The 56,677-nt window shown below is 55.4% G+C and carries 54 protein-coding genes and 1 tRNA gene (1 of these 55 running past the window's edge); 20 read left to right on the forward strand and 35 right to left on the reverse strand.

All coding sequences use genetic code 11. The features are described from left to right. Nucleotides 1-105 precede the first annotated feature (105 nt). Nucleotides 106-2,634, reverse strand: a complete 2,529-nt coding sequence (locus H8709_RS02540) for a M56 family metallopeptidase (protein WP_262396796.1) — start codon at nt 2,632-2,634, stop codon at nt 106-108. A gap of 21 nt (nt 2,635-2,655) precedes the next feature. Further along, a complete protein-coding gene (locus tag H8709_RS02545; protein ID WP_262396797.1) occupies nt 2,656-3,018 on the reverse strand; it encodes a BlaI/MecI/CopY family transcriptional regulator in 363 nt (120 codons plus the stop codon). Nucleotides 3,019-3,188: 170 nt separating this feature from the next. On the opposite strand from H8709_RS02545, the gene cysK reads away from it, so the two are divergent. The 3 genes from cysK to H8709_RS02560 all read left to right on the forward strand — a co-directional run bounded on the left by cysK (nt 3,189) and on the right by H8709_RS02560 (nt 6,587). Then, a complete protein-coding gene (cysK, locus tag H8709_RS02550; RefSeq protein ID WP_262396798.1) occupies nt 3,189-4,121 on the forward strand; it encodes a cysteine synthase A in 933 nt (310 codons plus the stop codon). 159 nt (nt 4,122-4,280) lie between these two features. After that, nucleotides 4,281-5,300 carry a Gfo/Idh/MocA family protein gene (locus H8709_RS02555; RefSeq protein ID WP_262396799.1) on the forward strand — a complete coding sequence of 340 codons (1,020 nt, stop codon included), beginning with the start codon at nt 4,281-4,283 and terminating at the stop codon, nt 5,298-5,300. 21 nt (nt 5,301-5,321) lie between these two features. Further along, a complete protein-coding gene (locus tag H8709_RS02560) occupies nt 5,322-6,587 on the forward strand; it encodes an O-acetylhomoserine aminocarboxypropyltransferase/cysteine synthase family protein (protein WP_262396800.1) in 1,266 nt (421 codons plus the stop codon). Between the two features lie 239 nt (nt 6,588-6,826). Here the strand turns inward: H8709_RS02560 and H8709_RS02565 are convergent, their stop codons facing one another. The 11 genes from H8709_RS02565 to pyrH form a co-directional block, all read right to left on the reverse strand. Then, complete coding sequence (locus H8709_RS02565; protein WP_262396801.1) at nt 6,827-7,969, reverse strand: ROK family transcriptional regulator; 1,143 nt, start codon at nt 7,967-7,969, stop codon at nt 6,827-6,829. 320 nt (nt 7,970-8,289) lie between these two features. Beyond that, on the reverse strand, nt 8,290-9,204 hold the full coding sequence (locus H8709_RS02570; RefSeq protein ID WP_262396802.1) for a ribokinase: 915 nt from the start codon (nt 9,202-9,204) through the stop codon (nt 8,290-8,292). Between the two features lie 22 nt (nt 9,205-9,226). Continuing rightward, on the reverse strand, nt 9,227-10,147 hold the full coding sequence (locus H8709_RS02575; RefSeq protein ID WP_392391642.1) for a sugar phosphate isomerase/epimerase family protein: 921 nt from the start codon (nt 10,145-10,147) through the stop codon (nt 9,227-9,229). Between the two features lie 163 nt (nt 10,148-10,310). Beyond that, entirely contained in the window at nt 10,311-14,591 is a 4,281-nt protein-coding gene (locus H8709_RS02580; protein ID WP_262396804.1) for a PolC-type DNA polymerase III, read from the reverse strand. A gap of 54 nt (nt 14,592-14,645) precedes the next feature. Next, a complete protein-coding gene (ispG, locus tag H8709_RS02585) occupies nt 14,646-15,698 on the reverse strand; it encodes a flavodoxin-dependent (E)-4-hydroxy-3-methylbut-2-enyl-diphosphate synthase (RefSeq protein WP_262396805.1) in 1,053 nt (350 codons plus the stop codon). Nucleotides 15,699-15,702: 4 nt separating this feature from the next. After that, nucleotides 15,703-16,740 carry an RIP metalloprotease RseP gene (rseP, locus tag H8709_RS02590; RefSeq protein ID WP_262396806.1) on the reverse strand — a complete coding sequence of 346 codons (1,038 nt, stop codon included), beginning with the start codon at nt 16,738-16,740 and terminating at the stop codon, nt 15,703-15,705. Nucleotides 16,741-16,771: 31 nt separating this feature from the next. Continuing rightward, nucleotides 16,772-17,923 (reverse strand): 1-deoxy-D-xylulose-5-phosphate reductoisomerase, encoded by a 1,152-nt coding sequence (dxr, locus tag H8709_RS02595; RefSeq protein ID WP_262396807.1) that lies wholly within the window; start codon nt 17,921-17,923, stop codon nt 16,772-16,774. Between the two features lie 145 nt (nt 17,924-18,068). Beyond that, entirely contained in the window at nt 18,069-18,914 is an 846-nt protein-coding gene (locus H8709_RS02600) for a phosphatidate cytidylyltransferase (protein WP_262396808.1), read from the reverse strand. A 72-nt stretch (nt 18,915-18,986) separates the two neighbouring features. Further along, entirely contained in the window at nt 18,987-19,718 is a 732-nt protein-coding gene (locus H8709_RS02605) for an isoprenyl transferase (RefSeq protein WP_262396809.1), read from the reverse strand. A gap of 42 nt (nt 19,719-19,760) precedes the next feature. Next, on the reverse strand, nt 19,761-20,315 hold the full coding sequence (frr, locus tag H8709_RS02610) for a ribosome recycling factor (protein ID WP_262396810.1): 555 nt from the start codon (nt 20,313-20,315) through the stop codon (nt 19,761-19,763). Between the two features lie 5 nt (nt 20,316-20,320). After that, the gene (gene pyrH / locus H8709_RS02615) at nt 20,321-21,031 is read right to left on the reverse strand and encodes a UMP kinase (RefSeq protein WP_262396811.1); all 711 of its coding nucleotides are present in this window, start codon (nt 21,029-21,031) and stop codon (nt 20,321-20,323) included. Between the two features lie 333 nt (nt 21,032-21,364). Between pyrH and H8709_RS02620 the strand changes: the two genes are divergently transcribed. Beyond that, nucleotides 21,365-23,059, forward strand: a complete 1,695-nt coding sequence (locus H8709_RS02620) for a hypothetical protein (RefSeq protein WP_262396812.1) — start codon at nt 21,365-21,367, stop codon at nt 23,057-23,059. A 67-nt stretch (nt 23,060-23,126) separates the two neighbouring features. Here the strand turns inward: H8709_RS02620 and tsf are convergent, their stop codons facing one another. The 3 genes from tsf to H8709_RS02635 all read right to left on the reverse strand — a co-directional run bounded on the left by tsf (nt 23,127) and on the right by H8709_RS02635 (nt 25,397). After that, entirely contained in the window at nt 23,127-24,041 is a 915-nt protein-coding gene (gene tsf / locus H8709_RS02625; RefSeq protein ID WP_262396813.1) for a translation elongation factor Ts, read from the reverse strand. A 106-nt stretch (nt 24,042-24,147) separates the two neighbouring features. Continuing rightward, on the reverse strand, nt 24,148-24,882 hold the full coding sequence (gene rpsB, locus H8709_RS02630) for a 30S ribosomal protein S2 (protein ID WP_262396814.1): 735 nt from the start codon (nt 24,880-24,882) through the stop codon (nt 24,148-24,150). Between the two features lie 224 nt (nt 24,883-25,106). Further along, nucleotides 25,107-25,397, reverse strand: a complete 291-nt coding sequence (locus H8709_RS02635) for a YlmC/YmxH family sporulation protein (protein ID WP_262396815.1) — start codon at nt 25,395-25,397, stop codon at nt 25,107-25,109. Between the two features lie 155 nt (nt 25,398-25,552). Here H8709_RS02635 and sigG point away from each other — a divergent pair, with 155 nt between their 5' ends. Next, nucleotides 25,553-26,323 carry an RNA polymerase sporulation sigma factor SigG gene (gene sigG / locus H8709_RS02640; RefSeq protein ID WP_262396816.1) on the forward strand — a complete coding sequence of 257 codons (771 nt, stop codon included), beginning with the start codon at nt 25,553-25,555 and terminating at the stop codon, nt 26,321-26,323. Between the two features lie 59 nt (nt 26,324-26,382). Here sigG and H8709_RS02645 read toward each other — a convergent pair whose 3' ends face one another. From H8709_RS02645 to H8709_RS02655, 3 genes are read right to left on the reverse strand one after another with little or no spacing between them, the layout of a single operon-like run. Beyond that, complete coding sequence (locus tag H8709_RS02645; protein WP_262396817.1) at nt 26,383-29,928, reverse strand: FtsX-like permease family protein; 3,546 nt, start codon at nt 29,926-29,928, stop codon at nt 26,383-26,385. After that, nucleotides 29,929-30,633 carry an ABC transporter ATP-binding protein gene (locus H8709_RS02650; protein ID WP_262396818.1) on the reverse strand — a complete coding sequence of 235 codons (705 nt, stop codon included), beginning with the start codon at nt 30,631-30,633 and terminating at the stop codon, nt 29,929-29,931. After that, nucleotides 30,599-31,234, reverse strand: coding sequence for a TetR/AcrR family transcriptional regulator (locus H8709_RS02655; protein ID WP_262396819.1), 636 nt, complete (start codon nt 31,232-31,234; stop codon nt 30,599-30,601). Before H8709_RS02655 ends, H8709_RS02650 begins: the two co-directional genes overlap by 35 nt. A 190-nt stretch (nt 31,235-31,424) precedes the next feature. On the opposite strand from H8709_RS02655, the gene H8709_RS02660 reads away from it, so the two are divergent. Continuing rightward, entirely contained in the window at nt 31,425-31,703 is a 279-nt protein-coding gene (locus H8709_RS02660) for a DUF1294 domain-containing protein (RefSeq protein ID WP_262396820.1), read from the forward strand. A gap of 150 nt (nt 31,704-31,853) precedes the next feature. Here H8709_RS02660 and H8709_RS02665 read toward each other — a convergent pair whose 3' ends face one another. The 3 genes from H8709_RS02665 to H8709_RS02675 form a co-directional block, all read right to left on the reverse strand. Beyond that, nucleotides 31,854-32,345: a DUF7018 domain-containing (lipo)protein gene (locus H8709_RS02665; protein WP_262396821.1), complete on the reverse strand. Its 492-nt coding sequence runs from the start codon at nt 32,343-32,345 to the stop codon at nt 31,854-31,856. A gap of 112 nt (nt 32,346-32,457) precedes the next feature. Next, a complete protein-coding gene (gene sigE / locus H8709_RS02670; RefSeq protein WP_262396822.1) occupies nt 32,458-33,186 on the reverse strand; it encodes an RNA polymerase sporulation sigma factor SigE in 729 nt (242 codons plus the stop codon). A 67-nt stretch (nt 33,187-33,253) separates the two neighbouring features. Beyond that, complete coding sequence (locus H8709_RS02675; protein WP_262396823.1) at nt 33,254-34,141, reverse strand: sigma-E processing peptidase SpoIIGA; 888 nt, start codon at nt 34,139-34,141, stop codon at nt 33,254-33,256. Between the two features lie 321 nt (nt 34,142-34,462). Here H8709_RS02675 and H8709_RS02680 point away from each other — a divergent pair, with 321 nt between their 5' ends. After that, entirely contained in the window at nt 34,463-34,681 is a 219-nt protein-coding gene (locus tag H8709_RS02680) for a chorion class high-cysteine HCB protein 13 (protein ID WP_262396824.1), read from the forward strand. Between the two features lie 83 nt (nt 34,682-34,764). Here H8709_RS02680 and H8709_RS02685 read toward each other — a convergent pair whose 3' ends face one another. Further along, nucleotides 34,765-35,133, reverse strand: coding sequence for an alpha-isopropylmalate synthase regulatory domain-containing protein (locus H8709_RS02685; RefSeq protein WP_262396825.1), 369 nt, complete (start codon nt 35,131-35,133; stop codon nt 34,765-34,767). A 176-nt stretch (nt 35,134-35,309) separates the two neighbouring features. Here H8709_RS02685 and H8709_RS02690 point away from each other — a divergent pair, with 176 nt between their 5' ends. The 4 genes from H8709_RS02690 to H8709_RS02705 are packed head-to-tail and all read left to right on the forward strand — an operon-like array spanning nt 35,310 to nt 37,832. Continuing rightward, nucleotides 35,310-35,933 carry a chromate transporter gene (locus H8709_RS02690; protein WP_262396826.1) on the forward strand — a complete coding sequence of 208 codons (624 nt, stop codon included), beginning with the start codon at nt 35,310-35,312 and terminating at the stop codon, nt 35,931-35,933. Beyond that, nucleotides 35,930-36,511: a chromate transporter gene (locus H8709_RS02695; protein WP_262396827.1), complete on the forward strand. Its 582-nt coding sequence runs from the start codon at nt 35,930-35,932 to the stop codon at nt 36,509-36,511. The genes H8709_RS02690 and H8709_RS02695 overlap by 4 nt, the downstream gene beginning before the upstream one ends. A 27-nt stretch (nt 36,512-36,538) precedes the next feature. Then, entirely contained in the window at nt 36,539-37,186 is a 648-nt protein-coding gene (nth, locus tag H8709_RS02700) for an endonuclease III (protein WP_262396828.1), read from the forward strand. Between the two features lie 16 nt (nt 37,187-37,202). Further along, nucleotides 37,203-37,832: an energy-coupled thiamine transporter ThiT gene (locus tag H8709_RS02705; protein WP_262396829.1), complete on the forward strand. Its 630-nt coding sequence runs from the start codon at nt 37,203-37,205 to the stop codon at nt 37,830-37,832. Between the two features lie 76 nt (nt 37,833-37,908). Here H8709_RS02705 and H8709_RS02710 read toward each other — a convergent pair whose 3' ends face one another. Together H8709_RS02710 and H8709_RS02715 are read right to left on the reverse strand one after the other, a co-directional pair. Continuing rightward, complete coding sequence (locus tag H8709_RS02710; protein WP_262396830.1) at nt 37,909-38,298, reverse strand: thioesterase family protein; 390 nt, start codon at nt 38,296-38,298, stop codon at nt 37,909-37,911. An 84-nt stretch (nt 38,299-38,382) separates the two neighbouring features. Beyond that, a complete protein-coding gene (locus H8709_RS02715) occupies nt 38,383-40,872 on the reverse strand; it encodes an ATP-dependent Clp protease ATP-binding subunit (protein ID WP_262396831.1) in 2,490 nt (829 codons plus the stop codon). 287 nt (nt 40,873-41,159) lie between these two features. Between H8709_RS02715 and H8709_RS02720 the strand changes: the two genes are divergently transcribed. After that, nucleotides 41,160-41,312 carry a hypothetical protein gene (locus H8709_RS02720; protein WP_262396832.1) on the forward strand — a complete coding sequence of 51 codons (153 nt, stop codon included), beginning with the start codon at nt 41,160-41,162 and terminating at the stop codon, nt 41,310-41,312. A 206-nt stretch (nt 41,313-41,518) separates the two neighbouring features. Here H8709_RS02720 and H8709_RS02725 read toward each other — a convergent pair whose 3' ends face one another. The 4 genes from H8709_RS02725 to H8709_RS02740 all read right to left on the reverse strand — a co-directional run bounded on the left by H8709_RS02725 (nt 41,519) and on the right by H8709_RS02740 (nt 44,117). Beyond that, nucleotides 41,519-41,791: a TIGR03905 family TSCPD domain-containing protein gene (locus H8709_RS02725; RefSeq protein ID WP_316248739.1), complete on the reverse strand. Its 273-nt coding sequence runs from the start codon at nt 41,789-41,791 to the stop codon at nt 41,519-41,521. A 22-nt stretch (nt 41,792-41,813) separates the two neighbouring features. Beyond that, nucleotides 41,814-42,986 (reverse strand): NAD(P)-dependent malic enzyme, encoded by a 1,173-nt coding sequence (locus H8709_RS02730; protein WP_262396833.1) that lies wholly within the window; start codon nt 42,984-42,986, stop codon nt 41,814-41,816. 15 nt (nt 42,987-43,001) lie between these two features. Next, a complete protein-coding gene (locus H8709_RS02735) occupies nt 43,002-43,835 on the reverse strand; it encodes a PHP domain-containing protein (protein WP_262396834.1) in 834 nt (277 codons plus the stop codon). A 206-nt stretch (nt 43,836-44,041) separates the two neighbouring features. Continuing rightward, nucleotides 44,042-44,117: transfer RNA gene (locus H8709_RS02740), tRNA-Gly, on the reverse strand. Between the two features lie 145 nt (nt 44,118-44,262). Here H8709_RS02740 and H8709_RS02745 point away from each other — a divergent pair. Genes H8709_RS02745 through H8709_RS02755 form a run of 3 tightly spaced genes read left to right on the forward strand, consistent with a single transcriptional unit; the run spans nt 44,263 to nt 46,503 of the window. After that, complete coding sequence (locus tag H8709_RS02745) at nt 44,263-45,267, forward strand: DnaD domain protein (protein WP_262396835.1); 1,005 nt, start codon at nt 44,263-44,265, stop codon at nt 45,265-45,267. 16 nt (nt 45,268-45,283) lie between these two features. Continuing rightward, nucleotides 45,284-46,270 (forward strand): ATP-binding protein, encoded by a 987-nt coding sequence (locus H8709_RS02750; protein ID WP_262396836.1) that lies wholly within the window; start codon nt 45,284-45,286, stop codon nt 46,268-46,270. A 5-nt stretch (nt 46,271-46,275) separates the two neighbouring features. Beyond that, on the forward strand, nt 46,276-46,503 hold the full coding sequence (locus H8709_RS02755) for a hypothetical protein (protein WP_262396837.1): 228 nt from the start codon (nt 46,276-46,278) through the stop codon (nt 46,501-46,503). 82 nt (nt 46,504-46,585) lie between these two features. Here H8709_RS02755 and prfB read toward each other — a convergent pair whose 3' ends face one another. After that, nucleotides 46,586-47,701, reverse strand: coding sequence for a peptide chain release factor 2 (prfB, locus tag H8709_RS02760; RefSeq protein ID WP_262396988.1), 1,116 nt, complete (start codon nt 47,699-47,701; stop codon nt 46,586-46,588). Nucleotides 47,702-47,996: 295 nt separating this feature from the next. Between prfB and H8709_RS02765 the strand changes: the two genes are divergently transcribed. The 5 genes from H8709_RS02765 to rpsR all read left to right on the forward strand — a co-directional run bounded on the left by H8709_RS02765 (nt 47,997) and on the right by rpsR (nt 51,099). Further along, nucleotides 47,997-48,959: an RING finger protein gene (locus H8709_RS02765; protein WP_262396838.1), complete on the forward strand. Its 963-nt coding sequence runs from the start codon at nt 47,997-47,999 to the stop codon at nt 48,957-48,959. Between the two features lie 118 nt (nt 48,960-49,077). Next, the gene (gene galU, locus H8709_RS02770; protein ID WP_262396839.1) at nt 49,078-49,947 is read left to right on the forward strand and encodes a UTP--glucose-1-phosphate uridylyltransferase GalU; all 870 of its coding nucleotides are present in this window, start codon (nt 49,078-49,080) and stop codon (nt 49,945-49,947) included. A 119-nt stretch (nt 49,948-50,066) separates the two neighbouring features. Further along, complete coding sequence (gene rpsF, locus H8709_RS02775) at nt 50,067-50,360, forward strand: 30S ribosomal protein S6 (RefSeq protein ID WP_262396840.1); 294 nt, start codon at nt 50,067-50,069, stop codon at nt 50,358-50,360. 14 nt (nt 50,361-50,374) lie between these two features. Continuing rightward, on the forward strand, nt 50,375-50,818 hold the full coding sequence (locus tag H8709_RS02780) for a single-stranded DNA-binding protein (RefSeq protein WP_262396841.1): 444 nt from the start codon (nt 50,375-50,377) through the stop codon (nt 50,816-50,818). 38 nt (nt 50,819-50,856) lie between these two features. Next, nucleotides 50,857-51,099: a 30S ribosomal protein S18 gene (gene rpsR, locus H8709_RS02785; RefSeq protein WP_262396842.1), complete on the forward strand. Its 243-nt coding sequence runs from the start codon at nt 50,857-50,859 to the stop codon at nt 51,097-51,099. Between the two features lie 148 nt (nt 51,100-51,247). Here rpsR and H8709_RS02790 read toward each other — a convergent pair whose 3' ends face one another. The 5 genes from H8709_RS02790 to H8709_RS02810 all read right to left on the reverse strand — a co-directional run. After that, the gene (locus H8709_RS02790) at nt 51,248-51,877 is read right to left on the reverse strand and encodes a TrkA C-terminal domain-containing protein (RefSeq protein WP_262396989.1); all 630 of its coding nucleotides are present in this window, start codon (nt 51,875-51,877) and stop codon (nt 51,248-51,250) included. A gap of 39 nt (nt 51,878-51,916) precedes the next feature. Then, nucleotides 51,917-53,614 (reverse strand): PASTA domain-containing protein, encoded by a 1,698-nt coding sequence (locus H8709_RS02795; RefSeq protein WP_262396843.1) that lies wholly within the window; start codon nt 53,612-53,614, stop codon nt 51,917-51,919. 360 nt (nt 53,615-53,974) lie between these two features. Beyond that, nucleotides 53,975-54,724 (reverse strand): YebC/PmpR family DNA-binding transcriptional regulator, encoded by a 750-nt coding sequence (locus H8709_RS02800; RefSeq protein ID WP_262396844.1) that lies wholly within the window; start codon nt 54,722-54,724, stop codon nt 53,975-53,977. A 275-nt stretch (nt 54,725-54,999) separates the two neighbouring features. Then, complete coding sequence (locus tag H8709_RS02805; protein WP_262396845.1) at nt 55,000-55,749, reverse strand: alpha/beta fold hydrolase; 750 nt, start codon at nt 55,747-55,749, stop codon at nt 55,000-55,002. 164 nt (nt 55,750-55,913) lie between these two features. Continuing rightward, nucleotides 55,914-56,677, reverse strand: the 3' portion of a protein-coding gene (locus H8709_RS02810) for a DEAD/DEAH box helicase (protein WP_316248740.1). The gene runs 763 nt beyond the window's last position; 764 of the gene's 1,527 nt are visible here — the last part of the coding sequence; its start codon lies beyond the right edge, outside the window; the stop codon is at nt 55,914-55,916.

A 56,677-nucleotide genomic window follows, 5' to 3' on the forward strand; every position in this document is an offset into this window, starting at 1 on the left:
CGCTTCCCGCTTTTCACGGTACAAAAAGGGGGCGTCCGGTGTCCCGGACGCCCCCTTCTCAAGTTTTCTTGTCTTCCTCACAGCAGACGGCCGGCTTTCGTCTCATCAAGACTCCCGCTGTTCGCAGTAAAGCTGGACCACGGTGGTCAGGCGGCTTTTCTCGCTGCCCGCCGGTGGGTCCATCCGGGCGACATATCCCTGAAGACGCCAGCTCTCCCCCAACGGCACCGGCTGACAGTGAAAGCCCGCGTTGTAGAGAACGCTGATCGCCTGCTGATACGGCATGCCCGTCACCTCCGGCACCACAGCCATATCCGAAATATCGCGGGTGTCCTCGCAGGAAATAAACTTGGCGGTGACCTTTGCATAGGGCGAAGAATCCTCCTCCCCAGGCTCTTCTGTGGTCACTTCAAAGGTATAGATATGGGAGTCGATGGTGGTCTCCCCACGCTTGCGGCTGACAATCAGCTCGATCCGGCCTTCTCCCAGGTCCTTGGCATCCTCCAACACAAAGGTGTCGTCGGTGGTCATCGGCTGGCTGTCGAGTACAGCGAACGTATCCGTCTGCGGGTCATAAGACACGAAGTTGGCCGCGAAGTTTCCCTCTGCCCACGCCTCCACCGGCACTCCAAAGTCCTCAAAGGCCGTCTCATAGACCCGCTGGGCAGGGATGTCGCATTTGAGCCACAGGGGGTATCCGTCCGCGGAAACCTCGTCGGAATACGCCGCATACTCCTTGGCCGCCCCATTTGCCAGGAGCTTATCAACAGCATAGAAGTAGGCGCTTTTTAGGTTGATTGACTCACCGCTGGAAAACGCGTCGCCATGCGCCGCCACTTCATACCGAGCCGCGTAATTTTGCAGGAGCTGACTGCTGATGGCGCTGACATCCGGCGGGGACGTTTGTAGGGACAGATAGCGGAAGCCACCGTCTGTAAGCTGGACCGTCAGGGTCTTGCTCCCCAGGTAGCGGGCGGGTTCGTCTTCTTCATGCACGCCGTTTTCGTCGTACACCTCATAGGTGGCGGCCACCGTCATCACCTGATAGGTGATATGGAGCAGATTGCCGTCCTTCTCCACACCGGTGACGATGGGTTCCGTCTGCTCCCCAAAGCCGGGTCCCGCCAAAAAGGCGTAGCCCTGGCGCTCCGGGAGATAGGAAGACGCGCTGCGCAGATACTCCACCGACACGTCGAAGTGTTCCATGACCGCTTTTTCAATTTCCTCCTGAGGGTAAATATAGCCATACTGCTCATCCTGGTAGGAAGCGGGGATCTCTTTGCGGGCAAATTCCTCGCCGTAGATTTCGGCAAAGTTTCTCTTATCGATGAAGTAGTTATAAAGCCGCCCCACCGCATAGACAAAATAGGAGTCCGGGCTAATCTCCTCGGGGGAGGAAAAGAGCCCCATGTTTCCGCCGGCGTCGAGATAGAGCACATATTCCTTGAGATAGGGCGTATAGTCCTCCTGTTTGACTTCCGGCTGATTCCCCTCCGGCTGGGAAGTGCTCTGGGAGGAGCCGCTCTCCACCGGCGTCACGGCGGGCGGCGTACTGACGGGGGCCTCCTGGGGCTTGGCGTTGCTGAGCAGGGTACAACTGCTGGCTACCAGTATCAGCGCCGCCAGCGCGACCGCCACCGCCGTTCTCTTTTGATACTTCATAATATCCCGAATGCGGGTGCGCACATTGCTCTCCCCAAAGGCCACCATCCCCGCCGCCAGCGGCAGGTTCTGCTGGCGGATGGCCATGGCCAGGAGGGAGCGGGCATAGTCGGTGCGGATGTCCTCGGGGGCGAAGGACAGTACCCTTTCGTCGCAGGCGCTCTCCATATCCTTGCCGCTGAGGAAAAACGCCACCCAGACCAGGGGATTAAACCAGTGGATGGTGGCGGCCAGCAGGGACAAAAGCTTGGTCAGCATGTCCTGGCGCCGGATGTGGACTAACTCATGGATGAGGATGTACCGCAGCACCGCTTCATTTTCCAAGTTGAGATAGTCGGGCAGAATGATTTTGGGACGAATAATTCCGCTGACCACCGGAGTAGTGAAGAGATTGGACTGGTAGACCTGCACCTTTCGCCGTATGCCCACGATACGCACGCATTCCTTCACAATGGCCCGATTTCGCAGGGCGACGGCGGTGCGCAGACGCAGCTTGATCCTGACAAAGAATATAAGGCTCATGCAAAGCATCAGGCCGACGCCGCTCAGCCAAAAGATGGCCGCCGCCAAGGACCAGGAAAACTTCCTCGTCTCAGATGGGGCCGGAGTATCGCCCGAGGGGGTCTTTGCGGGCGGGGTCTGGTTTGTTTGCCCGCCGCTCGGCGCGCCGGAAAGATTCCCTTCCCCCTCTGATGGAACCTGGGGATGATAGATAAACTCCATCCGGGAGACGCCGCCCGCCTGGGGCGCGATGATCTCGGTTCGCTGGGTCTGGGGCATCACGTTAAAGATGCTCACCGGCGACGCCACCGAAAAGGGCAGCAAAAGCCGCGCCAACACAATGCCCCAGACAGCGAAGGTCAGCCATTTGGGCGCTCTCTTTTTGAGGAGCAGCCGCAGGAGCATGACCAGCACAATGGCCACCGACGCGGTAATGCTCATATTGAGAATCATAAAAAATAACCGTTCCATCTTCTCCTCCTCGTCTTACCCTTACGGATGGGCGTCAATGAGTTTTTTAATTTCCTCGATTTCGTCCTCTGTCAGCTTTTCCTCCGAGAGAAAGGAGGTTAAAAACAGCTTCCGGGACCCGTTATAAACCTTGTCGATGAGGGAGCGGGTCTCCTCCTGTTGTACCTGTTCTCTCGTCACCAGCGCCCGGCAGACAAAGCCCGGGTCGCTCCGGTCAATCATTCCCTTTTCCGCCAAGCGCTTGAGCATGGTATAGGTGGTGTTCTTGCTCCAGCCGTAGTCCTCCTTGGCACGGATCACCAGCTCCCCCGCTTTGACGGGCTGCTCTTCCCAGATGTATTCCATGATGCGGATTTCACCGTCTCCAATTTTGATTTTGTCCATTTGCCTTCCCTCCAGTCTACATATGTCGTCTTTACTTTAGACTACCATTGTCGGCTTCCCTTGTCAATCCCTTGAGAGGAAAATCTTTCAAAAAGACCTCCTTTCGATATTGACAGGAAGAAGGGGGTTGCCTTATGGTAGAGAAAGACAGGATAAGGGAGGCTTTCAACATGGGAAAACTATACGACCATCTCTATGAACTCATCGGGCACACGCCGCTTTTGGAACTGCACGGCTACGCGGCCCGGCACCAGCTTTCCGCACGAATTGCCGGGAAGCTGGAATATTTTAATCCCGCGGGCAGCGTCAAGGACCGGGTGGGCTACGCCATGATCCTCGACGCGGAACGGCGGGGTCTTCTCACACCGGACACCGTCATCATCGAGCCCACCAGCGGCAACACCGGCATTGGTCTTGCCAGCGTGGCGGCGGCCCGGGGCTACCGGATGATCCTGACCATGCCCGAGACCATGAGCGTCGAGCGCCAGAAGCTGCTGAAAGCCTACGGCGCTGAAATCGTTCTGACCGAGGGAGCAAAGGGCATGCAGGGGGCCATCGACAGGGCCGAGGCCCTGGCCGCTTCCCTGCCCCGCGCCTTTATTCCGGCCCAGTTTTCCAATCCCGCCAACCCTGCCGCCCATGAGGCGTCCACCGGTCCGGAAATCTGGGAGGACACCGCCGGTCAGGTGGATATCCTCGTCGCGGGCATCGGCACCGGCGGGACGTTGTGCGGCACCGGGCGCTATTTAAAGGAACAGAACCCTCAGATACAACTGGTAGCGGTGGAGCCCGCCTCCTCCCCGCTTATCACCAAAGGAAAAACGGGGCCCCACAAAATCCAGGGCATCGGGGCCAATTTTATTCCCGATAACTACGACGCCTCCTTGGTGGACGAAGTCATCGCCGTCACCGACGGGGACGCCATCGCCGCCGCCAAGGAGCTGGGGAAAACCGAGGGACTCCTGGTGGGTATCTCCTCCGGCGCTGCCTGCTTTGCCGCGGCCAAACTCGCCGCCCGCTCCGAAAATGAGGGCAAGCTCATTGTCGCCATCTTCCCCGACACCGGGGAGCGCTATCTCTCCACCGCGCTATTTTCGGAATGACATTTGGCAAGACTGGGAGAAAATTTGCTTCTCCCCTTGTGTGAGAAGAAGTTCTGAAGTAAAATAGGAATTGATTTTGTACTCTCGCTCCTGTCAGGGAACCGGCGGACCGGACAGGGCTTCTCCCCAATTTCTCCCGCCGGAGAATGGAGACTACTTATGGCAGCAAAAACCGTTAAATTCGGCATTATGGCCACCGGCGACATCGCCCGTCAGATCACCGAGACCATTCAGTCCGTGCCAGGCGCCGAGGTTTGGGCCGTCGGCTCCCGCACCCTGGAAAAAGCCCAGGCCTTCGCGGACAAACACCACATTCCCCACGCCTACGGCAGCTATGAAGAGCTGGTGAGCGACCCGGAAATCGACATCATCCATGTGGCGACGCCCCATTCCCAGCACTATGAAAACGTCCTGCTGTGCTTAGAGCACAATAAAAACGTCCTGTGCGAGAAGTCCTTCACCGTCAACGCCTTACAGGCCAAAGAGGTATTCAAAATCGCGGAGGAAAAGGGGCTCTTTGTCATGGAGGCGCTCTGGCTGCGGTTTAACCCCGCCATCAATCAGGCCATCGCCAAGGCCAAGGACGGACAGATCGGCGACATCCGTATGGTCAACATCATCTTTGGCCGCATGTCCCCCGACGCCGGTAAAACAAACGACCGCTACAACCGTCCCAGCCTGGCGGGCGGCGCCTTGCTCGACCTGGGCGTCTACACCATCAACGCCGCGCAGATGATCTTCGACGAGAAAATGCCCTCCCGCATCGCCACCATCGGCACCGTCAGCGAGGAAGGCATCGACGAGCAGAGCTCCATCATCTTCGAGTACGACAAGGGCGAAACCGTCACCATGCAGCTGGCCTACCGCTCCCACATGACCCGCCACTTCTCCATCAACGGCACCAAGGGCATGGTGGAGATGGAATACTTCCCTCGCTGCGACGACGTCTATGTCCGCATGGGCAAAAGTGCCGGGGAGAAATATGAGGTGGACACCTACAAGAACGCCTACGAGCCGGAAATCCGCCATGTGGTCGACTGCATCCAGAAGGGCCTGACCGAAAGCCCCATCATGACCCACGCCAAGACCATTCGCACCATGGAACTCATGGACGCCCTTCGCAAAGAGTGGGGGCTCAAATACCCGTCCAAATACGAAGACGAGCTCTTCTCCAAATAATCTGCAAAAGAGGAATTACATATGAAAATTGAAACCCAGTGTCTCCACGCGGGCTACCGCGGAAAAAATGGGGAGACCCATGTCCTTCCCATTTACCAGAGCACGACATATAACTACGACTCCACCGAACATGTGGGCAAGCTCTTTGACTTGACGGCGCCCGGCCACATGTATTCCCGCATCTCCAACCCCACCGTGGACGCGGTGGAGCAGAAGATCGCCGCTCTGGAAGGGGGCGTGGGCGCCCTGTGCACCACTTCCGGGCAGGCGGCCAGCCTGATTTCCCTTCTCAACATCATGGGATGCGGCGACCATTTTGTCAGCGCCTCCACCATCTACGGCGGCACCGTCAACCTCTTCGCCGTTACCCTCAAGAAATTCGGTATCGACGTCACCTTTGTGGACGCCGACGCCACGGAGGAAGAAATCCAGAAGGCGTTCCGGCCCAACACCAAGGCCGTCTTCGGGGAGACCATCGCCAATCCCGCCATCTCCGTTCTGGACATCGAAAAATTTGCAAACATCGCCCACAAAAATGAAGTGCCGCTGATTGTGGACAACACCTTCGCCACCCCGGTCCTCTGCCGGCCCTTCGAGTATGGCGCCGACATCGTTATCCACTCCACCACCAAGTATATGGACGGCCATGCCATCCAAGTGGGCGGCGTCATTGTGGATAGCGGAAAGTTCAACTGGGAAAACGGCAAATTCCCCTCCTTAGTGGAGCCGGATGAATCCTATCACGGGGTGTCCTACACCAAGGATTTCGGCAATCTCGCCTACATCACCAAGGCCCGCGTTCAGCTCATGCGGGACCTGGGCGCCTATCCCAGCGCCAACGCGGCGTTCCTCCTCAACTTGGGTCTGGAAACCCTTCACCTGCGCATGGAGCGCCACAGCCAGAACGCCGACAAAGTGGCCCATTTTCTGGCCCAGTCGGACAAGATGGAGTTCGTCAATTACCCCACCCTGGATGGCGACCGCTATCAAAAGCTCGCGCAAAAGTACCTGCCCCATGGGTGCAGCGGCGTCATTTCTTTCTCCCTGAAGGGCGGCCGGGAGGCGGCCATCCGCTTTATCGACAGCCTGAAGCTGGCTACCCTGGTGGTCCATGTGGCGGATGTGCGCACCTGCGTACTCCATCCCGCCAGCTCCACCCACCGCCAGCTTACCGATGAGCAGCTCGTGGGAGCCGGTATCACGCCGGGGCTCATCCGCCTGTCCGTGGGCATCGAAAATGTGGACGACATCCTCGAAGATGTGGCCCAAGCCCTGGAAAACGCATAATGATCGCAAAAGAGCGCGCCAAGAGGCACGCTCTTTTTTATTTGCCGGGGACGATACGCGGGCCATTCGCTTTCATGGCACTTCGGCACCCAAAAGCCGCTAAATGCGGCCGGCTTTCCGGTCCGCCTTTGGCAGCTTGCCAGAGGCGGACATGCGCACCATCCGTTTCTCCGGTCCCGTCGCGCTAAAACAGCCGCTTGCAGTTTGCAAGCGGCTGTTTTTATCTTTTATCGAAAGTATTATTGGGCGCGCAGGTTATTTTCCATCACCAGCGCCGCCGTACCGATATAATCGGCGTTATTGAGGAAACGGGAGGTGAGAATGTCGATCTTAGGCCGCACGTCATTGGCCCAAAGGTGCTCCATCACTTCCTTACGAACTTCGTTAACCACCATGTCCTGGATGGTCCAAAGGTCGCCGCCGATGAAAATGCACTGGGGGTCAAAGAAAGCAATGATATTGGTCAGTCCAATGGCCAGATAGTGGCACATCCGTTTGACCGCTTGTACACAAATTTCGTCGCCGCTTTCCACCTTATCTAAAAAGCTCAACCAGGTCAGGGACGGGTCCGCGCCGTTGTCTTTCGCCCAGTGGAGCACCGCACGGGTGCTGCAATAACGCTCGAGGCAGCCACGCTGCCCACACTCGCAAGGGATGCCATCGGGCTCGACGATGGAGTGGCCAAAGGAACCCGCCATACCCGCCGCGCCGCTGTACAGCTTCCGGTCGATGATCATACCGCCACCAACACCGGGCTGGATATCGACAAAGAAGAAATAATCGTAGTTTTGGGCATTTCCGAAGTACATCTCCGCCAAGGCCGAAACCTTGGTGTCTTCCGCCAGGTAGACCGGAAGGTCATAACGCTCTTTGAGCCGCTCGACAATGGGGACGTCATGAATGCCGTAAAAGGCGGGCGGGGAATAAATGACCCCGTCCATCACTGAGATCGGGCCGATGCTGGACACGCCGATGCCCCAAACTTTGGGGGACCCGCTGGTTTTGAGGATGGAGTCGCACAGCACATAAACCGCCTTCATAAAGTCTTCCGCGTTGGAGATCTTGCCCATGGGAAAGCTGTTGGAAACCACCACATTGCCCCGTAGGTCGATGATACCCGCTCGGACATAGTCCCGGTCGATATTGATTCCTAAGGTGAGCAGGGAATCCGCCACAATATCCAAAAGAATGGGCCTACGTCCGGAGGAACCCTGATTCTGCGACAGCCCACACTCGTAGACGATGCCTTTCTCAATATACTCATTGACCAGCGCCGTCACCGTCATCTTGCTCAGCCCTGTCTTTTCACTCAAGCTGATTCTGGAGATCGGTCCCTGGGTTGCAATCATTTTTAACAGCAGGAACTTATTGGTTCCATTCATGTTCTGATGATTAACGCCTTTCAATTTCTTTTCCCCCGCCTTTCCCATTCTTTTCCTATGCCAAACATTCTACCACATTTATTTCACTTAAACAATCACGTATCCTTTGATTTTTATAGTATTTCCCCACTTATTTCACATTTTCCGACAGATATTTCAAAAATGGCACTTACTGTTATCTTCCAAATCGGGTGTCGCACTACAATCCACATGCAGTATATTTCTATGATCTTACAGGTGTTTTTTCACCCTACTTTTAAGCGCATAGACGAATACAAAAGCGCAGCCCGCTCTGCGGGCCGCGCTTACTATCAAAAGTCTTACTGCACTTCACCCAGCTCCGCCAGTGTAGGCATGGCGGGCTGCGCGCCAATCTTGGTGACCGTCACCTGGGAGACACGGCTTGCATAGGTACAAGCCTCCTTGTTGGACTTGCCCCGCACCTTCTGCACGGCAAAGGCGCCGATATAGGAGTCCCCTGCCCCGGTGGTCTCAATGACCTTGACCGAATTGTCCGCCGGGAAATAGGTCGTCCCCTCCGCCTCGCAGAGAAGGCTGCCGTATTTGCCCAGGGTGATGACCAGAGTCTCCCCCACTTTACTGAGCAGCTGCCGGTAATTTGCCTCCGCCGAGGCTTTGTCCGAAATGGTCACCCCGGCATAGAAGGTGGATTCCGGCTCATTGACCACCAAGCAGTTGACCTTTTTGAGGACTTCTTCCCGGATGGGCTTGGCGGGCGCCGCGTTTAAAAGCACATACACGCCATATCCCGCCGCTTTTTCAATGATATATTCCACCACCGGCACCGGAATTTCCAGTTGGAGCACCACGGCAGCGCTCTTTTTGATCAGCTCATCCAGCGCGTCGATGTCCGCAGTGGTAAAGTCCCCATTGGCACCCTCGGTGATGGTGGCGTGCACCGAACCATCGGTGAGGGCGTTGACCGACGCAAAGCCCGTGCTCCGCTCGCTTTTGGCCACATAGGTGGTGTCCACCCCGAATTTGTTAAGTTCTCCACGCAAAAACTCACCGAAGGAGTCCTCGCCGGTCTTTGCGACCATGTAGGTCTTGACCCCAAGCTTGGCGCACTGCACCGCCTGGTTGGCCCCCTTGCCGCCTCCGCAGAAGGACACGCTGTCGGCGGTGTAGGTTTCCCCCTTCATGGGCAGGCGCTGCTGCTTAAAGAGCACGTCATAATTCATGCTGCCGATGACAACAATATAAGCTTCGTCCATGGTAATTCCTCCTGACCGCGGATTAGAGCAGTTTTAAGAACATTTTTTGCACTTCCACCGCGCTGTTTTGCGAGATAACCCGTCCCATTTCCTCCACGCCAATTTTGTCCACCAGCTCTTCCAGCTTCCGGCACATGGCGATATTGGCGGCGCATTCCTCCACAGCGCTCTCCCGCTTGGGGAAGGTGTCGAAGTAGATGGCGCCCTGAAAGTCATATTTTTTCAGATAGTACATAAATTCCAGCGACTTCCAGAGGTTGACCGAACCCACCATCAGGCCGTCGTCGGTGCGCCCCTCCCCGTCGTTGAGGTGGACGTTAAAGAGCTTGTCGTCCTCCAAGAGCAGGGCCGCGGCAAAGGCCGGATTTTCGCTCTTCATGAGCATATGACAGAAGTCCAGGGTGACGCCCAGGTTTTTCTTATCCACGGCGCTTACCATGGCCATGGTGGTGCCGAAGCTGTCGATCATGGCGTGAACCCGCTCTTCATAGGGCTTATATTCGATGCTGATGGGCAGATCGGTGTCGTCGCAGATTTCTTTGAAACACTGAATGGCCTGGTTCCACGCTTTGACATAATCCATCTGGAAGGAATAGTCAAAGCCGTCGAAGCCCAGCCAGACGATGATCTGTGCGCCGTCCATCTCCTTGCAGACCTTGGCGGCCTCCTTGCACAGCGCCACGGCCTTCCGGGAAATCTCGATGTCCGCGTTGCCGAACTCGCCGTTTAAATAAATGTCGCGAAAGCGCATGTTGATGGCGTTGAGCTTGAGCCCCTGTTTGTCCATCTCCGCCTTGACCTGTTGGGGGGTGTATTCTTTAAAATGCTCAGGATAATTGAGATCCACATAATCGACCCCATCCACCGAAGCGATCCTCTTTACCGCCTCGAGCACGGAAATTTTATCCCGCAAAAATGAATTGACTCTGGTAGCGTATTTCAAACCGCTCACTCCTTCCCTTTGTTCCCTCATATTTTATCACAAATCGCTCATTCTTTGGTGATATTCTTGTATTCTCGGATGAAAAATAGCGATATCACCAACATATCACCATTCGTTTTATGATTTTTGTGGCATTGCGCCGCTAAAAGGAGCGGCGCTTTCATTAAAACAAGGTGGTCTGGCTGCTTTCGGGCAGTTCCCCCATGGCGCCGGCGTTTTTGAGAAGCTCCACCACGGCCTTGGAGACGCCCGACCGGGAGCCCACCTCGTCCATGGAGATATAGGGCCCCTGCCGGGAAGCTTCCTGGAGGCTGCGGGCCGCCGCCTCCCCCAGCCCCTTGAGGGCGGTGAAGGGCAGGCGCAGCCTGCCGTCCTCGGGCACGTAGCGGGTGGCGTCGGATTGGTAGAGATCCACGGGCAAAAACTCCAGGCCCCGGGCCAGCATCTCATTGACCACCTGCAAGGTGGAAAGCTGGTCCTCCTCCTTGGCCGAGCGGTCGTTGCCCTTGGCTTTGAGCTCGTCCATCCGCACCTTGACAAGCCCCCTGCCCTTGATGGCGCTCTCGGCGTCGAAGTCCCCGCCGCGGACGGTGAAGAAGGCCGCGTAGTATGCCAGCGGATGGTAAATCTTATACCAGCCCAGCCGGATGGCCGCGATGACGTAGGCCGCCGCGTGGGCCTTGGGGAACATGTACTTGATTTTCAGACAACTGTCGATGTACCACTCAGGCACGCCGTGCTCCCGCATGGCATCCATGTGCTCCTTGGTCAGCAGCTTGGGCGCCTTTCCCTTTCGGGTGATCTCCATGATCTTGAAGGCCATATTGGGGTCGAGGCCCTTGTGCATCAGATAGACCATGATGGAATCACGGGTCCCGATGACCTCGGAAATGGTGCAGACCTTGTTTTTAATCAGCTCCTGGGCGTTGCCCAGCCACACGTCGGTGCCGTGGGAAAGGCCGGAAATCTGGAGCAAATCGGAGAAGGTCTTGGGCTGGGACTCAATGAGCATCCCGCGGACGAAGTTGGTGCCCATCTCGGGCAGGGACAGGGAACCCGTCTCGCAGTCGATGTCTTCCTTTTTTACCCCCAAAGCGTCGGGAGAGGTGAAGAGACTGTACACCTTGGTGTCGTTCATGGGAACGTCCATCACCGAAATGCCGGTCAAATCCTCCAAATGCTTATAGAGGGTGGGCACATCGTGTCCGAGAATGTCCAGTTTTAGGATGGTGTCGTGGAGGGAGTGGAAGTCGAAATGGGTGGTGACCACGTCCGAGTCGGTGGAATCCGCCGGGTGCTGCACCGGCGTGAAGTCGTAGACCTCATATTCGTTGGGCACGACCACCATGCCGCCGGGGTGCTGCCCGGTGGTCCGCTTGACCCCGGTGCAGCCCTGGGCCAAACGCAGCTCCTCCGCCCGGTGGACGATCTGTCCCCGCTCCTCCAAATACTTTTTCACATAGCCGTAGGCGGTCTTTTCCGCCACCGAAGAGATGGTGCCGGCCTTGAAGACGTGGGACTGGCCGAAGAGCTCCTCGGTGTATTTGTGGGCGTTCCCCTGGTATTCGCCGGAGAAGTTGAGGTCGATATCCGGCGCCTTGTCGCCGTTAAAGCCAAGGAAGGTCTCAAACGGGATGTCGTGGCCGTCCTGCTTGTAATCCGCCCCGCAGTTGGGGCACTTTTTGTCCGGCAAATCGAAGCCGGAGCCCACGCTGCCGTCGGTGATAAACTCGCTGTGCTTGCAGTTGGGGCAGATGTAGTGGGGCGGCAGGGGGTTGACCTCCGAGATGCCGGCCATGGTGGCCACAAAGGAGGAGCCGACGGATCCACGGGAGCCCACCAGATAGCCGTCGCTCTCGCTCTTAGCCACCAGCTTCTGGGCGATGATGTAGAGCACCGAGAAGCCGTGCTTGATGATGGAGCCAAGCTCCCGGTCCAGACGGTTTTTGACGATGTCGGGGAGCTCTTCCCCGTAGACCTCCCTCGCCCGGTTCCAGGTGATGCGCTGCAAATCCTCCTCCGCCCCCTCGATGGTGGGGGTGTAGGTGCCGTCGGGGATGGGCTTGATGATCTCCACCATGTCGGCGATCTTGTTGGGGTTGGTCACGACCACCTCATAGGCCTTCTCCTTACCCAGGTAGCTGAACTCTTCCAGCATTTCGTCGGTGGTTTTCAGGTAGAGCGGCGCCTGCTGATCGGCGTCTTTAAAGCCCTGGCCCGCCATCAGCACCGCCCGGAACTTGGCGTCCCGCTCGTCCAAGAAGTGGACGTCGCCGGTGGCCACCACCGGACGGTGGACCTTGTCCGCCACCCGGATCAGGAGGCGGTTGAGGTTTTTGAGCTCCTCCTCGGAGTTTACCATCCCTTCCCGCAGCATGAAGGCGTTGTTGCCCAGAGGCTGAATTTCGATGTAGTCGTAGAATTTGGCGATGTCGCAGAGCTCCCCGAAGCTCTTCCCGGCAAAGGCGGCCCTGTAAAGTTCTCCCGCTTCACAGGCTGAACCGATGATCAGTCCTTCCCGGTATTTGATGAGCTCGCTCTTGGGCACCCGCGGCCGCTTATAAAAGTAGTTGAGGTGGCCCAGGGAGACCAAGCGGTACAGGTTTTTAAGCCCCGTCAGGTTCTTGACGAGCAGTATCTGGTGATAGCTGGGCAGCTTTTTGGGGTCGCCGCCGCCCAAAGCCGTGTTGATCTGGCTGATCGTCTCCACATGCAGCTCCTCCCGGAGCCTTTCGGAGACGATGCGGAAGATATCGGCCAGCACCTTGGCGTCGTCGCTGGCCCGGTGATGGTTAAACGGCGGCAGCTTTAAATAAGAGGCCACCGTGTTAAGCTTGTGGTTCTTCATCTCCGGATAGAGGGTCCGGACGATGGGCACCGTGTCGATGGCGGCGTTGGAAAAATCCAAATGATGCCGTCCCGCCACCGCCCGGATAAAGCCGGTGTCAAAGGGGGCGTTGTGGGCCACAAGCGCCCGCCCCTCAGCAAAGTCTAAAAAGGCCTGCACCGCGTCCTTTTCACTGGGCGCGCCTTTGACCATCTCGTCGGTGATGCCGGTGAGCTCGGTAATTTTGGGCGGAATGGGGCGCTCTGGGTCCACAAAGGTGTCGAAGGTGTCCACGATCTCCCCGTTTGTGACCTTGACCGCGCCGATCTCGGTGATGCGCTCTGATTTGGCCGAAAGGCCGGTGGTCTCGATGTCGAAGACCACATAGGTGTCGTCGAGGCGGTCGTCGCATTGGCCGCTGACCGCCGCCACCATGTCGTTGACGAAGTAGTCCTCCACGCCGTAGATGATTTTAAATTCCCCGCCCTTGGCCCGGATGGCGTTGACGGCGTTCATGGCGTCGGGGAAGCCCTGCACCACGCCGTGGTCGGTGATGGCCAGGGCCTTGTGGCCCCAGGAGAAGGCCCGCTTGACCAGCGTTCCCGCGTCGGTGAGGCCGTCCATGGCCGACATGTTGGTGTGGCAGTGGAGCTCCACCCGCTTTTCCTCCCCCAGGTCCTTGCGCTCGATGAGCTGGACGGTGGAGATGTCATAGGGGCGGATGGTGACCTCCCGGTCATATTTGTCGTACCCCGCCTCGCCCCGGGCGATGATGGCCTGTCCCTCTTTGAGGGCGTCGATGGTGTCCGACTCCTTGGCGTCCATGATCATTTTGAGGGTGTTGGAGGAGGTGGAATCGGTGATATTGAGGGAAAAAATGTGCTTGCTGCCGTCCCGGCTCTCCCGCCGCTCCTTGGAGAAGATCTCGCCCCAGACGACCACCCGGCCGCTCTCCATGTTCACTTCCGACAAAGGGATGGGACGCTGGCGGATGGCCTTGCCGTAGATGACCGCGATGCTCCCCTCCACAAAGGGCAGGCCCTCGGTATCAAAGGCCGCCTTCTGGGTTCTGCGCTTGGGCGGCTCGACGGCCGCCTTGCTGCGCTCTTGGGCCTGCACTTGTTCTATCGCCTTAATGTTTTCAAAGGCGGACTTATATTCCTCGCTTTCGCTGTCGAGGCTGAGCACCCCGTCAAACCGGACGCCGGCTTCCAGCGAGAAGCGCTCCCGGATGATCTCTTTGAGCTTTTGTTCACAGTTGGCGGCTTTGATGAAGTCGTATCCCCCGTGAGCCAGGGTGATGGAAAAAACGCCGTCCTCAAACTTGGCGACAGCGTCGTCAAAAAAGCCGTTGACCATGACGGCTTTCTCCCGCAGCTCCTCCACCAGCATAGACAGGCACCCGGCACAGAAGCATTCCTTGGGATAAACGGTATGTATCTTCACTTTTTTAACGGCCAGGGGCTTTTCCAGCGCCTTTTCCACGCCGTAAAGGACCCGCCGGTCCACGAGCTTTTCAAACCATCCCACAATCTCGATTGTTCTGTTATTGTAGTCCATGTGAAGGTTTAAAATTTTCGATTGCTCCGGCAGGGCGCTCATCTTATCCCCGATCATCGCGCCAAACAGCTGCTTAAACGTCTTTTCCGCCAATGTTCTTCCCCTTTAGCTTTATAGCTTTTCAATTTCCGCCAGAAGCTCCTGGAGGATGTTTTCCTCCGGGATTTTCCGCAGAATTTGTCCCTTTTTAAACAGCACCGCGCAGCCGTCGCCCCCGGCGACGCCGATGTCCGCCTGGGAGGCCTCGCCCGGCCCGTTGACCACACAGCCCATCACCGCCACGGTCAGCGGCTTTTCCACGCCCCGCAGCGCCTCCTCCACCTGCCCCGCCAGCTCGATAAGATTGATGCGGGTTCTCCCGCAGGTGGGGCAGGACACCAGGGTGACGCCCTTCCGGTAGTAACCGATGCTGCGCAGGATGTTTTGCGCCGCCCGGATTTCTTCCACCGGGTCGTCGGTGAGGGAAACCCGGATGGTGTCGCCGATGCCGCGGGTGAGAAGGCTGCCGATGCCCACGGCCGACTTGACGACGCCCATCTCCTTGGTCCCCGCTTCGGTGACCCCCAGATGGAGCGGATAGTCGCAAAGGCGCGCGATCTTTTCATAGGCCTCGATCATGTCCACCACATTGGAGGACTTAAGGGAGAGCACAATATCGGTAAAATCATATTTTTCCAAGAGAGAGCAGTGATACCGGGCGCTTTCCACCATGGCGTCGGGGGTGGGGCCTCCGTGTTTGGCCAAAATTTCCCGCTCGATGGAGCCGGAATTGACTCCGATGCGGATGGGAACGCCCGCGCTCTTGCAGGCCTCAGCCACCGCCTTGACCCGGTCTTCCCCACCGATGTTGCCGGGATTGATGCGCACCTTATCCACCCCGGCTTCCACCGATTCCAGGGCCAGCCGGTAGTCGAAGTGGATGTCGGCCACCACCGGCAGCCCCACCCGGCGTTTGAGTTCCCCGATGAGTTTCACCGCGTCGTGGTCGGGCACGGCGATGCGGATGATTTGACACCCGGCCTCTTTGAGCTTTATTGCCTGGGAAATATTCCCATTCAAGTCGTAGGAGGGGGCGCTCAGCATGGACTGGATGACCACCGGCGCTTCGGAACCGATGATGACGTCCCCCACCCGGACGCTCCGGGTTTTTCGCCGCTCGATCATATTGCTACCCCCTGATGAGATTGAGAATGTCGTTAAAGGTGACGAAGACCATGAGCAGAATGAGCAGGATAAAGCCCGCCGCATGGACCCAGCCCTCGTACTTGGCAGGCACCGGCTTGCCCCGAATGCCCTCGATGATGATGAAGATGAGCCGTCCGCCGTCCAAAGCCGGTAAGGGCAACAGGTTAAAGACGCCCACGTTGACGGTGATGAAGGCCACCATCATAAGGAGAGAATCGATCCCCACGCTGGAAGCCTGGGCCAGCTCGTCGGCCACCCGGACCGGTCCGCCCAATTGGTTGAGGGAGAAGTTGCCGGTGACCAGGTCGATGAGGGAGCGCCAGACCACCTTGACGATGCCCCCCGTCCAGTAAAAGGACTTTTGGAGGGATTTTAAGAAGCTGTTGTCCTGCGAATAGACCTTAAAGTCGATATTGACAAATTTGTTGCCGTCGTCGTCCTGGGTCATGGCAAACTGGATGTTGGGAATCTCCACCTTTTGTCCGTCCCGCTTGACCACCATATCCACACGGCCGTCGTGGTCGAGCATCAGCTCATAGATGATGTCCATGTCGATGTGAATGGAGGAGGAGTTTATTTTGACGATCTGATCCCCTTCCCTGAGCCCCGCAATCTGGGACTGGGAGCCCTCGTTAAACTGGGCCACGGTGGTGGTGCCCATGGTCTTGTTGGGAAAAGTGAGGCACATGAGGATAATGAGGCCCAAAATCAGGTTCATGACGGCGCCCGCCACCACGATGAGAAATTTCTGCCACCATTTTTTCTTACTAAAGGCGCGCTCATCGTCGCTTTCCTCGTCCTCGCCCTCCATGCTCACATAGCCGCCCAGCGGAAACAGACGGATGGAATACCGGGTTTCGCCCCGGGTGAAGCCGAAGAGGGCCGGCCCCATGCCGAAGGAAAACTCATTGACTTTGACTTTATTTGCCTTGGCAACCAAAAAGTGTCCCAGCTCGTGAATGATGATAATAGCGCCAAAGACCAGGATAGCGATGATGACGGTCACGATAATATTCGGCATGCGATCTTCCTTTCCAATCTATGAAACGTTGTCAACCGATTTGCGCCCGCACAAAAGCCCGGGCCGCCCCGTCCGCCCTTTTGATGTCCTCCATACTGTTTGCTTCTTTTCTATATTCTGTCAGGGAGAGCGACGCTTCCACCAGCTCCCCAATTTTGAGAAAGGGGATTTTCTTCTGTAAAAAGAGGCCGACCGCCTCCTCATTGGCCCCATTGACCACGCATGGCATCAGCCCCCCCATCTCGATGGCCCGCACACAGCTGCGCAGGCAGTCAAAGGTCTCGAAATCGGGCGGGTAGAAGGTAAGGCTCCCGTATTCGGTCAGGGAGAGAGGCCGGGTCTTCCCCGGCAGACGCTCGGGATAGGTCAGCGCCAGCTGAATGGGCAGCCGCATGTCCGGCACCCCCATCTGGGCAATGACCGAACCGTCGGCAAATTCCACCGCCGAGTGGACCACGCTTTCCCGGTGGACCACAATCTCCACCTGCTCGGGGCGAAGGCCGAAAAGCCAGACCGCCTCGATGAGCTCCAAGCCCTTGTTCATCAGGGTGGCGGAATCCACGGTGATCTTCCCGCCCATATTCCAGGTGGGATGTCGCAGGGTGTCCTCCACCGATATTCTTTGTAAATCTTCCTTTTTCATACCGAAAAAGGGACCGCCCGACGCGGTCAATAGAATTTTTTGGAGGTGCTCCCGATGGCCGTCCCCCCAAAGGCACTGAAAAATGGCCGAATGCTCGCTGTCCACCGGCAGAATTTGCGCGCCGGTGCGCTGGGCGGTCTCTAAGACCAGCCGCCCGCCGGCCACCAAGGACTCCTTGTTGGCAAGCGCCAGCGTCTTCCCAGCTTCCAGCGCCGCCATGGTGGGGACAAGCCCCGCGATGCCGACAACGGCGTTGACGATGATGTCGTTTTCTTCTAAGGACGCGGCCTCTTTGAGACCCTCCTCCCCGCACAGCACCGATACCGGCAGATCCCGCAGCCGCTCGGCAAGCGCCCGGGCGGCGCTTTCGTTGGCCACCGCCACATATGGGGGCCGGTACTTGCGCGCCTGCTCCTCCAGAAGATCAATGCTGCTGTTGGCGCTCAGGACCGTCACTTCATAACCCAGATGGTCGATGACGTCCAGGGTCTGGGTTCCAATGGAGCCTGTCGACCCCAGAACCGCTATCTTTTTTGCCATGATATTTCCTTACTCCATTTCCTGTGAACCAAGGACTTTCCCCGGTCCCACCGCTATAAAACAAAGCACACTTATCAGCTGACGATGATAAGTGCCGCTTCTTTGGAAAGTTCTTTTTCTTTCTTTGACCTCCGTGACGCTTGCTTTACGCCAACCGAATCAGCGTCAGATACTGCACCGCCACGTAAAACATAGGCGACACAAACAGGATGCTATCGAACCGGTCCATAATGCCGCCGTGTCCGGGCATGATGGTGCCGAAATCCTTGATGCCGCACTGTCTCTTTATAATAGATGCGGAAAGATCGCCAACTATGCTAAGAAGTGAACCGATGGGCGCGAGAAGCAATAGCATCGGGTAGTTGACCGCCACCTTGATGTCAAAAAGCGCCCCGCATAGGTAGGTATAGAGAAGTCCAAACAGCACAAAAAACACGGTACAGGTGACAAGTCCGCCAATGGCGCCTTCCACCGTCTTTTTCGGGCTGATCTTGGGGGCCAGCTTCCGCTTGCCCCAGGCCCGGCCCACAAAATAGGCCCCGGAATCGGAGACCCAGGCCGCCGCCAGGGTGAGAATCAGGCAGAAAATGCCCAGCGTCGTGTTTTGCAGCGCATCCCGGATGTTGACAAGGCTCAAGAAGGAAAACGGGATGCAGATGGAGACCATAAAGGCCATCCCTACCTCCCCGATTTTGAGGCTTTCATGCTGGCGCAGCAGAATGAGAAACAGGGTCAGCACAAAGATTAAGCAACCCATGGCGATGAACTTAAAGGCTATTAGGAGCTTGAAGAAGGGCACACTGGCCGCAAAGAGCAGGCAAATGCCTGTGAGCACCTTGTGCTGGGTGCATTTGGTGGCGAGCAGGACTTCATGGACAGCAATGGTCGAAATGGCGCTGATCACGATATTTAAAACAATGGTATCATAGCAAAAAAGGACAATAGCCAGAATTATGAGTCCAACTCCGGCCGAAATAAGACGTTGTTTCATCATTAGCTCCATTCCGCCGTGATGCCCCGGCAAGATCTGTCTTCGCATTGTGCCCGGGATCGATCCCCGGCGCTAGATGCCGCCGAAGCGGCGGCTGCGGCTATTGTAGATAGAGATGGCCTCCTCCAGATGTTTGGGGGTAAAATCGGGCCAAAGAATGTCCATCATCACAAATTCCGCATAGGCGCACTGCCACAAAAGGAAATTGGAAATGCGGTATTCCCCACTGGGACGGATAATGAGATCCGGGTCGGGCTGTCCCGACGTGTAGAGCGCGTCGGACACGGTTCTCTCGTCGATGTCCTCCACCCGCAGGTCCCCGTCCTTGACCTGCTGGGCCAGCTTTCTCGCCGCCTGGACGATCTCCTGGCGCCCGCCGTAATTAAGGGCCACATTCACCGTCAGCCCCGTGGCGTCCCGGCTGCCCTCCTCCGCCTCGGCCATCAGCTCCTGGATGTCCGCGTCCAGCGGACGGCGGTCCCCGATAAAGATGGAGCGGATGTTGTCGTCCTTGTGGGAAAAGGCGTTGTGCAGGTAGTCCCGCAGCAAATTCATGATGGCGTCCACCTCGTCCTGGGGGCGCTTCCAATTTTCTGTGGAAAAAGCGTACACAGTAAGGTAGGGAATCCCAATCTCCTGACAATACTGCGTGATTGTCCGAAAGGTTTCCGCGCCCTTACTGTGTCCAGCCTTTCTGGGAAGGCCGCGCTTTTTTGCCCATCTGCCGTTGCCGTCCATGATGATGCCGATGTGTTGGGGCAAAATTCTAGGAGCGGCTTCCTTTTTGGCAAAAAAACGCGGCATATTCCCCTTCTCCTTTGCACTTGTTAAAATTGAATTGATGCGTTAGATGGAGAGAATCTCCTTCTCCTTGGCGGCGGACATCCCATCGATATCCTTGACATATTTGTCCGTCAAGTCCTGCATTTCCTTCTCATAATCCTTCAGGTCGTCTTCGCTGAGCTCATTTTTCTTTTTCATGGCTTTGAACTTGTCGTTGGCGTCCCGGCGGATGGCGCGGATGGCAACCTTGCCTTCCTCGGCGAGCTTGCGCACGTCCTTGCACAGCTCTTTACGGCGCTCCTCCGTCAACTGCGGGAACGCGATGCGCAGCACATTGCCGTCGTTGGTGGGATTGATACCCAGTTCCGACTTTTGGATGGCCTTCTCGATCATTTTCAGTGTACTTTTGTCCCAGGGCTGGATAACCAAGATCCGGGCCTCCGCCACCGAAATGGCCGCCATCTGATTGATGGGGGTGGGTACGCCGTAATAATCGGCCGTGATTTTGTCAAGCACCGCGGGATTGGCACGTCCCGCACGGATGGCATCGAACTCGCCTTTGAGCACCTTGATGGTTTTGCCCATCTTTTCGTCGTATACTTTGAAGTCTTCTCTCATGGTTCTTAATCCTCCTTGACAATTGTGCCGATCTCTTCACCAATCAGCGCTTTATAAATATTATCCGGATCGGATAAACTGAACACCATAATGGGGATGTCGTTATCTTTGCACATGGTAGCGGCCGTCAGGTCCATGACAGCCAGCTCTTTGTCCAGCACCTCTTTGAAGGTGAGATTGTCGTATTTGACCGCATCCTTATTCTTGGCCGGATCGCTGTCGTATACACCGTCCACCATGGTTGCCTTAAAGATGATGTCCGCGTCAATTTCAGCCGCCCGCAGTGAGGAGGCCGTATCGGTGGAAAAGAAGGGATTGCCGGTGCCGCAGCCGAAGATGACGACCCGGCCCTTTTCCAAATGGCGGACCGCCCGGTTGCGGATATAGGGCTCCGCTACCTGCTGCATGGAGATGGCGGTCTGTACCCGGACGACCACGCCCAGCTGTTCCAGGGCGTCGGCCAATGCCAGGGCGTTGATGACGGTAGCCAGCATACCCATATGATCGGCGCGGGTGCGGTCCATCTTACCGCTGGAGCGGCCTCTCCAGAAGTTGCCGCCACCGACTACGATGGCGATCTCAGCGCCCACATCCACGCATTTTTTGATACCTTTGCATATTTCATAGACCGTATCGTAATCCAAACCGAATTTGTTGTTGCCTGCCAGAGCTTCGCCGGAAAGTTTGAGTAGAACTCTTTTGTACTTCGGCTGCATATTTCACACTCCTTGGTCTTTTCAGGATTTTCCTTCGATCTCTATTATTTTACAATAACCGGACAGTGATGTAAAGACTATCAAACCCAAAGAATTGTAAAAGTATTTCTTTCGGATATTATAGTGAACCTGCCGCTGATATTTTGGTAATATTGCTTATCTTTATACAAAACCCAGTCCCCAAGTTATTTCTTGTGCCCTATTTTTCCCATTTCTTACTTTTCTTCCAGCCTGGGCCCACTCCCCCTCGCCCATGGACACCTAGGGTGATCTTTGCCATGCTTGTCTTTCTCGCCTTCTTCTCTTATAATTGATAAAAAGGAGGGGATACAGATGGAAACGATGATGGAGAAAAGAAAGATGACTGTCTCATTCCTCATTCTATCTCTTGCTTTTTTGCTGTTATGCATCCGATGTTTCTATGGCTTTGACTGGTCCGACGAGACCTATTATCTCGCTCTTCCCTATCGCTTTGTCCTGGGCGATCAATTTTTTCTGCACTCCTGGGATATCCATCAGCTGAGCGCCATGCTCCTCGTACCCTTCGTCCGCCTTTATACTTTTATTGTGGGATCGACAGAAGGCATCCTTTTATCCTTTCGCCTATTGTATACGGTTTTGCAGTTTATCATTGCCATCACCGCTTTCTCAGTTTTCAAAAAGCATTTTTCCATCGTGGCCTCCCTATTATCCTCCCTCAGCTATCTACTGTTTACCCCCGCTCAGATTCAAAATTTTTCCTACAATACACTCTCCCTCAGCTTTTTGTTCCTGGCTATTTTATCTTTTCTCTCCCATAAGAAAGGGGGATTTCTCTTTCTTTCCGGTATTTTTTTCGCGCTCGCCGTCCAGTGTTACCCCTTTCTTGTGATTTTTGTTCCCGTAATAATGGTCCCGCTCTTCTTCCTATTCTTACGCGGCTGTGACAAACGAAAGGTGGTTTTTTCTCTTCTTCTGTTTGCCGGGGGCTGTCTGCTGGTGCTCGCGCTTTTACTTTGCAATCTCGTGATGCATTCCTCTTTTTCTGCACTGATTCACCATCTGCCCTACCTCATCACCGACCCGGAACATCCGTCGCGGGGCTTGCTCCAGCCGTTGTATGCCTATTTCTTCTCCTATTTCTCCAACTATGCCTTTTTGCTGATCATAAGTGGCGCCAGCATCGCTTCCTTTCTGCTCCTTAAACAAATTCTGCCAGAAGGGCGGCGGCTTCTTTTACGAAAATTACTCTTTGTCATCGCTTCCGCCCTCTTGCTATTGGAAATCTTTCGAGCTTTCTTTATGAAAGATATTGGAGTCAACCGGGTTCATCTTTTTCTGATTCCATTTGCCTTGACCGGCCCCTTATTCTTTTTAGCTTGCAAGGATTTCCGCCATCATTTCACGCCTTTCCTGTTATGGGGATCTGGCATCCTTTTCTCCCTTGCTGTCAGCTATGGGACCAACAACGGCTACTCTTTTTTCTCGTTCCCTTTTATTTTCTGTACCGTCGCTGTCATCCTCCTGATATCTCAAATAATTCCAGAGCTTTTTCCCAATTCGATTCCCCTCCGGGCTGCTTTCCCGCTATTTTTATGTTGCTTCATTGCACTGATCGGCACTTTGCGCATCACAATTGTTTATAGAGACGGCCCGGTTTCGTCTCTAACAGCCCAGCTTCAACACGGCCCCGGCGCTTATCTCTTTACAACCCAAGAGCAGCAGCAAAAATATCAATCCATCATCCACGCTTTTTCCTATCTACCTGAGGAGGGGACCGTTCTCTTTACTAAGCTGCTTCCCTTCGGTTACCTCGCTACAACCGCGGCGCCCGCCTCCCCTTCGATCTGGCGCACCCCGCTTGAGAGTGAACGCCTCCTCCAGTATTACCGCCTTCATCCGGAGAAACTGCCCGACTGCGTCTTTGTTGTCAAGGACGGATATGGTATCACCAACGAACACAATCCCCTAAGCGTATTTTTTGAGGAGTATTTGGAAGATTTTGAGGCCATCAATCTTGACAGCGCCACCGTTTATATCAAAAAATGATATTTCCTCCGGGGCAGCAAAAAAGGGCTTATCCCTCTTTTGGGATAAGCCCTTTTTAAAAGCGAAATTATTTCATCATGCTGGCAACTTCATCAGCGAAGTTGTCTTCTCTCTTCTCCAGGCCCTCGCCCTTTTCAAAGCGGACAAAGGAAACGAGCTTGATCTCGCTGCCCAGCTCTTTGGCGGTGTTGGCCACATATTTGCCGACGGTGATATCGCCGTCTTTGACAAAGGGCTGCTCCACCAGGCAGACTTCCTTGTAGAACTTGCCGATTCTGCCCATGACCATTTTCTCAGCGATGTTGGCGGGCTTGCCTTCGTTCATGGCCTGCGCGGTAAGGATTTCTTTCTCCTTTTCCACCACGTCGGCAGGAACGTCCTCTTTGTTCAGATACTGAGGCGCAACCGCGGCGATCTGCATGGCGATATCCTTGGCAAAGCTCTTGAACTCGTCTTTAGCGGCAACGGCGCTGTCCACGTCGAACTTGACCATAACGCCGATTCTTCCGCCGCCATGGATGTAGGTGCACAGCTCGCCTTCCAGACGGGCAAAGCGACGGACCTTCATGTTCTCGCCGATGACGAGAATCTTGTCGCGCAGCACTTCTTCCACCGTCATGTCGGAGCCGGCCGCTTTGCATTTGAGCAGCGCGTCCACATCGGCGGGGTTCTCTTCGATGGCAGTTTTAGCAAAGGAATCTACCATCGCGACGAAATCGGAGTTCTTGGCGACAAAGTCGGTCTCCGCGTTGACTTCGATCATGACGCCCACCTTTTTGGCGTCGTCAACCAGGGCATAGACAAGTCCCTCGGCAGCGATACGGGTCGCTTTCTTCGCCGCAGCGGCCAGTCCCTTTTCACGAAGGATTTCAATTGCCTTGTCCATATCGCCGTCGGTCTGAGACAGCGCTTTTTTACAATCCATCATTCCACAGCCGGTTCTCTCGCGGAGCGCTTTTACATCGCTTGCTGTAAATGCCATAGTTTACATCCTCCTATGTTTCATTCTCAATATTTCGATCTCTTACAATAGGAATGCCCGGGCAACTGCACGGGCATTCTCTTCATAGACAAAAAGTGCGTACGCCTTATGCGTTGGCCGCTTCCTCTTCTTTTTCAGCCGCGGCCTCTTCCACCTGCTCGCCCTGTTTGCCCTCAAGGATGGCGTTGGCCATAGTCTGAGCAATCAGTTTGACAGCGCGGATGGCGTCGTCGTTGCCGGGGATGACGTAGTCAATCTCGTCGGGGTCGCAGTTGGTATCAACAATGGCGACAATGGGAATACCCAGTTTCTTCGCTTCCGCAACGGCGATTCTCTCTTTTCTCGGGTCGACGATGAACAGAGCGCCGGGGAGCTTTTTCATGGTCTTGATGCCGCCCATGAATTTTTCCAGTTTTTCAATCTCAAGGTTCAGTTTGATGACCTCTTTTTTGGGCAGACGGTCAAAGGTGCCGTCCTCCTCCATGGTGCGCAGCTGCGCGAGGCGGTCGATTCTGCGGCGGATAGTCTTGAAGTTGGTGAGCATGCCGCCCAGCCATCTGGCGTTGACGAAGTTGGCGCCTGCGCGCTCAGCCTCTTCCTTGATGGACTCGCCAGCCTGTTTTTTGGTTCCTACAAACAGAACGGTGTCGCCGTTGGCGGCCACGTCTCTGACAAACATGTAGGCCTCTTCCAGTTTCTTCACGGTCTTCTGCAGGTCAATGATATAGATACCATTTCTCTCCGTGAAGATGTACTTTGCCATTTTCGGGTTCCATCTTCTGGTCTGATGTCCAAAGTGAACACCGGCTTCCAGAAGCTGTTTCATAGATACTACGCCCATGTTAAAATCCTCCTTAGGTTGTTTCCTCCGTCTTACCGTTTCTGCGAAATGACCGGTCCGACGGACCAGCACCTGATTCACAGCGGCAAAACGTGTGTTTTTCCGATATATTATAGCACGTGAGAACGCTCCTTGCAAGGGTTTTTTCAGAGTTTTTTCTCTTTTCAAATCAAAACGCCCGCCCTTTTGTAAGGACAGGCGTCAACAAGACAGTACAATCTTTGTTACTTAAAAAGTCCCTCCATAAAGCCGCCGAACTTTTTCGGACGGCGGCGGGGCATATCGAAGTTAACCAGGATGATATCCTCGCCAATCACCTGGATGTTGTTCCAGGAAATGACGATATCGTCCTCCCGCCCCAGCAGCCCAAAGCACCGCAGCCTGCCATAAACGATGATCGCCACCACACAGGCGTTGCAAGTGTCGATTTCGATATCCGATACGCAGCCAAGTACGCACCCGTCCCGCACGTTGACCACGTCCTTATGTCTGAGATCTGTTATCCGGCAGCTCATCGCGCTCACTCCCTTTCCTAACATCCTATTCCCCCTTTTTCGAAAACATGTTAGTAACAATTGGAAAAATTCTAATGCATGTGTCCCAAAGAGTGTGTCCATACTGTGAGGGTAGACCGGTGGACGGTCAAAACAGCTGGATGGGAAGTGTGGGCATGTATCTGAACAAGGTAGAACTGACGGGCGTGAATACCTCCAAGTTGACAGTATTAAAAGAGGCGGAAAAGATGGAACTGCTCAAAAAGGCAAAGACCGGGGACCAGGATGCCAGAGAAAAGCTGATCAGCGGCAACCTGCGCCTGGTGTTGAGCGTGGTGCAGAAATTTGTCAACCGGGGAGAGAATCTGGACGATCTGTTCCAGGTGGGCTGTATAGGACTCATCAAGGCCATCGACAACTTCGACCCCAACCAGAACGTCCGCTTTTCCACCTACGGCGTGCCCATGATCATCGGCGAAATCCGCCGCTATCTGCGGGACAACAACGCCATCCGGGTCAGCCGCTCCATGCGGGACATCGCCTACAAGGCTATGCAGGTCAAGGAGCGGCTCATGGGCGAGGAGCTCAAGGAACCGACGGTGGAGGAAATCGCCAAGCAGATGCAGATGAAAAAAGAAGACGTGGTCCTGGCGCTGGAATCCATTGTGGAGCCCATCTCCCTCTATGAGCCGGTGTACTCCGACGGCGGGGACACCATCTATGTGATGGACCAGGTGGGGGACAAAAACGACGACACCAACTGGCTCGAGGAAATCTCCATCAAGGAGGCCATCTCCCGGCTGTCGGGGCGGGAGAAGAAGATTCTCTCCCTCCGGTTTTTCGAGGGCAAGACCCAGATGGAGGTGGCCGGTGAAATCGGCATCAGTCAGGCCCAGGTGTCCAGACTCGAAAAGGGCGCCCTGGACCGCATCAAAAAACAAATTTAAATGCTAAACACGAAAAAAGGGACGGCACAACATGCGCCGTCCCTTTTTTCGTGTCCTCCCTATTCCACCGATTTGAGGGACTCCACCATATTAATTTTTTTGAGCTTAAAATGGACCACCAGGTTGACAATCAGCGCAAAGAGCATGGTCAACAGCGCCGCGTACACAAAGCACCACAACCCGATGTCCGGGGCGAACATCACCATGTCCACCTCCGCCGTTTTGATAACAAAGCGCTCTAATAGTACCCCGGCTCCCAGCCCCGTAACCATACCCAGGAGGGCGGAAATAGTGTTTTCCCGGTAGATGTAGGCCGAGACCTCCTTATCATAGAAGCCCAGCACTTTGATGGTGGCAAGCTCCCGAATGCGCTCGTTGATGTTGATGTTGGTCAGGTTGTACAGCACGATGAAGGCCAGAGTCCCCGCCGAGAAAATCAGCACCCAGACGATGATGCCGAGGCTGTCGAGCATATCCATAAAGCGGATGGTGCTCCCCGAGGTGTAGCTGACCCCCTGGACGCCCTCCTGCTCCATTAGGTGGGAGGACAGCTCGCTCTGAGCGCTGTCCCCCTGTGCGCTGGTGTTAAAATAAACCGCGTTATAGACCGGCTCCTCCCGGAATTCCTTTTCATAGAGGGCGGGCGTCATATAGACATAGTTCATGGCGTAGTTTTCGGTGACGCCGGTAATCTTCACCTCCATGGGACGGCCGTCGGGGTGATTGAGGGTCAGGGTGTCCCCCGTCCCCAGCCCCAGCAGTTTGCCCAGCTTCTCGTTGATGATGACACCTTCGTCGGTGAGGGTCAGAGGCTTTTGGCCGATTCTCTCCCGCAGGACGATGTAATCGGAAATGTTGCCGGTGCTTTCGGGCACATAGAGATTGACGCTCTTGACCTTTTTTCCGTTTTGCGCGTCGATGCTCTTTTGCAGAGTGAAGAGGGTCCCGGTCAGCTCCGGCGTATTATCAAAATACCCGCGCAGCTCGTCAAGGCCGCCCTCGGCGTCGCCTGCCTCCACGGCGGCCACCCCATCATAGACAAAGATGTCGCCGAACTGCCGGTCCCCGATGGAGGAGATGGCATATTGCAGCCCGAACCCGGTGAGGATGAGGGCGGTACATCCGGCCACCCCCACAATGGTCATCAGCACCCGCTTTTTGTAGCGGAAGATGTTGCGCAACGTCACTTTATAGGTAAAGCTCAACTTGCTCCAGACAAAGGTCCACCGCTCAAGCAAGACTCGCTTGCCGGCCTTGGGCGCTTTGGGACGCATGAGGGCGGCCGGATTTTCCATCAGTTCCTTGTAGCAGGCGGCAAAGGCGGAAAGGCCGGTGCAGGCCGCTGCCACCAGGGTGCACCAAAAGGCGTAGTCCCAACGGAAGGGGGTCAGGGGTTTGGGCATGTTGTAGAGGATGTTGTACGCGTTGATAATGATTTGGGGGAAGAGCTGCATCCCCACCGCCAACCCCAGAGCGCTTCCCAGGACGCTCGCCAAGATGGCGTAGGAGACATATTTCATCATGATGGCGCCCCGGCCGTAGCCCAGCGCCTTCATGACGCCGATCTGGGTGCGCTGCTCCTCCACCATGCGGGTCATGGTGGTCAGACACACCAGCGCCGCCACCAGGATAAAGAAGACGGGAAAGACCGCCGCGATGGCGTCCACTTTCTGGGTGTCCTCCTGGTAGCCGGAGTAGCCGGGATTGTTGTTGCGGTCCCAAACATACCATTTGGGCAGGCTCAAGTCCTCCAAATCATATTCGGCGTCCTGAATTTTTTCCCTGGCGTCGGCGAGCTCCTGATCGGAATCCGCCTTGCCCTGGTTATAGTCGATGCGGGCCTGGGCCAAATCCTTTTCCCCCTGCTTGATGTCCGCCTGGGCGTCGGCAAGCTCCCGCTCCCCCTTTTCCTTCTCTTCCTGGAGGGTCCGCTTGCTCTCTTCCAGCTCCGCCCAGCCGTCGTCCAGCTTTTTTCTCGCCGCGTCGAGCTCGGCCTTGGCGTCATCAAGCTGGGCCTTAGCCTCGTCGAGCTTCTCTTTCGCGTCGGCAAGCTCCCGGTAGCCGTCCTCGATACCCTGTTCAAGCTGAGAAAGGCCCTCCCAGCCCGGCGCCAGCTGGGATTCCTGATCGTCGAGGGCCTCGGACATTTGGGATGTCAGCCCGTCGAGCTGCATTTTAAGTTGCTGCTTTTGGGCGCTCTCCGGGTCTAAAATGATATACTGGGTCAGCATGCCCGACACGGTGACCCCTTCCGGCAGCGTGCCCTCGGGGAGCATGGCGTCGAGCTGCCCCGCGTTCTGGATGACGCCGGACACCTCCGGCGGGAACTGGGAGGGGTCAGAAATACTCGTCTGGGCAAAGGAGGCGGAAATGCCGCTGACGCCGCCGACAAGCGTTCTGGCCCCGTCGATTTGGGCCTGCCCCGCCTCGAGCTGGGCGCGGAGAGCGCTTGCCTGGTCCTCGTATTCTTTGAGCTGGGCGAGGGCCGCTTCCTTTTGCTTCTCGTATTCTTTGCGCCCCTCTTCATATTCCTTAAGGCCCTCTTTATATTTCGCAAGACCCTCCTCGTATTCCTTCTCGCCGTCGAGGAGCTCCTTTTCGCCGTCGGCGATCTGACGCTCGGCATCGGCGATCTTATCGTTAAACTTGGCCCTCGCGTCCCGCAGCGCCTGCTTGCCATCGAGGAGCTCCTGTTCCCCGTCGGCAATCTTCTTTCGGGCGTCGGCCAGTTCTTCCTGTTGCTTGCACTCCCCTTCCGCCAAGTCGGCCTTGGCGTCGGCGATCTTCTTTTTGGCTTCGCTGTAAATTTCATCATACCGCTCCTGGGAACGGCGTTTTGCTAAGGACTCGTATTCCTCCGTGGCCTTTTCCACCGCCCGGTCGTAGCGGTCGTCGAAGGGAGAGAGCCCTTGCGTGCTTTCCAGGGTCAGAAAGACGTCGGTGTAGACCTCCGTCATAAAGTCCTCTTCGGGGATCATCATGAATGCGTCGATGACGCCGTCGCCGATGGTGGTGTTGCCCCGCTGGAAATTAATGTACCGGGGCGTCTGAACGATACCCACAATGGTGTAGGTGTCGGTTTTCAGGGTGTCGGAGAGCTCCTTTCCTTTCTCCGCCTCCAAACGGATGGTGTTACCCAGGCGAAACTGCTTTGGCGTATGGATATTTTGCTCCACCACGCATTCCCCGCTCTTTTCGGGGAGGCGTCCCTCGATGAGCAGGGGCCGGTCGATATTGTTTTCGTCGTCCCCACCCATTTGGCCGCGGGATAAGGACATAGCGTGGACAATGACGTCGGAATTTTCCCCGGTGCTGACAAACACATCGGTGGAATATCCCGGCATCATTCCCCGTATCCCCTGCATTTGGGCGATGGCGGCGATGTCGTCGTCGTTAAAGCCGAAGGTGGAAACCAGATGCAGATCCATCAGCCGGTTTTCCTCAAAATAGTCCTGGGCCGTCAGCTGCATGTCGGGACAGCTGGCCTTGACGCCGGAGAAAAAGCCGGTGCCGATGGCGATGATGCCCAAAATGGAGAGGAAACGGTTGCGGGAACGCCAAATCTCCCGCATCATCTCTTTGAATAACGCGCTTCGTTTCATCATCTACCACTCGATTTCTTCAATGGGTTTGGGGGCTTCGTTTCTTCTGATTTCCCGCACCTTGCCGTTTTTGAGCCGGATGACCCGGTCCGCCATGGGGGTGATGGCCAGGTTGTGGGTGATGACGATGACCGTCATCCCTGTGGTGTGGCAGGTGTCCTGCAAAAGCTTGAGGATGGCTTTGCCGGTGTCCGAGTCCAGCGCACCGGTTGGTTCGTCGCACAATAGCAGCTTCGGGCGCTTGGCCAGGGCCCTGGCGATGGCCACCCGCTGCTGCTCGCCGCCCGAGAGCTGGGCCGGGAAGTTATCGAGCCGCTCCCCCAGCCCCACCTGACAGAGGACCTCCGCCGCGTCCATGGGGTCCCGGCAGATCTGGGCGGCCAGCTCCACGTTTTCCTTGGCCGTCAGGTTCTGGACCAGGTTATAAAACTGAAAGACAAAGCCGATGTCAAAGCGGCGGTACTCGATGAGCTGTTTGGGGCGGTAACGGCTGATGTCCTGGCCGTCCACCAAAATTTCCCCCTCGTCACAGCGGTCCATGCCGCCCAGGATGTTGAGCACCGTTGTCTTACCCGCGCCGCTGGAGCCCACGATGACCGCGAACTCCCCCTTTTCTATGTCAAATGAAATGTCATCGGTCGCTGTGATGGTCACTTCGCCCATGCGGTAACGCTTATAGACATGTTCCAGGTGAACAAATCCCGCCATCGCTTCTTCCTTCCTTTCCTGACAAATCGGTCATGGTGCTCATACCGCCGAGCACGATGGTAATAAATTCATTGAGGCCCTGATAAAGCTGGGTGTCGTCGTCATGATATTCCCGAAACAGGCAGAGAATCCCCTCGATAATGGCGGTGGCCAGAGCTTTGGCCAATAGATGGCTTCGCATGGCTTCGGGCAGCTGGGGCAGGAACTCGTCGGTCAGGCGCTTTTGCACCACCGAAACGATGCTGCGCTTCATGTCCTCATGGTGGGAGCCGTCGCTAAAATCCGTCAGGATAAGAAATCCCTTTTTGTTTTGGCGGAAGACCTCGGCCACCGCGTCGGTGATCTGCCGGACGCTGTTGTCCGATAAATTCGTCCCTTTGGACACCCCCCAAACAAGCTGGGATAGGCTTTCCAGCGTGGGGGCCACCACCTGGTCAAAGAGATCGTCTTTCCCATGAAAATAGGCGTAGATGTTTCCCGGTGTGATACCCGAGCGCTCGGCGATCTTTCGCATGGACGCCTGCCGGTACCCCACCGTCACAAATTCCTCCTGTGCCGCTTGGAGGATTCTTTCCCTTATTTTTTCCTTCGGCCTTTGCATAATTAAACACCCGTTCATTTTTCTTTTTCTATATTATACCCCCTTTTCGCAACGGCTTCAATACTAAACAAGCGTTCAAGAATAAAGTTTCCACTCTGTTCACGGTCCCTTCTTAAATGAAAGTTTTGCCGTTTCCTGCTGGCGTAGACACCTCTTCTATGCTATAATCGGCCCCAAGGAGGTTTGTCTCATGCTCTATTTCTGGACCGCGGTGGGCGTTATGAATCTCATCGCCTTTTTCGTCTGCGGGTGGGACAAGCGGGCCGCCCGGAAACACCGGCGCCGCACCCCCGAAAAAACTCTTTTTCTCCTGGCGGCGCTGGGCGGAAGCGTCGGTCTTTATGTCGGAATGCTTCTCTTCCGCCACAAAACCCGGCACTGGTATTTTATGGCGGGCGTACCGCTGATCATTCTCGCGCAAGCGGCGTTGCTCGTACTCTTTCACCGCTTCGTCTTTCCCCTGTTTTAGCATCATCACGCGCCGGCTCAATTATAAAGCCAGGGGGACGGCCGTCCCCCTGGCTTTTTTACGGGTTCAATGGTTCCCGTGTTCTCCTAGCGCCGGCCCTCCCGGCGCAAAAACAGCCGCTAATAAGCGGCTGTTTTTTTATCCTATGGATTATTTGCTGTCGATCTCGTCGCCCTTTTCCCCTGCCTCTTGCAGTTTGAGCGCCGCGTCCATCAGCAGCTGGGTGCCCTCCTGGAGCTTGGCGGTGTCGCCGGTGCCCTCGCTGCCAAAGAAGCCTTTAATCTCCTCCCGGATGATGCCCAGTCCTTTGAGCGCCATATCGGTAGATTCATTGAGAAGCGTCTGTACCGGCTCATATTTTTTCGGGGCGGTCAGCTTGCCGTATTTTTCAAAGCTCGTCTCCATCTCGTCGATCATACCCTCGATGGTGGACAGAGAGTTTTCATCCTCCGGGTCCAGCGTTGGGAGCGTGTTGCTGAAGTTGGTGAAGACCTTTTGCACCTCGGTAGAGATATCGGCTACCTGCTGCTTATACTCTGCTTCCTTCTTTTTCTCTCCGCCGCTGCATGCCGCCAAAGCAAAGGTCAAAACCAGTGCCATTATCAGCGCAATGGCAGATTTCACAATGTTGTTTCTCTTCATAATATCCTCCTTTATTGTCGCGTTGAAGCGCTAACTGGGTTATTATAGCATGCTTTTCTTTTTCTGAAAAGATATACAACGCAACTATGAACGGAGGAAATCATTCTACTTTCTAAATGGCCCGCTCTAAATCCCTTTTGAGGCGCTTGATGATCTTTTTTTCCAGTCTGGAAATGTAGGATTGGGAAATGCCGATCATATCGGCCACCTCCTTTTGGGTATGCTCCACCCCGCCGATGAGCCCAAAGCGCAGCTGCATAATGGTACGCTCCCGGTCCCCCAGGCGCCCCACGGCCTCCAAGAGGAGGTTGCGTTCCACATCCTGCTCGATGCCCACATTGACGCTGTCTCCCTCGGTGCCCAGCACATCGGAAAGGAGCAGTTCATTGCCGTCCCAGTCGATGTTGAGCGGCTCGTCGATGGAAACCTCGTTTTTGCTGGACTGACTCTTGCGTAAGAACATGAGGATCTCGTTTTCAATGCACCGGGAGGCGTAGGTGGCCAGCTTAATATTGCGCTTGGGGCAGAAGGTGTTGACGGCTTTTATCAGTCCAATGGTCCCGATGGAGATGAGGTCCTCCACCCCGATGCCGGTGGATTCAAATTTCCGGGCAATGTAGACCACCAGCCGCAGGTTGTGAACAATCAGGGTCTGCTTGGCCTCCTCCTCATCATTTTCCAGCTGGACGAAGGCCTTTGCTTCCTCCTCCCTCGTCAGCGGCGGAGGCAGCGTTTCCGGGCCGTTGATATAAAAGACGTGGTTACCCAACCGCAGTTTCAGCATGTATTTTTTGAGCTTCTCCACCAGCAGTCCCAGTGGATGCGTGCGTTTCGTTTGCATGTATTTTCTCCCCTTTATGATCAATTCTTCGGTTCCCCTCATTCTTAATAACGCGATAACGCGGTTGTTACGTGGCGATGTCCCTGCAAAGGAGGACGTCGTAGCTGCCATTGCCCACATTACCGTCGGCAATGCCGATGAGAATGTCCTCCACCTCTTTTTCCCCGCTTCCTTCGGCGATCACGAACCGGTCAGGCCGGAAGGCTACCAGCAGCCCACTTCCCCCCACTGTCTGGAAGGGGATGATGCGGGCGCCGCACCTATTCTTGACAAGCACCGAAGCGGCGCTGTCCTTGCGCTTTTCATGGACGCTTTGGTAGTACTCCAGCACATCCTCGGGAATGATCTCTAAAATCTTCCCCAACGGGCAGACGGCCACCGGCGTGCCCAGGAAGGGATCCCGTAGGGTATTGCCCGTGTCCAGATAGCCCCGCAACCGCACGCTGTTCCCGTCTTTTTCCACCCGTATTTCATAAACTTTATGGGAAAGAGGGTGTATTTTAAAGACCCGCTGGAACAGGGTGAGGACCACATAGGCCGCTAAACTTAAAAGGACCAGGGTCAAAGCGGAGATGTCGAAATATACGACGCCGTTGGCGATATACATCGATTGAGGCGCCAAAAACATCCACAGGGCGAACATGACCCCGGCAAAACCCATGCTCACCGCGAAAAAGCAGAAAACGGTCTTCCCATAGAGCCGCAGCGTCTTCCAGGGGAAGGCGGCTAAGGCGATCAGAAGCGCCATCCCAATCCGGAGGACCATTTCCCAGAAAAAGCCGATGGGTGGCAATAGGATGATCAGAGAGCTCAACGACCCCAGCGCCGCCGCCAGAAAGAGCCTCGCCCTTCTCCCTCCCCGCCCGGCCATCTTGGCAGTTACCAGAAGGAGCAGGTAATTGATGAGCAGATTGGTACACACCAATACGTCCAGATAGACAGTTTCTGTCTCCATCGCACCACTTCCTTCACCGGATTTGGGAAAAGAGTTCAAAAAAGCATCGGCAGTTTCTGGAATTCTTTTCCATAATCACTATTATAGTGTTGGGACAACTTGAGGGCATGTCATATCCGGGCAGAAGTTCTTGTCATTTCCTTTGTATTTTTCATCTTTTCCGCCTGTCCATCCCGCTGTGGAAAAGCGGGGTCCAGGCACAATCCACAGCCGCGGCATCCCCTCCCCCAAAAGGAAGTCACCAAAAAAAGACATGCATCATAGGATACATTAGCCGTTGTGAACGGCTGTCCTATCACACACACTAGAAATGAGGATACGATGATGTGTTGCAATAATTGTAACGGCTGCGATTGCGGCTGTGAAAACTTTAACGGCTCCGCTTCCTGGGCCAATAACTGCGGCTGTGGCTGCGCAAATTCCAACGCCGGCTGCTGGGCCAACAACTGTGGCTGCGACGGCTGTGGCTGCGGCAATGCCAGCGCCAATTCCCGCTTTGAGGACGGTTGTGGTTGGAACAGCGATTGCGGTTGCTGCTAGCTTGCTCCCCACAGCTTGATTTGAATATAAAAAGGGACGCATCCCATGGGATGCGTCCCTTTTCCTCGTTGATTGCGGCGCTCTTATCCACATTGGTTGAGCGCGTCCAGATAGGCTTTAATCACCGCCTCGATGGCGTCGATACCATCGCTTTTCCCCTCATAATGGCGGCCGCCTCGCCGTACTTTGACCTGGGCATGGCAGGAAATGGCTCCATTTTCCTGAGCGTGGACGTCGATACGGTAGGAATCCATGTGAACGTCCAACTTGACAATCTTGTCAATGGCCCGCAAAATTGCCTCAACCGCATTTTCATCCCGGCCCACATATTCCTTTTCCACCCCATCGACGAACAGCCGCACCACCGCTGTGGCCGCAACGATGTTCCCGTCGTTGACTATAAAACTGTGCAGCCGGTATCTGGGGGAAGACTGTGTTAATTTGTGATCCATACCGTTCTCCTTTCCCCATCCCTGGTAGGCGGATTCGTTTTTCTTTGTTGTATCAAAGTGTAGCCCAAATGACTGAGACTGTCAATTTTCTCGCTGATAAATTTATGATAACTTAACAATTGCACGGCCTTCCAACTTTCTTATGTTGACAGAAGACTACCGGAGCGATAGACTTATTGAGTAACGACAAAATGCGGGGGGATTGGATGCAAGCGCACTCCAAACGGCACAAAATTCTGCTGCTTTTTCTCACCTTCCTCAAAATCGGCGCTTTTACCTTTGGCGGCGGTTACGCCATGATCGCGCTGATGCAGCGGGAGGTGGTGGAAAAGCGCCACTGGATTACCGACGAAGACATCATGGACATCATCACCATCGCGGAATCGACACCCGGCGTCATCGCCGTCAATTCCGCCACCTTTATCGGCTATAAGACCGCCGGATTCTGGGGCGCTTTCTTTGCCACGCTGGGGGTGACGCTTCCGTCTTTTGTGGTCATCTCGGTAATCTCGTTATTTTTTGTCCAGTTTAAAAGCCTGAAAATTGTGGCTTATGCTTTCGAGGGTATCCGGGCGGGCATCGCGGTACTCATTGTCAGCGCCGTCATCAAGCTCTCCAAATACTGCCCCAAGGACCTTTTCAGCTTCCTGCTGGCCGCCCTCGCCTTTTTTGCTTCGGCCTTCTTTGACGTCAGTTCCATCTACCTGCTCCTCACCGGCATGATGTGCGGCATTGTTTACCAGGTCATCAAGGTACGGCGCACCTCCACCGTCTCTGGAAAGGACGGTGATGGGAAATGATTCTGCTGACCCTCTTTTTGACCTTCTTTAAGATCGGACTCTTCACCCTCGGCGGCGGCTACGCCATGATTCCCCTCATCCAGGCGGACGTGGTGGGGAACGGCTGGATGAGCCTAGAGCAGTTCATCGATTTTATCGCCGTGGCGGAGTCCACCCCCGGCCCCTTCGCCGTCAACACCGCCACCTTTGTCGGCTTCCGGATGGGCGGACCCCTGGGCGCGGCGGCGGCCACACTGGGCGTCGTCCTTCCCTCGTTTCTCATTATTTTGTTCATTGCCAAGTGGTTTATGAGTTTTCAGGACAACTTTTATGTGCGCTCGGCCATGACGGGACTTCGTCCGGTGATTCTGGGGCTCATTTCTTCCGCCGCCTTCACCATCGCCGTGGCCAACTTTCTCCCCGATCTGTCCAGCTTTTACGCCGCGCTTTCCAGCGTCAATGTCCGGGGTCTTGTGATCTTCGGCATCATCCTGTTTCTCAACTGTAAGTGGAAACTGCATCCCATCTGGCTCATTGTTATTTCCGGCGTTCTGGGCGTCCTGTTCTTCGGCGTGCCGGAAATGATGGGGATGATCTGATAGCTAAAATAAAGGAGGGACTACCCTATGACCAAAAAACAGCGGGCGCTCGCCGTTATTGACCGCCTCAAGAAAAAATATCCTGACGCCATCTGTTCCCTGACCTACCGCAAAGACTATGAGCTGCTTATCGCCACCCGGCTTTCCGCCCAGTGCACCGACGCCCGGGTCAACGTGGTGACCAAGGACCTGTTCAACGTCTTTCCCACCGTGGAATCCTTTGCGAGTGCAGAGCTCACCCAGGTGGAGGACATCGTCAAGCCCTGCGGTCTTTACAAAACCAAAGCCAAATCCATTGTAGAGATGTGCAAAATCCTAGTGGAAAAATATGACGGCAAAGTTCCCGGCAGCATGGAGGAGCTCCTCTCGCTGCCCGGCGTGGGACGGAAAACCGCCAACCTCATCATGGGGGACGTCTTCCACGCGCCCGCCATCGTCTGCGACACCCACTGCATCCGCATCACCAATCTTTTAGGCCTCACCGACACCAAGGACCCCGCCAAGTGCGAGGAACAGCTGCGGAAAATCCTTCCGCCCGAGGAATCCAGCGACCTCTGCCACCGGTTTGTCCTATTTGGACGGGAAACCTGCGTGGCCCGGCGGCCCGACTGCCTGAACTGCGTGCTGAAAGACGTGTGTCAGCACGGCGCTTCCCTTCCCACCGACAATCAGTAAGAAAGGAAACTGCAACATGGGACAATTCCGCACCCGCCGGATGGTGGAAAGCGCGCTGTTTATCGCTATGACCGCCGTCCTTTACATCATCAAGATTTTCCAGCTGCCCTACGGCGGCGCCGTGACGCTGGTGAGTATGCTGCCTCTGCTCATCCTCTCCTACCGATACGGCGTCAAATGGGGGATGTTCTCGGGCTTTGTCTGCGGCATCCTGCTCATGCTCGTGGACGCCGCCGGCGGCATTTTTAAAGGAGCTTCCCTGGGCGCCACGCTGGGGACCGTGGCTCTGGACTACCTGGCGGCTTTCGCCGTGCTGGGACTATCGGGACTCTTCCGTGGCAAGACCAAGCGCCCCGCCACCGATCTGGTGCTGGGCGCCGTGGCGGCGGGACTTATCCGCTATGTGGTCCACGTCATCTCCGGCTTTATCTTCTTTGGCTCCTACGCCGAGTGGTTTTTTTCCCAGGACGGCTTTACCCTGGGCTCCCAGATTCTTGGGCGCTATACCGGGGCACTCCTATCGGCCATCTATTCCGCCGTCTATAACGCCACCTTCATGGCGCCGGAAATCATCCTTACGGCCATCGCCGCCGGTATCCTCGGCGCGGCCCTCAAAGACCGCTTGACAGCCGATGTGAGAAAATAAACCAAAATAAAAAGGAGGCCGCTCCATGGGAGCGGCCTCCTTTTTATTTGATGCGCCATGTTCCGCGCGGCAGCCTTTAACCCAGCTTCGCGTACGCCTTCTGGCGGAATTTCTCCTTTTTGACGATAAATCGCTTGTGTGTCCCCTCCCCGATGAGGCCCGCTTCGTCATAGGCCTTGACGATGAAGGTGATCTCCCGGCCGTCGACCTCCGCGATCTCCGCCTCGGCACGGACCTTCATCCCCACAGGGGTGGCCGCCAGATGGGTCACGTTGACCAGGGTGCCCACCGAGGACATACCGTCCTCCAAAAACTGCTGGCAGCAGGTGGCGGACGCCTCTTCAATGAGGGCGACCATCATGGGGGTGGCGAAGACGTCGATCTCCCCGCTACCCACCGCACACGCTGTGTTGCGCTCTGTTACCGTGGTTTCCTTTATGAGCTTCGCTCCAATTTCTATTTCCATGTCCGTATCCTCTTTTCCGTCAGATTTGCCCCATCCCGACCGCCGCAGGAGGCGTCATTTTTCTGAATTTCGAGATGGCCAAAATTATGATAAACGCTTTCCCGCCATTTGTAAAGAGGCCGACTCCTCTTTTTCATCCGGGGAAAAGAAGAACTTCCCGTCGCACCAGTCGCAGAGAATCTGGTTTCCTTCCACAAACTCATTTTGCAGTAGCTTCTCGGCCAGCGGGTCCTCAATCTCGCTTTGGATGAGCCGCCGTAGAGGCCGGGCTCCGTAAGTGGCGTCATAACCTTTCTCGGCTAGCTTTTCTATTGCCTGAGGGGTAAACCGCAGCCCGATACCGATGCCCGTGAGACGCCCGGAGAGCCTTTGTAAGAGCAGCACGGCAATCCGTTGGACATCCTCTTCGCGCAGGCGGGAAAAGACGATGATCTCGTCGATGCGGTTGACAAACTCCGGCTTAAAGAGGCGCTTAAGTTCTTTGAGCATGTCGTTCTTCATGGATTTATCGTCGGCCTTTCCGGTGACAAATCCCAAATTGCCGCCGTTTGCCAAGGACTGTGCGCCCAGGTTGGAGGTCATAATGATGACGGTGTTTTTAAAATTGACCTTTCTGCCCTGGGAATCGGTCAGCACCCCGTCCTCCAAAATCTGCAACAACAGATTAAAGACGTCGGGGTGGGCCTTTTCGATCTCGTCGAAGAGAACCACGCAGTAGGGCTTGCGGCGCACCTTCTCTGTGAGCTGTCCCCCCTCGTCATAACCCACATAACCGGGAGGGGAGCCGATGAGCTTGGACACGGCGTGCTTTTCCATATATTCCGACATATCCAGGCGAATCATGGCGTTTTCGTCGGAAAACAAACACTCGGCCAGCGCCTTGGAAAGCTCGGTCTTGCCCACGCCCGTGGGGCCTAAGAACAGGAAGGAGCCCACCGGCCGCCCCGGGTCGGAGATGCCCACCCGTCCCCGTCGGATGGCCTTGGAGACGGCGGACACCGCCTCCTCCTGGCCCACGACCCGGCGATGGAGCGCTTCCTCCAGATGGAGCAGGCGCTCGCTCTGCTTGGTGGTGATACGGCTGACGTCGATGCCGGTGTCCGCCGAGACGATTTGCGCCACATCCTCCGCCGTCACCTGTCCCTTGTCATCGGGAGCCGCGGGCTCCTGCTTCGTCTGCTCCATTTTCTCTTTGAGCTGCTGCTCCTCGTCCCGCACCTTGGCCGCCAACTCAAAGTCCTGGTCGTTGATTGCCTTTTCCTTACGCTCGCTGAGCTTCTTTAGGGATTTTTCCATCTCTCCCACTCCCTCGGCGCCGGTAAAGCCCCGCAGCTTTACCCGGGACGCCGCCTCATCCATGAGATCGATGGCTTTGTCCGGAAGAAAACGGTCGCTCAGGTACCGGTCGGAGAGTCTGGCCGCCGCCTCGATGGCGTCGTCTAAGATTTTGAGTCCGTAGTGCTCCTCATATTTGACCCGGATGCCCTTGAGAATGTCCACCGTCTCCTCAATGGAGGGCTCCTCGATCATGACGCTCTGAAAGCGGCGCTCCAACGCGCTGTCCTTTTCGATAAAGCGCCGGTATTCCTCGGTGGTGGTAGCGCCCACTACCTGGATTTCCCCCCGGGCCAGCTGGGGCTTTAAGATGTTGGCGGCGTCCACCGCGCCCTCCGCGGCTCCCGCGCCTACAATGGTGTGAACCTCGTCGATAAAAATGACGATATTGCGCGCCGCCACCACTTCTTCCAGCACCTTCTTGATGCGTTCCTCAAATTCGCCCCGATACTTGGTCCCCGCCACCATGGCGCTCAAATCCATGGCCAGCACCCGCTTTTCCCGCAGGGTGTCCGGCACCGCGCCGGAAACGATCTTTTGCGCCAGCCCCTCCACCACCGCCGTCTTGCCGACGCCGGGTTCGCCGATGAGACAGGGATTATTCTTAGTACGGCGGGAGAGGATTTGGATGACCCGTTCGATCTCCTTTTCCCGTCCCACCACCGGGTCCAACTGATTTTCCCTCGCCTTTTGGGTCATATCCTTACAGAACTTATCCAGATTGGGGGTCTTACACTCCCCCGGCCGGGCGGACTGCCCATAGCTTCGGGGCAGGGCCGACTTGCCCGAGGGTGTTCCTTCGATGCCCATGACCTCGTAAAGCTGGGCGCAGATCATCTCGCAGCTGATATTTTCCTCTTTTAAAAAGCGTACCGCATAGCTGTCCGACTCCTTAAGAATGGCCATCAAAATGTGTTCGGTCCCCACCATGGCGTGGCCCATCAGTTTCGCTTCAATGAGGGACAGCTCCAAAATCCGCTTGCACCGGGGGGTAAAATCCCCCGGCGACAGCACCGATTTGATACCTCGGCCCACGGTGAGTATCAGCTTTTTTCGGATTTCCTCCGCCGTCACTCCCTTTTGGGTCAATATTTGATAAGCCACCCCGCTGCCCTCGCTGAGGAGCCCCACCAGCAGATGCTCGCTGCCGATATAGGTGTGCCCGAGGTTTTCCGCCTCACCCATGGCGGCATTGATGGCGTTATTGGCTTTTTGTGTAAAGCCATTGAATTTGAACATGTTTTTCCTCCGCTTCTATCTGCATGTGATTGGGTGCCTTCGTGTTTCCCTGCTCCCTTCTATTCTATGTAAATATCTTGTGCTGTTTAAAATTTAAATATGCTCTTTCGTAGGAGGAAATCAAGGCGGTCTTTCTTAACCGCTAACATCATGGGCTTTACTCTCCTCTAAAATGGAAGAGGACAGTTGTCCATTATTTTTAAAAATAAATAGAAAGCAAAAGAGTGTAACACCTTTTTGCCCAATCACATAGGATAACATGAAAACTTTTTAAGGAGGAAACTCATATGTGTAACTGTAATTGTGGTTTTGGTGGCGGCTGTTCTTGGATCATTATACTTATTCTCCTGCTGTGCTGCTGTGGTGGCAATGGCAACGGCTATGCTACTTACAACAACGGCGGCTGCGGCTGTAACAATGGCTGCGGATGCTGCGACTAATCAAAACCTCGTTTCCTCAAGCGGCAAAAAAAGAGAGCGCCTATGGCGCTCTCTTTTTTTGTAAGGAAAACTAAACATCCATTCCCCCCAGCCAACCAATATAAGGCTAATGCCTATGTAAGACGCAGGAGGGACAAACGCGCGACGCGATCTTTTTTCTTACTATCCAATAGCTACCGCATACCGGCCTTTTGGACGGCATAACGCTAGACAGCTGCGCTCTCTCTTTGCTCTTCCAGCATCTGGGTCAGGGCCTTGGCCAGCTGATCGGGGCAGGAAGTCTGTTTAAAGCCGCATTTGATACCGGAGAGGGTGTCGATCACTTCCTGGGCGGGACGGCCCTCCACCAATCGGGCGATGCCCTGGGCGTTGCCGTGGCATCCACCGGCAAAACGGCAGGACCGAATGATCTGATGCTCATCAATTTCCAGTTGGATTTCCCGGGAACAAACGCCCCGGGGCTTAAAGCTCATCTGCATGTAAAACCTCTCTCCTTTTGCGTTAGATTCTCGCCATGCCGGTCTTCACCGCGCAGTCGGCCACCGCTTTGGCCACCATCTGGGCCACCCGGGGGTCTAAAGGATTGGGCAATATATGTTCCGCGTCCAGCTCTTCGTCAGATACGATGGAAGCGATGGCATAGGCCGCCGCCCCTTTCATTTCCTCGGTGATGTCCCGAGCACGCACCTGAAGAGCGCCCCTAAAGATACCGGGGAAGGCTAAGACATTGTTGATCTGGTTGGGGAAGTCGGAGCGGCCGGTGCCCACCACCTTGGCCCCGGCGGCCTTGGCTTCGTCGGGCATGATTTCCGGGGTGGGGTTTGCCATGGCGAAGATGATGGGCTGCTCCTTCATCCCGGCGATCATTTCCGGGGTGAGCAGTCCGGGGCGGGACACGCCGATGAAGACATCGGCCCCTTTGAGCGCGTCGGCCAAAGAGCCCGTCACTTTCTCACGGTTGGTGATCTTGGCCATCTCTTTTTGCGCCTCGTTGAGCCAGTCGGCGCCCTCACAGACGGCCCCGCCGATATCGCACAGGATGATCTCGCCAAAGCGCATGCTCAACAGGTGCTTGGCGATGGCGATGCCCGCGGCCCCGGCGCCGTTAATCACAATTTTAATTTCCCCCGCTTTTTTCCCCGTCACCTTGAGGGCGTTGAGGAGCGCGGCGGAAGCCACGATGGCGGTGCCGTGCTGGTCGTCGTGGAAGACCGGGATGTCGCAGCGGGCTTTGAGCTTTCTTTCGATCTCAAAGCAGCGGGGCGCGGCGATGTCCTCCAGATTGATGCCGCCGAAGCTCTTGGAGATGAGGGCCACCGTGTCCACAAAGGTGTCCACGTCCTTGGAGTCGACGCACAGCGGGAAGGCGTCCACATCGGCAAAGGACTTAAAGAGGGCGCATTTGCCCTCCATCACCGGCATGGCGGCCTCGGGACCGATGTCGCCGAGCCCCAGCACCGCGGTACCGTCGGTGATGACCGCCACCAGGTTACCCCGGCGGGTCAGCTCATAGGACTTCTTCGGGTCCTTCTCAATGGCGAGGCAGGGTTCCGCCACACCGGGGGTGTAGGCCAGGGAAAGGTCCTCTTTATTTTCTAACGGCGCGCGGGAGATCACTTCGATCTTTCCTTGCCACTCATAGTGTTTTTCTAGCGCTTTTTCTCTGATGTCCATATATTTCCGTCCTTTTTATTTATTCTCTCCAAAGGCGAAGAGCCGTTCCAACGACTCCTGAGAAGTGACACAGGTACCTAAGGGATTGGGCCGGGAATTGTACATGCCGTGAAAATCAGTGCCCCCGGTGGTAATGAGGTGGTATTGCTCCGCCACCTCCATAATACGCTCGTAATCCCCCGGTTTATTCTTCGGATGGCTTGCCTCCACCCCGTCAATGAGCCCCTTTTCGGCCAGCTCGTCGAGCAGGTCGAAGCTATCGTACACCCTCGGATGGGCCAGCACCGCGCATCCACCCGACTGGTGGATGAGGTCCAGCGTTTCAAAAACGTCGGGATATTCCACCTTCTCATAGCACAGCCCGTGCTTTGAGTTAAAAAGCTCGTCGTAGAGCGGCCCATAGATACCGTCACAGTATCCTAAATCAAACAGGGCGTTCATGATGTGCTGTTTGTAAATGCTTTTGCTGGGGGCGTAGTATTTGGCGATGTGGTCCATGGTGACGGGAAAGTAACGCATGACTTTTTCCACCATCTTTTGACCCGCCTTGGTGCGGCTGGCAATCACCTTGCCCAGCATCCCTTCCAGCCGGTCCGGCTTTTGCGGGAGGTAGCAGAGCATGTGCACCTTCTTTCCCCGGGCGTTGTCCACGCAGGACATCTCCACCCCGGGGATCACGCCGATGCCCACCCGTTTGCCGATCACCGCCGCCCGGGTGGTGCCCGCCAGCGTGTCGTGGTCCGTCACAGCGATGAAGTCCAGCCCCATCCGTTTTGCATAAAAAAGCAGACTTTCCAGCCCCATGGAGCTATCCGAAAGTTTGCTGTGGCAGTGTAAGTCGCCGATCATTGCTCTTCATCCTTCCCAAATGCCACGCGGCTTTGCCTCGTGGTATGGCCTACCTTTCTGCAAGATGTCCTTCCCCCGCTGTCAAATTAAAAACATACGAACAGAGTTATTATACACCATTTCTGGTTTTTCGCGCAACCGATCCCGCCTCAATCCGTTATAAAACACAAAAAGCGCCGTGAATCACGGCGCTTTTTGTTGAAAAATGGAGCGGGTTACGAGGCTCGAACTCGCTACCTCCACCTTGGCAAGGTGGCGCTCTACCAGATGAGCTAAACCCGCACCCCTTCGTGCTCAATTATTATAGCAATTATCTTTTTTTCTGTCAACCCTCATTTTACCAAAATTTTTTCCGGCTCTCTTCCCCACCAAAATTTGATTTATGCTATAATAAATACCTACCCTGAAAAAAGTGAGGAAAGACTCCATGAAACTCTCTGTCAATTTGGGCGCCTGGAACAGCGTCTTCGCCGTTCCCAGCTTCATTGTAGATAAACATCTGGGGCTGTGCGGCCCGGTGGCGCTCAAGACCCTGCTCATCATCCTGCGCCATGGCGGTGAGTGTGTCGATACCGGCGAAATTGCCGCCGCCCTCGGCCAGACCGATGCCGACATCCAGGAAGCCGTCCACTACTGGGTGGAGGTCGGCGTCCTCAGCCGGGACGACACCGCCCTCTATCCCGCCGCGCAAAAGCCCGCGTCCGCGGCACCGTCCGAGCTTACCTCCATAGAAATTCCGGACAAGGTAATAAAGCCGGTGTCCTCCAACGTGTCGGTGATCACCTCCGCCCAGGTCAAGCCCTCGGCCGCCGAGGCCGCCAAACGGGCCTGTGAAAACCCGGAGATACAGTTTCTCCTCTCGGAGTCGCAAAACCGGCTGGGGCGGCTGCTTACCCCGTCGGATACCTCAACGCTTTGCTACCTCTACGATTGGGCGGGACTGCCGGTGGACATCATCCTCATGGTGCTGGAATTTTGCCGCCGGGTGGGCAAGCCTCATATGCGCTTCATCGAGAAGGAGGCCATTCGCTGGGCCGACCGGGGCATCGACACCCACGAAAAGGCCGACCAGTACATGAATGAACAAACCGCCTACTACGAAATCGAAGGCCAGGTCAAATCCGCCTTCGGCATCTATAACCGCAACCTTTCGGCCAAGGAAAAGGAGTACATCGCCCGCTGGACCAATGAATACCACTTTGACATCCGCATGATTAAGCTGGCCTACGAACGGGCGGTGGACCGCACCTCCAAGCTCTCTTTCCCCTACATCAATTCCATCCTCAAGTCCTGGCACGAAAAGGGGTTCACCGACCCCGCCCAGGCGGCAGGAGAGACCGGTCCCGCACCCAGCGGCGGAAAGAGCACCTCCTTTGACCTGGAGGAATTTGAGCGCAGCGTGGCCACCAGCGTTCCCAAATTAGACAAGTAACGGGAGGCGGTAACCTATGGGATACCCCAAGGAAATTCATAAAAAAGCGTTTGACGAGCTGGAAGCCCGCCGCCGTCGGGCCAATGAAACGGCTCAGCGCCACCGGCAGGAGGTCTTGCAAAAGGCGCCGGAGGTGGCCGTCATCGACCGGCAGCTTTCCGCCACAGCCCTGTCGGTAGCCCGGGCTGTGTTGGATGAAAACGAGCACATCGAGGAATTGATCAAAGGGCTGCGGCTTAAAAATCTGGACCTTCAGAAGCGCCGGGCCGCCCTACTCACCCAGGCGGGTTTTCCCGCCGACTATACCGACATTCACTATACCTGCAGCCGCTGTCAGGACCGGGGTTATGTGGGCAGTCGGATGTGCGAGTGTCTCCATTCTCTCCAGCGGCAATTGGCCCATGCCGCTTTATGCGAGCAGAGCGCCATGACCGGCTGCAAATTTTCCACCTTCCAGCTGCAATTTTATCCCGACGAGATCGATTCCCGTCTGCGGGTCAATCTCCGCCGGCACATGGAGGAGGTTCTTGTCTACTGTCAAAACTACGCCAGCGGTTTTTCTCTCTCCTCCCCCTCGGTTTTGATGCAGGGGAAAACAGGGCTGGGCAAGACCCACCTCTCCCTGGCCATCGCCTCCGACGTGCTGGAAAAAGGCTTTGGCGTCATCTATATGAGCGCCCAGAATCTTCTCAGCAAGATCGAGCGGGAGCGGTTTTCCCGGGAGCAAAACGGGGATTTCGACACCTTTTCCATGATCTGTGACGCCGACCTCCTCATCCTCGACGACCTGGGGGCGGAGTTTTCCACACAGTTCACCGTCTCCGCCATCTATAACATCATCAATTCCCGCATCCTCAGCGGAAAACCCACCATCATCAACACCAACTTGACACTTTCAGAGCTCAAAGACCGGTACACCGAGCGGGTCATCTCAAGGCTGATGGGCACCTATGACGTGCTCAGTTTTTATGGTATCGACATCCGGCAACTAAAAAGGAGATGAGCCCCATGAAATTGTCTTTTCCCAAACGCAACCGCACCTTCCACATTCTCTATCTCAGCATCCTGTTCGCCGATATCCTCCTGCTTACTCTCTTTGCCCTTCGTCTACATAACGGCCCCACCCTTTGGGACGTCTTGACGCTGTGTTTTGCCGGCGTCTCCTTCCTGGGCGCCCTGGCCGGCGAAACGGTCCTTCTCTGGGAGCGGCGGGAAATCAAAAACAGCGCAGAATAACAGACGGGGACATGACCGGCGCGGTCATGTCCCCGTTTTGCGCAGAAAGGGCCGGGAGAAATCTTCTCCCGGCCCTTTGCGTTTAGTCGATTTGTCCAAGGCTTTTGGCCTTGAGGTAGGCGTTGATGAAACCGTCCAGGTCGCCGTCCATGACAGCGCCGATGTTGCCCGACTCGAAGTTCGTGCGGTGGTCCTTTGCCAGGGTGTAGGGCATGAACACATAGGAGCGGATCTGAGAGCCCCAGCCGATCTGCATCTGTTCGCCCTTAATATCCTCAATGCGTTCCAAATGGGCCTGCTCCTTGATCTGGATGAGCTTGGAAACGAGCATCTTCATGGCCACCTCCCGGTTCTGGTGCTGGCTGCGCTCATTCTGGCAGGCCACCACAATGCCGGTGGGCAGATGGGTGATACGGATGGCCGATTCGGTCTTGTTGACGTGCTGCCCTCCCGCGCCCGAGCTGCGGTAGGTGTCCACCTTGATATCCTCGTCCCGGATTTCTACCTGGGCGTCCTCGCCGATTTCCGGCATGACTTCCAAGGACGCGAAGGAGGTGTGCCGCCGTCCCGACGCGTCGAAGGGGGAAACCCGCACCAGGCGGTGGACGCCGTTTTCCGAGCGCAGGAAGCCGTAGGCGTTGAGACCCTCAATGAGGATGGAAGCGCTCTTAATGCCCGCCTCGTCCCCGTCGAGATAGTCGAGGATTTTGTATTTAAACCCATGGCGCTCGGCCCAGCGGGTGTACATCCGGTAGAGCATCTGGGCCCAGTCCTGGGCCTCGGTGCCGCCTGCGCCCGCGTGGAAGGTGAGGATGGCGTTTTTGTCGTCGTACTCCCCCGAGAGGAGGGTGGTCAGTTTTTGGCTTTCCACATTGCTGGAAAGCTTATCAAATTCCGCTTTGGCCTCGTCATAAAGGGATTCGTCCTCTTCCTCGTTGGCAATTTCAATCATCGTCATGATATCATCATAGCCGGTGCAGAGGGCTTCATACCCCTCCACCGCGCTCTTGACCACCTTGGTACGCTGCATCACCTTTTGGGAACGCTCCGCGTCGTTCCAGAAATAAGGGTCCTGGGCCTGCTCTTCCAGATCATTAAGCTCCGTTTTTTTCCCGTCGTAATCGATGGCCTCTTTCAGGTTGTCGATTTCGGGGCGCAGGTCAGTCAGGGCCTGTTTGAGTTCTTCAAATTGCAACAGCATGTCGCGTATTCCTTTCCCTATTCTTTCCCCTCTGCGGCGGGCCGTGCGCCCGCATCGGTACCAGGGGGCAGACTGTTTTTATTATAGAGGATGTGACAAAAAATGTAAAGCCCGCCCTCCTCCGGAGTTTGGGAAGAAAATTCCAAAAAGATGCGGGCGGCCTTGGTTTTTTGTGGAAGATCGTTTATAATAAGAATGACTCTATTGGTGATGAAATGTTCATATCTTTCCTGTAAAATGGGAGAACAGCGGTTTCGCCGCTGCGCTCAAACCGATAAAGGAGGCCGACATTTTGGCAAATTTCACGGGCATTGAATGTCCTGTCTGCAAAGAAAAATTCCAGATGGCCGACGACGTGGTGGTCTGCCCCATCTGCGGCACCCCTCACCACCGGGAGTGCTACCAAAAGATAGGCCGCTGCGCCTTTGAGGAAAACCACGGCGACGGCTACCAGTGGGAGCGTCCTTATGCCGCCGACCAAGGTTCCGCTTCCCAGGCGGGGGCGGAGGAATCGGGAGAGACCGTCCCGTGTCCCCAATGCGGCACGGTAAACCCCAAAGACGCGCTCTTTTGCGTCAAGTGCGGCTACAACCTCCACGCCCAGGAGCAGCAGCAAAACGCCGCCAATTATGCCGGCATGTACCAGGCGGTTTCCCCGTTGGGCGGCGTTCATCCCGACGCGGATATCGACGGCGTTCCAGCCGCAGAGGTAGCCGCCTATGTGCGGGAAAACTCCCACTTTTACCTGCCCCGCTTCAAGGCCCTGGCCGACAAGACCCGCTCGGTCTGCTGGAGCTGGTCGGCGTGCCTGTTTCACTTTGTCTATTTCTTTTACCGGAAGATGTACCTGCTGGGCGCCCTGTTGATGGCCGTCTACTGCGCTTGCCTTGCCCCTTCCTTTATCATCGCCGGGCAGTATGTGCAGTATATGTATACAGCCGCCGCCGACGCCACTACCCTCTTCTCTTTGGACCCCACCTCCAGTCTTTCCATCTGGTTTAACGTCTCTCGGATTGTGGCCTTCGGGCTGAGCATCCTGCTGGGCATGTTCGGCACCCGTATCTATAAGTTTTGTGCCATCCGCCGGATCAAAAAAGTCAAAGAGCTGGCCAAAAAATCGGGTCACGCCGACGTCAAGGGCTTGCTTTCCCAGGTGGGCGGCGTCAGCCGTGTGATCCTTGTCATCGTGCTGGGGCTTTTCTTCCTCAGCTACATGGGCACATCCTTCTTTATGGCGCTCAATATGTTCGGATAATGTCCGACAAAAAATAAGCGGATGTTTTACCACATCCGCGCAAGTCGGCGGGCCGCGCGCCGTAAAATCGCGGATGCCGCAAATGTGTTTTGTAGGCATTGCGGCACAGGAGGTTTCTATGAAAATCAGGAAAGCAGTCATTCCGGCGGCTGGACTTGGCACACGGGTTCTCCCCGCCAGCAAATCCATTCCCAAAGAGATGCTGCCCATCGTGGACAAGCCCGCCATCCAGTATATCGTGGAAGAGGCGGTCAAGTCGGGCATCGAGGAAATTCTCATCATCACCAGCCGCGGCAAGTCCACCATGGAGGACCACTTTGACCGCTCGCCGGAACTCGAGCAAAAGCTCAGGAGCGCCGGACGGGAGGAAGTCTGCCAGCAGATGATCGATATCGCCAATATGGCGGAGATTCGCTATCTGCGTCAAAAGGAGACCAAGGGGCTGGGCCACGCGGTCTACTGCGCCAAGTCCTTTGTGGGGGACGAGCCCTTTGCCGTGCTCTACGGCGACGACGTCATCATCGGCGAGGATCCGGCCTGCGGGCAGCTCTGCCGGGCCTATGAGGAATACGGCATGGGCGTCGTGGGCATCAAGGAAGTGGCCACCGAACTGCTGCACAAATACTGCACGCTGAAGACCTCCCCTCTCCATGACAATCTCTACAAGGTCACCGACATGATCGAAAAGCCGAAACCCGAGCAGATCATGTCCAATTTCGCCATCTTAGGCCGTTGTATCCTGCCACCCTCCATCTTCGACATTCTGGAAAACACAAAACCCGGCGCCGGCAACGAGATCCAGCTTACCGACGCCATGCGGGTGCTCTCCAACCGGGAGAGCATGGTGGGCGTAGCCTACACCGGCACCCGCTACGACATGGGCAACAAGCTGGGGATCCTTCAGGCCTCGGTGGAAGTGGGTCTCGCCCACCCCGAAATTGGCGGGGAGTTCCGGGAGTATCTGAAAAATCTGGCAAAAACCTTGTAAACGATCCTTGACAAAAGGGCGTTTCATGGTATAATTTTAATGTTACCGTCGTTTTGATGGGACAATCCTTGCCCTGTCCACTGTGATAGGGCCACAAGTCCAAAAGGAGGTGTTTTTGAATGGCAAACGTCAAATATGAGACCGTCATGGTACTGAACACAAAATTAGGTGATGAGGGCATCAAAGCCCTGGTTGAGAAGTTCTCCAACCTGATCGCGGAAAACGGTACAATCGACTCTGTGGAAGAGTGGGGCAAGCGCAGACTTGCTTACGAGATCAACGACGAGATCGAGGGTTATTACTACCTGATCAATTTCTCTTCCGAGCCCCAGTTCCCTGCTGAGCTGGACCGTGTTTACAAAATCACAGATGGTGTCCTTCGTACATTGATTGTCAACAAAGAGGACAAATAAGGAGTGCGTGAGTTATGCTGAATAAAGCGATCCTTGTTGGAAGAATTACCGCCGATCCTGAACTGCGTCACACCCCCAGCAACATTGCTGTGACCTCTTTCACCGTTGCGGTGAACCGTCCATACAGCAAAAATGCGGAACGTCAGACCGATTTCATCGATATTGTTGCTTGGAGAAGCACAGCAGAATTTGTCTGCCGCTATTTCCATAAAGGCAATGCGATTGCCATCGACGGCAGGATTCAGGTATCCAATTACACCGACAAAGAGGGCAACAAACGCCGCCGCTTTGAGGTGCTCGCCGACAATGTCAGCTTTGTGGAAGGCAAAAATGCCTCCGCAGCTTCTGCCGCTCCCAGTGAGTCCGCTCAGCCGCAGGCCGGTGCGCCGGTCGCGTTTGAAAGCGGCAACATGGATGATTTTGAAGAGATTGATCTCGGAGACGATCTTCCGTTCTAATTTTGTGATCCAACCTATTTTAAAGGAGGTTATGTACCGTGGAAAGAAACGACAGACCCAACCGCGGCAGAAAAGGCCGCAAGAAAGTTTGCGAATTCTGTGTCAATAAAGTGGAGCAGATCGATTATAAAGACGTTCCCAGACTGAGAAGATACCTGTCTGAGAGAGCGAAAATCGTTCCCCGCAGAGTAACCGGCACCTGCGCGCGCCATCAGCGTCAGCTGACCGTCGCCATCAAACGTGCCCGTCACCTGGCTCTTCTCCCCTATATCAGCGACTAAGTTTGCTACAACTAAACGGACGATTGGCCTTGCGCCAACCGTCCGTTTTTTGTTGTCCTGTGTTACGCTGTTTTAAACTGCAGTCCGTCCGCCAAAGCCAGGCATGCCCCGCTAAAAAACGCCGGCCATCCAATGGCCGGCGTTTTTCTCATTGTGTCTTTTCGGGGAGGAACAGCTTTTTGACCCGCTCGTAGCTCTCCTTTTCCCCGATGAAATAGATGATGTCGTTTTGATGAAAGACCGCATAGGGCCCTGGGGACAAAATGATGTCCACGCCCCGCTTGATAGCGATGATGGTAGCGCCCGTATTCTGCCAGAACATGAGATCGGAACTGGTCTTCCCCACGTGGCTCATCCCCTCGGTGATGTGAAAGCGAAAAGGAGTAAAGGGGTTCACCTCATCATAGCGCTCGGTGATGTTTAAAAGCTCCTCCACATTGTCCAGCAGTTCCTCCTGCATGGCTTTCTGGGTTTTGGACCACTGGTAGATACTGCGCCGGATGTCCCCGATGGTCTGGATTTTCTGATACTGCTCGATAAACGCGATGGTGTTTTCTAGGGATAGGATTTCGATGCCGCTGCCCTGGGTCGCGCTGAGCACCCCCACGTCCTGCAAAATGCAGACCGCCTTGCGGATGGTTTCCGGCGAGACGCCATAGTGGCTGGCTAGCGTCGTCCTTCCCGAGATGCGCTGTCCCACGGCGTATTTCCCATCGGCGATGCTGTTGGCAATATCAATAGCGATGCGCTGGTACGCAGGCACCACAATCTTTTTCACACTTCCCAAATGTAGACACTCCTATTGTTTTAATGGGGATTAGTCCGCTTTCCACCAGGGTTTTGTGTAGGGGCTGTCGCCGCCCCCGGAAGAGTCCGTTGAACCGCCCGAGGACTCATATCCCTCGGCCTTGACAAAGATCATAACGGTGTCCTTGTCCTTGCTCAACTCTGTGCCCACTTCCTTGTCGGTACGGGCCACTTTGCCCTCTTCCAGGCTATCGTCATAGACCGGAACAATTTCGTATTTAATGCCAAGGTCCGTCATGGTGCGCTCGGCAAGCTCCTGGGTATAGCCGACGATATTGGGCATCTTCACCATCTCCGAGCCCTTGCTCACCGTGATGGTGATGGTCCCCTTCTCCCCCAGCACGGTCTCCCCTTTGTTGGGGTTCTGGGCGAAGATGACGCCGGTGGGGAAATCCTCGCTGTACGCTTCCTTGATGTCTAGGTTAAAGTGGTCGGTGACCTCTTTGTCCAGCTTGACAGTCTCGATAAAAGAGCCCACCAGGTTCGGGACAGTCAGCGGTTCGCTCTCCCCCGTTCCCGAAGTGTCGCCCGACAGGGAGTTGCTGGAACTCTCTCCCGGCTTTTTTATGGATTCGTAAACACGCCAGAAGATGGTCCCCGCGATGCCCAGCAGGATAAGGCCGGTTACCAGCATGGTGATAATCGTATATTTCCGATTGCGTTTTTTGATCTCTTTCTTTTCCACCTTTTCAGAGACAACAGGCTCTTTTTTGACATAGGTGGTCGTATCGTAAACACAGGTGTCCGACATGCTGTTTTTGCCCATCAGCTTGCCGGAAAAGCTCTCCACTGTCTGCAAACGGCTATCGGTGTCATACACCATGGCCTCCGCAAGGGCGTCCGAGATGTGGGACGGGATGTCAAAATCCACATCCATGGCCGACGGCAGGCGGGACATCTTCTCCCGGTCGGTGGAAAGGGGGGGAATAATGCCGGTGATCGCCCGGTATATCACCGCCGCGACGGCATAGATGTCCGTCCAGGTCCCCTGCCAGCCGTTGAGGGAATACTGTTCCGGGGCGCTGTACCCCTTGTAGAGCTGGGCGCCCAGCTCGCTGCCCTCGGTCCGCGCCGAAGGAGTGCAGAAGGCGGAAATCCACAGATTGCCGGAGGGGTCGATCAGAATATTCTCCGGCGAGAGCCCTCGGTGGATGATGCCCAGTTCATGGACGGCGGAGAGGGTATTGAGCAGCGTCATCATGGATTGGCTGATTTGTTCCCATTTGACCTTGCCGCCCGCACGGGTAATGAGTTCATCCAAGGTGATGGTCTTGATGCGCTGATAGACGGCGTAGGCCGTGTTATTCTGACCGAACAGGTCGAGCAGTGGAACGATGCACTCCATGCCATGGAGCTTTTTGATGCCCTTGTTGAGGTCGATAAAGTCCATCATCAGGGCCTTGTACTGAGCCTCTCTGCCGGTGGTGACCACGACGATGCCGTCGTCTAAGTTGCGCTTGCAGAGGTTGGCCGGCAGGTATTCCCGGATCATCACCGTCGTATCGGCGTCGTTGTCATGTCCTACATATGTAAAACCCTCAGAATTGGAGCTCTGTACCTCCTGGATAATATAGCGGTCCTTGAGCAGGAAACCGCTCACCAGGGGGGAAAGACGCTCATTGGAGGTATATCCGCATTCACTGCAATGCCCGGACTCATCCAGGATATTCTGGCAGTTCGGACACAGGGTCAGTTGGCTATTTTTCATACCGCTCATCACTCCCGATTGAAAATAACGATAGTACACGTTTGGTTGGGACCGCTCTTATGGTCCCCATCTATTTCTCCACGAATTATCAGTGCATTTCACCGTCTCATTTTGTTCATCTACAAGTCTGTTTTTTTAAACAGACCTATTTAGTTATATCATACCTTTTTTTTACCACTCTTGCAAGTTGCCAGAGAAATTCTGCGATATTTTTTCACATCTTGTTCTTAGTTTCTTCTTTCTTTTCCTGATGCAGCCGAGTTTATCTGCAAGCACCGGGTTCCGCTCTTTCATTTCGGAGGATATTTTATAAAAGAAACGCCCGGAAGGCCATCCTTCCGGGCGTCATTGGATAAAAAACTATTCCTCTTCCAGCTCGTCTTCATTTTCCCAGTTGTGCCAAACGTTCTGCACATCGTCGTTATCGTCTAAATGCTCCAAAAGCCGCTGCATTTTGACCATCAGTTCCGGGTCGTCGATGCGGGTATAGGTGGAGGGGATCATCTCCACTTCGGCGGAGATAAAGGAGTAACCCTTCTTTTCCAGCGCCTCTCTGACGTCCCGCAGTTCTCCCGGATCGGCAAAGATTTCCACTGTGTCATCCTCAAAACTAAAGTCCACGGCTCCCGCATCAAAGCAGTCCTCCATGACCTTTTCCTCATCCAGCTTGTTGTCCTCATTGTCGATGACAATGACGCCCTTTTGGGCGAACATAAAGGAAACACAGCCGTTTTGGCCCAAGTTTCCACCGAATTTATCAAAATAGTGGCGCAGATCACCAGCCGTACGGTTGCGGTTATCGGTGAGCGCTTCCACGATCACCGCCACGCCACAAGGACCATAACCCTCGTAGACGATGTCGATATAATCGTTTTTCTCGCCGCCGCCCGCCGCTTTTTTGATGATTCTGTCGATATTGTCGTTGGGGACGTTATTGGACTTGGCTTTTGCAATCAAATCGCGCAGCTTGCCGTTGCTTTCGGGGTCAGGGCCCGCCTCTCTGACAGCCACGCTGATCTCTCTGCCGATTTTGGTAAAGATTTTGGCCCGCTGGCTATCGGTTTTTTCCTTTTTTCTCTTGATGTTGCTCCACTTGGAATGTCCTGACATTGGTTCCTCGTCCTTTCAAAAAAGCATTACAAAATATTTTATCATATCCCGGCGGTCATTGCAATGGTTTTCCGCTTCCTTTACGCTCCATTGGAGACAAAGGAAGCATTCGCCTAGCAGTGAGAAGGCCAGCCCCATAATACCATCCCGGTGCCTGCCGTCTTTCCCACATGCATCCGGCGTCCCAGAATGGTGCACGAGAGCCTCCCCCTTCGCGCTAGTTCCACCCTTTTTGCGCTAAAATAGCCGCTTTCTAGCGGCTATTTTTCTCTCATTTACCGGACGGTGTGGAAAAAACGCTGTACAATTTCCAAATAGGCTTCCGGGTCCTTCATGCTCAAACCATGGCGGGCCTTTTCTACGATTTTGAGCATGCTGTCCACCTTGGCACTGGAAAGCAAGCGGCAGGATTCCTGCATATCCGCCCGCTCCTTGGACCCGCACAGTACCAGCGCTTTGGCCGTGCAGTTTTTATAAGTGGGAGGGATGGCAAAGGTCAGGCTGGACTGATAGACATTCTCCAGGCTTTCCACTTTCATGCCGTTAACATTCTGGTAAAAGTCCTCGGCGTTCTCCTTGGCTACCTGATATTGGCTCGACTGAATCTTGGCAAACCACCTTTGCTGCAAAAGAGGGTAACAAGTGTGCATCATCTTGATGCTCCTGGAAGCCCTTTTTTCGCTACTGGCAATATTGACGCTTTCCAATACCACACATTTGCACAAGTGGGGGCGCTCCGAAAGCGCTTGCACCGCGATCTGCCCTCCCAGACAGAAGCCGCAGATGCCAAACACCTGGCCATCCTGCTCCTTATCAATATATCTAATGAGCTTTTTCGCGCTGTCTTCTATGGATACAAAAGGTGTCTCCACATCCTCACCGTGGCCGTCGATGGTAACCGCCACCAGGTCATAGTTCCCCCGCAGGATCTCTATATGGGGCATCCATTCCCAGCTGGACAGACCGCCGCCGTGAAGCAGGAGGAGGACCGGTTTTCCTCTTTTGTCTATCTCTTCAAAAAGCATGTTATTCTCCCTACATGGTAAAATAGCGATCTTACTTTTATTAGCATAATATGTAGGCGAAAAAAAGTCAACACGAGGGAGAAAAAAGTAAAAAAACCGCAAGAAATGCGGCTTTTTTCTCTGCAAAATTATTATGATGACGGCAGTTTCCCCGCCAAATCTCCCTATTTGGAGAAAATATCCCCCCAGGGATTGGGACGGGTGATGACCCCTTCCGCAAAGTTCTTGGGCAGGCGTATAGAACGGCTTCCACCGTTTCTGCCGCCGCGTCCCCGATCCTGACTGGACCGGTTCCGTTGTGCGTTTGCTGCTTTGGGCGCATGAGCGGCATCATTCTGCCGCTTATTTTGATGCGGCGCCTGGGATGCCGGCTCCTTAACGCTCTGCTGAGACGGCCGTGCCGCCTTGACGGGGTTATTCTGTCTGGGAGCCGCCGGTCTTTGCGCGGGGCGTCTCCCCTCCTGGGCGCTTTTCCCTTTCCCGTCCGGCTGTTGTCTCCCCTGCTGATGGGACGGTCTCCGCTGGCCCCGTTCCTGATTGGGAGCCACCTCAAAGACCTGCATGGGATAGGGATGATCCTCTACCACCGGCACCGGTTTGCCGATGAGCTTTTCGATATCGCTCAGATATGCCTTTTCCTCATAGTCACAAAAAGAGATGGCCGTGCCGCTGAGCCCCGCGCGGCCGGTGCGTCCGATGCGATGGACATAGGTCTCGGGGATGTTGGGCAAATCGTAGTTAAACACGTGGGAGAGTTCCTCCACGTCGATGCCACGTGCGGCGATATCGGTGGCCACCAGCACCCGGATTTTCCCGCTTTTAAAGTTTTGCAGCGCCTGCTGCCTGGCGTTCTGGGACTTATTGCCGTGGATGGCCTGGGCATTAATTTTGTCCCGGCCTAGTTCCCGGACCACACGGTCCGCGCCGT

It is taken from the genome of Zongyangia hominis (assembly GCF_014385095.1).
Lineage (GTDB): Bacteria > Bacillota > Clostridia > Oscillospirales > Ruminococcaceae > Zongyangia > Zongyangia hominis.

Excerpts from the sequence above, each read along its gene's own strand:
- H8709_RS02600 (WP_262396808.1), bottom strand. The coding sequence starts at position 18,914 with ATGAAACAACGTCTTATTTCGGCCGGAGTTGGACTCATAATTCTGGCT.
- H8709_RS02730 (WP_262396833.1), bottom strand. The coding sequence starts at position 42,986 with ATGGACATCAGAGAAAAAGCGCTAGAAAAACACTATGAGTGGCAAGGA.
- H8709_RS02605 (WP_262396809.1), bottom strand. The coding sequence starts at position 19,718 with ATGCCGCGTTTTTTTGCCAAAAAGGAAGCCGCTCCTAGAATTTTGCCC.
- H8709_RS02755 (WP_262396837.1), top strand. The coding sequence starts at position 46,276 with ATGAAATTGTCTTTTCCCAAACGCAACCGCACCTTCCACATTCTCTAT.
- rseP (WP_262396806.1), bottom strand. The coding sequence starts at position 16,740 with ATGCCGAATATTATCGTGACCGTCATCATCGCTATCCTGGTCTTTGGC.
- ispG (WP_262396805.1), bottom strand. The coding sequence starts at position 15,698 with ATGATCGAGCGGCGAAAAACCCGGAGCGTCCGGGTGGGGGACGTCATC.
- cysK (WP_262396798.1), top strand. The coding sequence starts at position 3,189 with ATGGGAAAACTATACGACCATCTCTATGAACTCATCGGGCACACGCCG.
- rpsB (WP_262396814.1), bottom strand. The coding sequence starts at position 24,882 with ATGGGCGTAGTATCTATGAAACAGCTTCTGGAAGCCGGTGTTCACTTT.
- galU (WP_262396839.1), top strand. The coding sequence starts at position 49,078 with ATGAAAATCAGGAAAGCAGTCATTCCGGCGGCTGGACTTGGCACACGG.
- H8709_RS02735 (WP_262396834.1), bottom strand. The coding sequence starts at position 43,835 with ATGATCGGCGACTTACACTGCCACAGCAAACTTTCGGATAGCTCCATG.
- H8709_RS02705 (WP_262396829.1), top strand. The coding sequence starts at position 37,203 with ATGGGACAATTCCGCACCCGCCGGATGGTGGAAAGCGCGCTGTTTATC.
- H8709_RS02800 (WP_262396844.1), bottom strand. The coding sequence starts at position 54,724 with ATGTCAGGACATTCCAAGTGGAGCAACATCAAGAGAAAAAAGGAAAAA.
- H8709_RS02580 (WP_262396804.1), bottom strand. The coding sequence starts at position 14,591 with ATGATCGGGGATAAGATGAGCGCCCTGCCGGAGCAATCGAAAATTTTA.
- rpsF (WP_262396840.1), top strand. The coding sequence starts at position 50,067 with ATGGCAAACGTCAAATATGAGACCGTCATGGTACTGAACACAAAATTA.
- dxr (WP_262396807.1), bottom strand. The coding sequence starts at position 17,923 with ATGGCAAAAAAGATAGCGGTTCTGGGGTCGACAGGCTCCATTGGAACC.
- H8709_RS02555 (WP_262396799.1), top strand. The coding sequence starts at position 4,281 with ATGGCAGCAAAAACCGTTAAATTCGGCATTATGGCCACCGGCGACATC.
- H8709_RS02545 (WP_262396797.1), bottom strand. The coding sequence starts at position 3,018 with ATGGACAAAATCAAAATTGGAGACGGTGAAATCCGCATCATGGAATAC.
- H8709_RS02650 (WP_262396818.1), bottom strand. The coding sequence starts at position 30,633 with ATGGCGGGATTTGTTCACCTGGAACATGTCTATAAGCGTTACCGCATG.
- H8709_RS02680 (WP_262396824.1), top strand. The coding sequence starts at position 34,463 with ATGATGTGTTGCAATAATTGTAACGGCTGCGATTGCGGCTGTGAAAAC.
- sigE (WP_262396822.1), bottom strand. The coding sequence starts at position 33,186 with ATGCAAACGAAACGCACGCATCCACTGGGACTGCTGGTGGAGAAGCTC.
- H8709_RS02795 (WP_262396843.1), bottom strand. The coding sequence starts at position 53,614 with ATGAAAAATAGCCAACTGACCCTGTGTCCGAACTGCCAGAATATCCTG.
- H8709_RS02635 (WP_262396815.1), bottom strand. The coding sequence starts at position 25,397 with ATGAGCTGCCGGATAACAGATCTCAGACATAAGGACGTGGTCAACGTG.
- H8709_RS02675 (WP_262396823.1), bottom strand. The coding sequence starts at position 34,141 with ATGGAGACAGAAACTGTCTATCTGGACGTATTGGTGTGTACCAATCTG.
- H8709_RS02720 (WP_262396832.1), top strand. The coding sequence starts at position 41,160 with ATGTGTAACTGTAATTGTGGTTTTGGTGGCGGCTGTTCTTGGATCATT.
- H8709_RS02780 (WP_262396841.1), top strand. The coding sequence starts at position 50,375 with ATGCTGAATAAAGCGATCCTTGTTGGAAGAATTACCGCCGATCCTGAA.
- frr (WP_262396810.1), bottom strand. The coding sequence starts at position 20,315 with ATGAGAGAAGACTTCAAAGTATACGACGAAAAGATGGGCAAAACCATC.
- H8709_RS02655 (WP_262396819.1), bottom strand. The coding sequence starts at position 31,234 with ATGCAAAGGCCGAAGGAAAAAATAAGGGAAAGAATCCTCCAAGCGGCA.
- H8709_RS02725 (WP_316248739.1), bottom strand. The coding sequence starts at position 41,791 with ATGCAGATGAGCTTTAAGCCCCGGGGCGTTTGTTCCCGGGAAATCCAA.
- H8709_RS02750 (WP_262396836.1), top strand. The coding sequence starts at position 45,284 with ATGGGATACCCCAAGGAAATTCATAAAAAAGCGTTTGACGAGCTGGAA.
- H8709_RS02665 (WP_262396821.1), bottom strand. The coding sequence starts at position 32,345 with ATGAAGAGAAACAACATTGTGAAATCTGCCATTGCGCTGATAATGGCA.
- H8709_RS02660 (WP_262396820.1), top strand. The coding sequence starts at position 31,425 with ATGCTCTATTTCTGGACCGCGGTGGGCGTTATGAATCTCATCGCCTTT.
- H8709_RS02620 (WP_262396812.1), top strand. The coding sequence starts at position 21,365 with ATGGAAACGATGATGGAGAAAAGAAAGATGACTGTCTCATTCCTCATT.
- nth (WP_262396828.1), top strand. The coding sequence starts at position 36,539 with ATGACCAAAAAACAGCGGGCGCTCGCCGTTATTGACCGCCTCAAGAAA.
- pyrH (WP_262396811.1), bottom strand. The coding sequence starts at position 21,031 with ATGCAGCCGAAGTACAAAAGAGTTCTACTCAAACTTTCCGGCGAAGCT.
- H8709_RS02560 (WP_262396800.1), top strand. The coding sequence starts at position 5,322 with ATGAAAATTGAAACCCAGTGTCTCCACGCGGGCTACCGCGGAAAAAAT.
- sigG (WP_262396816.1), top strand. The coding sequence starts at position 25,553 with ATGTATCTGAACAAGGTAGAACTGACGGGCGTGAATACCTCCAAGTTG.
- H8709_RS02710 (WP_262396830.1), bottom strand. The coding sequence starts at position 38,298 with ATGGAAATAGAAATTGGAGCGAAGCTCATAAAGGAAACCACGGTAACA.
- H8709_RS02745 (WP_262396835.1), top strand. The coding sequence starts at position 44,263 with ATGAAACTCTCTGTCAATTTGGGCGCCTGGAACAGCGTCTTCGCCGTT.
- H8709_RS02805 (WP_262396845.1), bottom strand. The coding sequence starts at position 55,749 with ATGCTTTTTGAAGAGATAGACAAAAGAGGAAAACCGGTCCTCCTCCTG.
- tsf (WP_262396813.1), bottom strand. The coding sequence starts at position 24,041 with ATGGCATTTACAGCAAGCGATGTAAAAGCGCTCCGCGAGAGAACCGGC.
- H8709_RS02715 (WP_262396831.1), bottom strand. The coding sequence starts at position 40,872 with ATGTTCAAATTCAATGGCTTTACACAAAAAGCCAATAACGCCATCAAT.
- H8709_RS02540 (WP_262396796.1), bottom strand. The coding sequence starts at position 2,634 with ATGGAACGGTTATTTTTTATGATTCTCAATATGAGCATTACCGCGTCG.
- H8709_RS02685 (WP_262396825.1), bottom strand. The coding sequence starts at position 35,133 with ATGGATCACAAATTAACACAGTCTTCCCCCAGATACCGGCTGCACAGT.
- H8709_RS02695 (WP_262396827.1), top strand. The coding sequence starts at position 35,930 with ATGATTCTGCTGACCCTCTTTTTGACCTTCTTTAAGATCGGACTCTTC.
- H8709_RS02570 (WP_262396802.1), bottom strand. The coding sequence starts at position 9,204 with ATGGACGAAGCTTATATTGTTGTCATCGGCAGCATGAATTATGACGTG.
- H8709_RS02565 (WP_262396801.1), bottom strand. The coding sequence starts at position 7,969 with ATGAATGGAACCAATAAGTTCCTGCTGTTAAAAATGATTGCAACCCAG.
- H8709_RS02645 (WP_262396817.1), bottom strand. The coding sequence starts at position 29,928 with ATGATGAAACGAAGCGCGTTATTCAAAGAGATGATGCGGGAGATTTGG.